Origin of the sequence: Eggerthella sp. AM16-19 (assembly GCF_003474385.1) — a bacterium.
In the GTDB taxonomy this organism is placed as follows: Bacteria; Actinomycetota; Coriobacteriia; order Coriobacteriales; family Eggerthellaceae; genus Senegalimassilia.
Window position 1 is genome coordinate 110,798 of record NZ_QUCY01000001.1, and the last position, 57,671, is coordinate 168,468.

The 57,671-nt window shown below is 58.9% G+C and carries 53 protein-coding genes (2 of these 53 running past the window's edge); 51 read left to right on the forward strand and 2 right to left on the reverse strand.

All coding sequences use genetic code 11. The features are described from left to right. The 12 genes from carA to holA all read left to right on the forward strand — a co-directional run. Window positions 1–505: the 3' end of a glutamine-hydrolyzing carbamoyl-phosphate synthase small subunit gene (gene carA / locus DW178_RS00570; RefSeq protein ID WP_118349213.1), read on the forward strand. It extends 854 nt beyond the left edge of the window; only the last 505 of its 1,359 coding nucleotides appear in the window; its start codon lies beyond the left edge, outside the window; the stop codon is at window positions 503–505. Continuing rightward, window positions 498–3,752 carry a carbamoyl-phosphate synthase large subunit gene (gene carB / locus DW178_RS00575; protein WP_118349214.1) on the forward strand — a complete coding sequence of 1,085 codons (3,255 nt, stop codon included), beginning with the start codon at window positions 498–500 and terminating at the stop codon, window positions 3,750–3,752. Before carA ends, carB begins: the two co-directional genes overlap by 8 nt. Before the next feature lie 304 nt (window positions 3,753–4,056). Continuing rightward, window positions 4,057–4,863 (forward strand): dihydroorotate dehydrogenase electron transfer subunit, encoded by an 807-nt coding sequence (locus DW178_RS00580; protein ID WP_118349215.1) that lies wholly within the window; start codon window positions 4,057–4,059, stop codon window positions 4,861–4,863. Beyond that, a complete protein-coding gene (locus DW178_RS00585) occupies window positions 4,864–5,814 on the forward strand; it encodes a dihydroorotate dehydrogenase (protein ID WP_276668002.1) in 951 nt (316 codons plus the stop codon). After that, entirely contained in the window at window positions 5,808–6,536 is a 729-nt protein-coding gene (gene pyrF, locus DW178_RS00590) for an orotidine-5'-phosphate decarboxylase (RefSeq protein ID WP_118349216.1), read from the forward strand. Before DW178_RS00585 ends, pyrF begins: the two co-directional genes overlap by 7 nt. Window positions 6,537–6,751: 215 nt before the next feature. Continuing rightward, window positions 6,752–7,060 (forward strand): integration host factor, actinobacterial type, encoded by a 309-nt coding sequence (gene mihF, locus DW178_RS00595; protein WP_042434102.1) that lies wholly within the window; start codon window positions 6,752–6,754, stop codon window positions 7,058–7,060. 3 nt (window positions 7,061–7,063) lie between these two features. Then, window positions 7,064–7,636 (forward strand): guanylate kinase, encoded by a 573-nt coding sequence (gene gmk, locus DW178_RS00600; RefSeq protein ID WP_042434105.1) that lies wholly within the window; start codon window positions 7,064–7,066, stop codon window positions 7,634–7,636. A 7-nt stretch (window positions 7,637–7,643) separates the two neighbouring features. Then, window positions 7,644–7,904 carry a DNA-directed RNA polymerase subunit omega gene (locus DW178_RS00605; protein WP_042434108.1) on the forward strand — a complete coding sequence of 87 codons (261 nt, stop codon included), beginning with the start codon at window positions 7,644–7,646 and terminating at the stop codon, window positions 7,902–7,904. A gap of 173 nt (window positions 7,905–8,077) precedes the next feature. Further along, a complete protein-coding gene (gene thiI / locus DW178_RS00610) occupies window positions 8,078–9,295 on the forward strand; it encodes a tRNA uracil 4-sulfurtransferase ThiI (RefSeq protein ID WP_118349217.1) in 1,218 nt (405 codons plus the stop codon). Between the two features lie 421 nt (window positions 9,296–9,716). Next, a complete protein-coding gene (locus DW178_RS00615; protein WP_118349218.1) occupies window positions 9,717–10,397 on the forward strand; it encodes a ComEA family DNA-binding protein in 681 nt (226 codons plus the stop codon). A 494-nt stretch (window positions 10,398–10,891) separates the two neighbouring features. Further along, window positions 10,892–12,787 (forward strand): DNA internalization-related competence protein ComEC/Rec2, encoded by a 1,896-nt coding sequence (locus DW178_RS00620; RefSeq protein WP_286168444.1) that lies wholly within the window; start codon window positions 10,892–10,894, stop codon window positions 12,785–12,787. Between the two features lie 9 nt (window positions 12,788–12,796). Continuing rightward, a complete protein-coding gene (gene holA / locus DW178_RS00625) occupies window positions 12,797–13,774 on the forward strand; it encodes a DNA polymerase III subunit delta (RefSeq protein WP_118349220.1) in 978 nt (325 codons plus the stop codon). 217 nt (window positions 13,775–13,991) lie between these two features. Here the strand turns inward: holA and rpsT are convergent, their stop codons facing one another. Beyond that, window positions 13,992–14,498: a 30S ribosomal protein S20 gene (gene rpsT, locus DW178_RS00630; protein ID WP_118349221.1), complete on the reverse strand. Its 507-nt coding sequence runs from the start codon at window positions 14,496–14,498 to the stop codon at window positions 13,992–13,994. Window positions 14,499–14,870: 372 nt separating this feature from the next. On the opposite strand from rpsT, the gene DW178_RS00635 reads away from it, so the two are divergent. The 35 genes from DW178_RS00635 to hflX all read left to right on the forward strand — a co-directional run bounded on the left by DW178_RS00635 (window position 14,871) and on the right by hflX (window position 54,192). Further along, the gene (locus DW178_RS00635) at window positions 14,871–15,299 is read left to right on the forward strand and encodes a hypothetical protein (protein WP_118349222.1); all 429 of its coding nucleotides are present in this window, start codon (window positions 14,871–14,873) and stop codon (window positions 15,297–15,299) included. A 162-nt stretch (window positions 15,300–15,461) separates the two neighbouring features. Beyond that, window positions 15,462–17,264, forward strand: coding sequence for a translation elongation factor 4 (lepA, locus tag DW178_RS00640; protein ID WP_042434125.1), 1,803 nt, complete (start codon window positions 15,462–15,464; stop codon window positions 17,262–17,264). 15 nt (window positions 17,265–17,279) lie between these two features. After that, complete coding sequence (locus DW178_RS00645; RefSeq protein ID WP_118349223.1) at window positions 17,280–17,474, forward strand: hypothetical protein; 195 nt, start codon at window positions 17,280–17,282, stop codon at window positions 17,472–17,474. Window positions 17,475–17,483: 9 nt separating this feature from the next. Continuing rightward, window positions 17,484–18,455, forward strand: a complete 972-nt coding sequence (gene dusB, locus DW178_RS00650) for a tRNA dihydrouridine synthase DusB (protein WP_118349224.1) — start codon at window positions 17,484–17,486, stop codon at window positions 18,453–18,455. Beyond that, window positions 18,448–19,554: a radical SAM family heme chaperone HemW gene (hemW, locus tag DW178_RS00655; protein ID WP_118349225.1), complete on the forward strand. Its 1,107-nt coding sequence runs from the start codon at window positions 18,448–18,450 to the stop codon at window positions 19,552–19,554. The genes dusB and hemW overlap by 8 nt, the downstream gene beginning before the upstream one ends. Window positions 19,555–19,670: 116 nt before the next feature. Beyond that, complete coding sequence (hrcA, locus tag DW178_RS00660) at window positions 19,671–20,687, forward strand: heat-inducible transcriptional repressor HrcA (protein WP_114620782.1); 1,017 nt, start codon at window positions 19,671–19,673, stop codon at window positions 20,685–20,687. Window positions 20,688–20,737: 50 nt separating this feature from the next. Continuing rightward, complete coding sequence (gene dnaJ / locus DW178_RS00665) at window positions 20,738–21,859, forward strand: molecular chaperone DnaJ (RefSeq protein WP_042435134.1); 1,122 nt, start codon at window positions 20,738–20,740, stop codon at window positions 21,857–21,859. Between the two features lie 244 nt (window positions 21,860–22,103). Beyond that, entirely contained in the window at window positions 22,104–22,901 is a 798-nt protein-coding gene (locus DW178_RS00670; RefSeq protein ID WP_118349226.1) for an RsmE family RNA methyltransferase, read from the forward strand. Beyond that, window positions 22,898–24,121, forward strand: a complete 1,224-nt coding sequence (locus DW178_RS00675; RefSeq protein ID WP_114620784.1) for a MiaB/RimO family radical SAM methylthiotransferase — start codon at window positions 22,898–22,900, stop codon at window positions 24,119–24,121. Before DW178_RS00670 ends, DW178_RS00675 begins: the two co-directional genes overlap by 4 nt. Window positions 24,122–24,191: 70 nt before the next feature. After that, the gene (locus DW178_RS00680; protein WP_114620785.1) at window positions 24,192–25,187 is read left to right on the forward strand and encodes a PhoH family protein; all 996 of its coding nucleotides are present in this window, start codon (window positions 24,192–24,194) and stop codon (window positions 25,185–25,187) included. Next, window positions 25,165–25,629 (forward strand): rRNA maturation RNase YbeY, encoded by a 465-nt coding sequence (gene ybeY / locus DW178_RS00685; protein ID WP_118349227.1) that lies wholly within the window; start codon window positions 25,165–25,167, stop codon window positions 25,627–25,629. The genes DW178_RS00680 and ybeY overlap by 23 nt, the downstream gene beginning before the upstream one ends. A 5-nt stretch (window positions 25,630–25,634) precedes the next feature. Continuing rightward, a complete protein-coding gene (locus DW178_RS00690) occupies window positions 25,635–26,063 on the forward strand; it encodes a diacylglycerol kinase family protein (protein ID WP_042434148.1) in 429 nt (142 codons plus the stop codon). A 25-nt stretch (window positions 26,064–26,088) separates the two neighbouring features. Beyond that, a complete protein-coding gene (gene era, locus DW178_RS00695; RefSeq protein WP_118349228.1) occupies window positions 26,089–27,039 on the forward strand; it encodes a GTPase Era in 951 nt (316 codons plus the stop codon). A 121-nt stretch (window positions 27,040–27,160) separates the two neighbouring features. Further along, window positions 27,161–29,059: a PASTA domain-containing protein gene (locus DW178_RS00700; RefSeq protein WP_118349229.1), complete on the forward strand. Its 1,899-nt coding sequence runs from the start codon at window positions 27,161–27,163 to the stop codon at window positions 29,057–29,059. Window positions 29,060–29,062: 3 nt separating this feature from the next. Then, window positions 29,063–29,839, forward strand: a complete 777-nt coding sequence (gene recO, locus DW178_RS00705; RefSeq protein ID WP_118349230.1) for a DNA repair protein RecO — start codon at window positions 29,063–29,065, stop codon at window positions 29,837–29,839. A 75-nt stretch (window positions 29,840–29,914) separates the two neighbouring features. After that, window positions 29,915–30,163, forward strand: a complete 249-nt coding sequence (locus DW178_RS00710; RefSeq protein WP_042434154.1) for a TIGR03905 family TSCPD domain-containing protein — start codon at window positions 29,915–29,917, stop codon at window positions 30,161–30,163. A gap of 210 nt (window positions 30,164–30,373) precedes the next feature. After that, complete coding sequence (rpsO, locus tag DW178_RS00715) at window positions 30,374–30,661, forward strand: 30S ribosomal protein S15 (protein WP_042434157.1); 288 nt, start codon at window positions 30,374–30,376, stop codon at window positions 30,659–30,661. 157 nt (window positions 30,662–30,818) lie between these two features. Further along, window positions 30,819–33,053 carry a polyribonucleotide nucleotidyltransferase gene (locus DW178_RS00720; RefSeq protein ID WP_118349231.1) on the forward strand — a complete coding sequence of 745 codons (2,235 nt, stop codon included), beginning with the start codon at window positions 30,819–30,821 and terminating at the stop codon, window positions 33,051–33,053. A 69-nt stretch (window positions 33,054–33,122) separates the two neighbouring features. After that, a complete protein-coding gene (dapB, locus tag DW178_RS00725) occupies window positions 33,123–33,890 on the forward strand; it encodes a 4-hydroxy-tetrahydrodipicolinate reductase (protein ID WP_118349232.1) in 768 nt (255 codons plus the stop codon). A 191-nt stretch (window positions 33,891–34,081) separates the two neighbouring features. Continuing rightward, a complete protein-coding gene (dapA, locus tag DW178_RS00730; RefSeq protein WP_114620793.1) occupies window positions 34,082–34,972 on the forward strand; it encodes a 4-hydroxy-tetrahydrodipicolinate synthase in 891 nt (296 codons plus the stop codon). Between the two features lie 70 nt (window positions 34,973–35,042). After that, a complete protein-coding gene (locus DW178_RS00735) occupies window positions 35,043–36,890 on the forward strand; it encodes a ribonuclease J (protein WP_118349233.1) in 1,848 nt (615 codons plus the stop codon). 106 nt (window positions 36,891–36,996) lie between these two features. Next, the gene (locus tag DW178_RS00740) at window positions 36,997–39,477 is read left to right on the forward strand and encodes an FtsK/SpoIIIE family DNA translocase (protein WP_118349234.1); all 2,481 of its coding nucleotides are present in this window, start codon (window positions 36,997–36,999) and stop codon (window positions 39,475–39,477) included. Between the two features lie 9 nt (window positions 39,478–39,486). Beyond that, window positions 39,487–40,851 (forward strand): helix-turn-helix domain-containing protein, encoded by a 1,365-nt coding sequence (locus tag DW178_RS00745; protein WP_118349235.1) that lies wholly within the window; start codon window positions 39,487–39,489, stop codon window positions 40,849–40,851. 16 nt (window positions 40,852–40,867) lie between these two features. Continuing rightward, on the forward strand, window positions 40,868–41,365 hold the full coding sequence (locus DW178_RS00750) for a YajQ family cyclic di-GMP-binding protein (RefSeq protein ID WP_042434170.1): 498 nt from the start codon (window positions 40,868–40,870) through the stop codon (window positions 41,363–41,365). A gap of 8 nt (window positions 41,366–41,373) precedes the next feature. Beyond that, window positions 41,374–42,720: a 30S ribosomal protein S12 methylthiotransferase RimO gene (gene rimO, locus DW178_RS00755; RefSeq protein ID WP_118349236.1), complete on the forward strand. Its 1,347-nt coding sequence runs from the start codon at window positions 41,374–41,376 to the stop codon at window positions 42,718–42,720. A gap of 3 nt (window positions 42,721–42,723) precedes the next feature. Next, a complete protein-coding gene (gene pgsA / locus DW178_RS00760) occupies window positions 42,724–43,947 on the forward strand; it encodes a CDP-diacylglycerol--glycerol-3-phosphate 3-phosphatidyltransferase (RefSeq protein ID WP_118349237.1) in 1,224 nt (407 codons plus the stop codon). A 255-nt stretch (window positions 43,948–44,202) separates the two neighbouring features. Further along, entirely contained in the window at window positions 44,203–45,261 is a 1,059-nt protein-coding gene (recA, locus tag DW178_RS00765) for a recombinase RecA (RefSeq protein ID WP_114620798.1), read from the forward strand. Window positions 45,262–45,263: 2 nt separating this feature from the next. Further along, window positions 45,264–46,010: a regulatory protein RecX gene (locus DW178_RS00770; RefSeq protein ID WP_118349238.1), complete on the forward strand. Its 747-nt coding sequence runs from the start codon at window positions 45,264–45,266 to the stop codon at window positions 46,008–46,010. 266 nt (window positions 46,011–46,276) lie between these two features. Continuing rightward, window positions 46,277–47,830 (forward strand): ribonuclease Y, encoded by a 1,554-nt coding sequence (rny, locus tag DW178_RS00775; protein WP_042434182.1) that lies wholly within the window; start codon window positions 46,277–46,279, stop codon window positions 47,828–47,830. Between the two features lie 15 nt (window positions 47,831–47,845). Further along, entirely contained in the window at window positions 47,846–48,955 is a 1,110-nt protein-coding gene (locus tag DW178_RS00780) for an ATP-binding protein (protein ID WP_118349239.1), read from the forward strand. 108 nt (window positions 48,956–49,063) lie between these two features. Continuing rightward, window positions 49,064–49,393, forward strand: a complete 330-nt coding sequence (locus tag DW178_RS00785) for a stage V sporulation protein S (RefSeq protein ID WP_118349240.1) — start codon at window positions 49,064–49,066, stop codon at window positions 49,391–49,393. A gap of 51 nt (window positions 49,394–49,444) precedes the next feature. Continuing rightward, entirely contained in the window at window positions 49,445–50,800 is a 1,356-nt protein-coding gene (gene miaB / locus DW178_RS00790) for a tRNA (N6-isopentenyl adenosine(37)-C2)-methylthiotransferase MiaB (protein ID WP_118349241.1), read from the forward strand. Between the two features lie 22 nt (window positions 50,801–50,822). Continuing rightward, window positions 50,823–51,770: a tRNA (adenosine(37)-N6)-dimethylallyltransferase MiaA gene (gene miaA, locus DW178_RS00795; protein WP_286168428.1), complete on the forward strand. Its 948-nt coding sequence runs from the start codon at window positions 50,823–50,825 to the stop codon at window positions 51,768–51,770. Between the two features lie 40 nt (window positions 51,771–51,810). Then, complete coding sequence (gene dapF / locus DW178_RS00800; RefSeq protein ID WP_118349243.1) at window positions 51,811–52,731, forward strand: diaminopimelate epimerase; 921 nt, start codon at window positions 51,811–51,813, stop codon at window positions 52,729–52,731. Between the two features lie 147 nt (window positions 52,732–52,878). Continuing rightward, window positions 52,879–54,192: a GTPase HflX gene (hflX, locus tag DW178_RS00805; protein WP_118349244.1), complete on the forward strand. Its 1,314-nt coding sequence runs from the start codon at window positions 52,879–52,881 to the stop codon at window positions 54,190–54,192. Between the two features lie 378 nt (window positions 54,193–54,570). Here hflX and lexA read toward each other — a convergent pair whose 3' ends face one another. Next, window positions 54,571–55,209, reverse strand: a complete 639-nt coding sequence (gene lexA, locus DW178_RS00810) for a transcriptional repressor LexA (protein WP_118349245.1) — start codon at window positions 55,207–55,209, stop codon at window positions 54,571–54,573. Window positions 55,210–55,757: 548 nt separating this feature from the next. Between lexA and nrdR the strand changes: the two genes are divergently transcribed. The 4 genes from nrdR to DW178_RS00825 form a co-directional block, all read left to right on the forward strand. Beyond that, entirely contained in the window at window positions 55,758–56,204 is a 447-nt protein-coding gene (gene nrdR / locus DW178_RS00815) for a transcriptional regulator NrdR (RefSeq protein ID WP_042434204.1), read from the forward strand. A gap of 2 nt (window positions 56,205–56,206) precedes the next feature. Beyond that, window positions 56,207–56,653 (forward strand): dUTP diphosphatase, encoded by a 447-nt coding sequence (dut, locus tag DW178_RS00820; protein ID WP_118349246.1) that lies wholly within the window; start codon window positions 56,207–56,209, stop codon window positions 56,651–56,653. An 8-nt stretch (window positions 56,654–56,661) separates the two neighbouring features. After that, entirely contained in the window at window positions 56,662–57,144 is a 483-nt protein-coding gene (locus DW178_RS11095) for a hypothetical protein (RefSeq protein ID WP_147363782.1), read from the forward strand. A gap of 229 nt (window positions 57,145–57,373) precedes the next feature. After that, window positions 57,374–57,671, forward strand: partial view of a hypothetical protein gene (locus DW178_RS00825; RefSeq protein ID WP_118349247.1) — the 5' portion only. The gene runs 290 nt beyond the window's last position; 298 of the gene's 588 nt are visible here — the first part of the coding sequence; the start codon lies at window positions 57,374–57,376; its stop codon lies beyond the right edge, outside the window.

A 57,671-nucleotide genomic window follows, 5' to 3' on the forward strand; every position in this document is an offset into this window, starting at 1 on the left:
GATGATGGGCAAAGCCGCCGGGGCCGATATCGAGAAGCTCAAGTTCGGCCACCGTGGCGGCAACCATCCCGTGATGAACCTTCTCACTCGCCGCGTGGAGATCACGGCGCAAAACCACGGGTTCGGCGTGCTGTTCCCCAGCATGGGCGAGCTTGTGCCGGAGCTGTCGGGGGGGTATACCGAGCATCATGATGACCTGCGCTTTTGGGTACGCGCCGGCATCGCTCCCGTTGTGCGGAACGAGCGCTTCGGGCGCATTCGGCTGACCCACGTCAATCTCAACGACGGCACCGTGGAGGGCGTGGCGTTTCTGGACGTTCCCGCATTCTGCGTGCAGTACCATCCCGAGGCCGCGCCGGGCCCGACCGATGCGCACTATCTGTTCACGGCGTTCGCGCGCTTGATGGAGGGACGCAAGGATTATCTGGACATCGACATCGCCGCCGATCGCTTGGCGGGATGGCGGTTCGGCGCCGAAGCAACGAAGGAGCTCGCGAATGCCTAAACGCAACGATATCGAAACCATCCTGGTCATCGGCTCGGGTCCCATCGTCATCGGTCAGGCGTGCGAATTCGATTACTCCGGCACGCAGGCGTGCAAGGTGCTCAAGGATGAGGGCTATCGCGTGGTGCTGGTCAATTCCAACCCGGCGACCATCATGACCGATCCCGCCATGGCCGACCGTACCTATGTCGAGCCCATCACCGCCGAGTTCATCGAGCGGGTCATCGCTCGCGAGCATCCGGATGCGCTTCTGCCCACCTTGGGCGGGCAAACCGGTTTGAACGCCGCGGTTGAGCTGGCCGAATCCGGCATTCTTGAGAAATACGGCGTCGAGATGATCGGTTGCGACCTTGAAGCCATCAACCGCGGCGAGGACCGTAAGCTGTTCAACGAGTGCATGGCGGAGCTTGGCATCGAAACAGCCCGCAGCGATTATGCGTATCGCGTCGAGGACGCTCTGGCCATCGTGGAAAAGCTCGGGTATCCGGTGGTTTTGCGCCCGAGCTTCACCATGGGCGGCGCCGGCGGCGGCATCGCGCACAACGAGGAGGAGCTGCGCCTGATCGTGTCGCAGGGCCTTGAGCTGTCGCCTGCCGGCGAGGTGCTCGTTGAAGAATCAATCGAAGGCTGGAAAGAATACGAGATGGAGGTCATGCGCGATAGGGCTGGAAACGGCATTATCGTCTGCTCCATCGAGAACCTGGACGCCATGGGCGTGCACACGGGCGATTCCATCACCGTTGCCCCTGCTCAAACGCTCAGCGACGTGGAATACCAGCGCATGCGCGCGGCAAGCTTGGCCATTCTCGAGAAGGTGGGCGTCGAGACGGGCGGATCGAACGTGCAGTTCGCCGTGAACCCGGAAAACGGGCGCATGGTGGTCATCGAGATGAATCCCCGCGTATCCCGTTCTTCCGCGCTTGCATCGAAGGCGACCGGCTTCCCTATCGCCAAGGCCGCGGCGCGCCTTGCCGTCGGTTACACGCTCGATGAGATCGTCAACGATATCACGAAGGCCACGCCTGCATGCTTCGAGCCTTCCATCGACTACTGCGTGGTGAAGGTTCCTCGCTTCGCGTTCGAGAAGTTCCAGGGCGCCGACGACGTGCTGTCCACGCGTATGAAGGCCGTGGGCGAGGTCATGGCGATCGGGCGTACGTTTGAGGAGGCGCTGGGCAAGGCCATGCGCTCGCTGGAGAACGGGCGCGCCGGCTTGAACGCCGACGGCAAATGCAAGGAAATATTGGAGCAGGACGGCTTCGATGAGCTGGTCGGGCGCCCCACGCAAGACCGCATCTTATACATGGCAGAGGCGTTGCGCCGCGGGTGGGGCACGCAGCGCTTGCATGAGGCCACGGGCATCGACCCATGGTTCATCGACCGCATGCGCGATATCGTGACCGTCGAGGAGAACCTTCGCGGGATGTCGCTCGACCGCCTTGATGCGCAGGCCTTCCGGTTGCTCAAGCGCATGGGCCTGTCCGACGTGCAGATCGGGCATCTGACCGGGGCTGATGAGCTTGAGGTGCGTGCTCGCCGCAAGCAGCTCGGCATCGTGCCCGCGTTCAAGACGGTCGACACCTGCGCCGCTGAGTTCCCCGGCACCACGGCATACCACTACAAGACCTATGACGCCGACGAAAACGAGGCCATGCCCACGCCGGGCCGCAAGAGCGTCATGATCTTGGGCGCCGGGCCGAACCGTATCGGGCAGGGCATCGAGTTCGATTACTGCTGCGTGCATGCCAGCTATGCGCTTCGGGATGCCGGGTACGAGACGATCATGGTCAACTGCAACCCCGAGACCGTGTCGACCGATTACGATACCTCCGACAAGCTGTACTTCGAGCCGCTTACGTTCGAGGACGTCATGGACATCGTCGACATCGAGCAGCCCGAGGGCGTCGTGGTCACGCTGGGTGGGCAAACCCCGCTGAAGCTGGCGGCGGCGCTGCAGGAAGCCGGCGTCAACATCATGGGCACGAAGCCCGAGGCGATCGACCTTGCCGAGGATCGCGACCGGTTCCGCGCTGTATGCGATGAGCTTGCCATCGCATATCCGGCAGCTGGGCAGGCGACCACTATCGATCAGGCGCGAAAGGTGGCGGCCGACATCGGATTCCCGCTGCTCGTGCGACCGAGCTACGTGCTCGGCGGGCGCGGCATGGGCATCGTTTACAACGACGGCCAGTTGAAGCGCTATATGGTCGAGGCGGCCAAGATCACGCCGGATCATCCGGTGTATCTCGACCGGTTCCTTGAGGGAGCCGTGGAGCTGGACCTTGACGCCCTGTGCGATGGCACCGAGACCTACGTCGGCGCGATCATGGAGCATATCGAGATGGCGGGCATTCATTCCGGCGACTCGGCGTGCTGCACGCCGCCGTTCTCGCTCTCGGACGCCATTCAGGCGCAGTTGCGTTCCATCGCGCGCCGCCTGGCGCTCCGTTTGGGCGTGGTGGGCCTGCTCAACATCCAGTTTGCCATCAAGGACCAGGTCATCTACATGATCGAGGCCAATCCGCGCGCCAGCCGCACCGTGCCGTTCGCCTCGAAGGCAACCGGGGTTCCCTTGGCCCAGGCCGCAGCCCGCATTATGGCGGGGGAGAGCATCGCCGATCTGCACTTGCCCAGCGACGAGCGTCGCCTTGACCATTTCAGCGTCAAGGAGGCGGTCATGCCCTTCGGCCGGTTCCCGGGCGCGGATACCATCCTCGGACCTGAGATGAAGTCGACCGGCGAGGTCATGGGCATCGCGGAGAACTTCCCCTGCGCGTTTGACAAGACGCAGCTTGCCATCAGCTACAAGCTCCCCGAAGGGGGGACGGTGTTCGTGAGCGTGTGCGATCGCGACAAGCGCGGCATCGTGCCTATCGCGCGCGATTTCGTGCGACTCGGTTTTCGCATCGTGGCCACCGCGGGTACGGCGCGCACGCTGCACGCAGCCGGTGTAGACTGTACACCGGTCAAGAAGATCAGCGAAGGGGCGCCCAACGTGCTCGACATGCTGATCGCCGGCGATATCGCGCTCATGATCAACACGCCGTTCGGACATGCCACCCGTGACGATGGCTACGAGCTGCGAACTGAGGCGGTCAAGCACGGCGTCACGCAGATCACCACGCTTGCGGGCGCCCAGGCCATGGCGGCGGGTTTGGAGGCCATGCGCGCCAACGGCCTGTTTGCGATCGCGCTGCAGGATCTTCCGCAGCATCCTTTGCCGCTAGAGGGAGGTCCGGCGCGGTAAGGCGCACGGATCCCGCCGTGCGATCCGGCGGGGAAGTGGTGTCGGGAGGCGGCCTCGCGCGGCGGCGCCCTGCATGCATTGCGGGGCGCCGCCGCTTTCACCGTCGTTTCGAGTCTGCAGCCTCTTGCTTTCACCGTCGTTTCGAGTCTGCAGCCTCTTGCTTTCGCGGTCGGGCGCTTCGGGCCCGCTCGTGGTGCGTTTGCGTTTGACTTGTCGGCATGTGCCCCTGCCAGCTGCTGCAATGGTACAATCGCTCCCAACGTAGCAAGGGCCGCATCGCGGCCACCGTGACGGAAGGAGCCCTGTGGCGCTTGTGAACGAGCGGGTCCGCATTCTCGAGAACGAATGCGTCGGCCCGAATCTGTATCTCATGACGCTTTCCTCGCCGGCCATCGCGGCCGCGATCGAACCCGGTCAGTTCGTGCATATGAAGATCCCCGGAATGGAGGGCCACGTGCTGCGTCGCCCGTTCTCGGTGTATGCGGCCGATGCGGCCGGCGGCACGCTCGATGTCCTGTATCAAACGGTGGGCTTCGGCACGAACCATCTTGCCGCACTTGCCCCCGATGTGGCCAACGAAATCGAGTCCGCCGAGCTTATCGGGCCTGTTGGCCGTCGTTGGCAGGCGCCCGCCGGCACGCAGCGCGCGCTGCTCGTGGGCGGCGGCGTGGGTGCGGCCCCGCTGTTCATGCTGTGCCAAGAGCTCGTCGGTTCGGGCGTGCACGTGGACATGGTGCTCGGCGCGCAGACCGCTGATGCGCTCGTGTACCTGAAGCGCTACGAGCAGCTCCTGTCGCGCGACGTCCGCGTGGCGACCGACGATGGCACGCTCGGTCGCGAAGGCTTCTGCACCTCTTTGGTTGAAGATGCCCTTGCCGCCGGCGTCGATGGCAAGCCGTATCAGTACGTGGCATGCTGCGGCCCCGAGCCCCTTATGAAGATCGTGGCAGGTCAGGCGGCCGATGCCGGCGTGCCGTGCCAGATCTCCCTGGAAAAGCGCATGGCCTGCGGCGTGGGCGCGTGCCTGTCGTGCGTGGTCGATACGGTCGACGGCAAGAAGCGCTCGTGCGTCGACGGCCCGGTGTTCGATGCTGAAAAGGTGGTGTGGTAAATGACTGCAACCCCCATGCTTCCCGCAACCGCGGCTCCCACCAACGTCAACATGGCCGTCAACCTTGGCGGGCTTTCCATGAAAAACCCTGTGACCACGGCATCCGGCACTTTCGCCGCGGGCCGCGAGTACTCCGACTTCGTAGATGTGTCAGCCCTGGGCGCCGTCACCACCAAGGGCGTCTCGCTCAATGGCTGGGAGGGCAATGCCTCCCCGCGCATCGCAGAGGTTCCTTCGGGTATGCTCAACTCCATCGGCCTGCAAAACCCCGGCGTCGAGCATCTGAAGGCCTGCGAGCTGCCGTGGCTTGCCGAGGTCGGCGCAACTGCCATCGTCAACGTTTCCGGTCATAGCTTCGACGAGTACGTGCAGGTCATCGAGGCGCTTGAAGACGCACCCGTCGACGCGTACGAGGTCAACATCTCGTGCCCGAACGTCGATGCCGGCGGCATGACCATCGGCACGCACGTGGAGTCCGTCGAGAAGGTGGTGGGCATGTGCCGCGAGGCCACTGCCCGCCCGCTCATCGTCAAGCTCACGCCCAACGTCACCGATATCGCCGAGATCGCCCGCGCCGCCGAGTCCGCCGGTGCGGACGCCATCTCGCTCATCAACACGCTCATGGGCATGGCCATCGACGCCGATCGCCGCTGCACGCTCACGTCGCGTCCCTTCGCCGGCTTCTCCGGTCCCGCCATCAAGCCCGTGGCCCTGCGCTGCGTGTGGCAGTGCCACAATGCAGTGAAGGTGCCGCTTTTGGGTATGGGCGGCATCTCCAACGGCACCGATGCCGTGGAGTTCATGCTCGCCGGCGCCACGGCAGTGGCGGTGGGCACCGCGAACTTCGTCAACCCCCAGGCAACCATCGACGTCATCGACGGCATCGCCGAGTATTGCGAGCGTCATGGCGTCAAAGACGTCAACGAACTGATTGGAGCGTTGCAATGCTAACCACGTTTTCCGATATCCCCGAGCGCGACCGCGTCATCGTCGCCCTGGACTGCGACATCGAGGAGGCCTTCGAGCTGGCCGACAAGCTGCAGGGCAAGGCCACGTGGATGAAGATCGGCATGACGCTGTTCTACGCCAACGGCCCTGCGGTGGTGTATGCGCTGAAGGAGCGCGGCTTCAAGGTGTTTTTGGACCTTAAGTTCCACGATATCCCGCACCAGGTCGAGGGCGCGGCGTATTCGGCTGCCGCTAGCGGCGCGGATATGATGACGATGCACACCATCGGCGGCGTTGCCATGATGAGCGCGGCGCAAAAGGGCGCCGAGCGCGCCGCGGCCGAATACGGCTTCGACGTGCCCATCACCTTGGGCATCACCGTGCTCACCTCCATGAGCCAGGCGGCCCTGGCCGACACCGGCGTCACCCGTCCCATGTCCGAGCAGGTCAACGTGCTCGCCGAGCAGGCCAAGCGCTCCGGCATCTCCGGCGTTGTGGCATCCCCGCAGGAGGCCGCCATGCTTCGCGAGGTGCTCGGCCCAGAGGGCTATATCGTCACGCCGGGCGTGCGTCCCGCCGGCAGCGCCCTGGGCGATCAGTCCCGTGTCGCCACGCCCAAGCAGGCCTTCGAAAACGGCGCATCGCACATCGTCATCGGCCGCCCCATCACGCAGGCCGTCGATCCGGCTGCCGCCTTCGACGCCATCGTGGCCGAGCTGGACTAGTGGGAATTTCGCGCGTTCGTGGCATAGCTGGCATCGTTCGTGCATAATGTGTTGTCGCTGAATAAGGGCGTCTTTGCGTTGGATTCGGAAGAATCCCAGGTGCAGAGCCATTTTTCTGCGAAAACTTTTTTGTGATTTGGGTAACTGGTTGTTGTCGATGTCAGTTGACGTGCTAGTATCACGACAACGCTTGATTTACACGAAGGAGATTACTGATGGCTATTCCCCAACTCAGCCCTGAAGATCGTCAGGCGGCCCTTGAAAAGGCAAAGGCTGCTCGCATCAAGCGCGCGCAGGTCCGCGATGATCTCAAGGCCGGCAAGCTCACGCTTGCACAGGTGGTCGACATGAAAGACGACCCGGTCATCGGCCGCATGAAGGTCTCCACGCTCATCGAAACCCTTCCCGGCTACGGCAAGGCAAAGGCCGAGAAGGTCATGAAGGAGCTGCAGATCGCTGAAAGCCGCCGCCTGCGCGGTCTTGGCGAGCGTCAGCAGGTCGCGCTCCTCGAGCGTCTGGGCTAGGCAGTGCGTCGCGGCAATCTGTTCGTCATCTCCGGGCCATCAGGTGCTGGCAAAGGCACGCTGGTGGCCCGACTTGTGCAGGCGGTTCCCGATGCGTGGGTCTCGGTTTCGGCAACCACGCGCAGCCCCCGTGCAGGCGAGGTCGACGGCGTTCATTATCAGTTCAAAACCAAGGAGCAGTTCCAGCAGCTCATCGATTCCGATGGCCTGCTCGAATGGGCGGTGTACGGATCCAACCATTACGGCACGCCCAAGGCAAGCGTCCAGGAGCACATGGCGGCCGGCCAGCAGGTCATCCTTGAGATCGATGTGCAGGGGGCGTTCCAGATCAGGGAGAAGGTGCCCGAGGCGCACCTGATCTTCATCGAGCCGCCTTCCATGGAGGTGCTCGAGCAGCGCCTTCGTGGTCGCGATACCGAAACCGAGGAAGTCATCCAGCAGCGTCTTGCGGCTGCTAGGGTGGAGCTTTCCCGTAAAATGGAGTATGATATACAGCTTGTGAACGATAATCTTGACGAAGCTGTTTCGCAGCTCGTCTCATACGTGAACGAACAAGCCGAGAAAACGCGAGGTTAACTACCCTATGAGCATCATCGAACCCAGGATCACCGACCTTCTGGACGCAACCGATAACGACCGTTTCCTGCTGTGCGCCCTGGCATCCAAGCGCGCCCATGACATCAACGATATGATGCGCGGCCAGCGCGATCGCGCCATCCAGTTGCAAACCGCTGTCGAAATCGCCAAAGCCGCAGACAAGAAGCCGCTTTCCATGGCCTTCTCCGAAATCGCCCGCGGCGACGTTTCCTACGATCCGGAAACTATCGACGCCGAAAACCACTAAACCTTATCTACGCCAAGCAGTTTCCGTTTGACGTGTGAACCCTCTGGCGTCCTGCGCCTGCCTATGCTGAGCATTTGCTGCGTTGCTTGCGTTGTAAATGAGGTTAGGGCTTGCAGGACGACAGGGGGTTTGTTCCGTTTACCCGCTTAACGAATTGTTCGAAGGGCTGTTCTATGACCGAATTCCAGCGCATTTGCCTGGTCCATTACCACGAAATCGGGCTGAAGGGGCACAATCGCTCCACGTTCGAGATGCGCCTGCTCAAAAACCTTGAGGCGTTGCTTTCCGATTTCGACGTGGTCACCATCCATCGAATCTCCGGTCGCCTGTGCGTGTTTTTGCGCGAGGGCACCGATTGGGAGACCGAGAAGCACTGCGCCGACTTCATCCGCAAGGTGCCCGGCGTTGCCCGCGTATCCTCCGGCTACAAGTGCGAACGCGATCTGGCGCAAATGGAGCAAGCTGCGCTGGCGGCCATGGCCGATGTCGACGACTTCACCAGCTTCAAGGTGCAGGCTCGTCGCAACCATACCGATTTCGAGGTCGGTTCCATGGATATGAACCGCATCATCGGCGCCGCGCTGTGCGAGGCACATCCCGAAAAACAGGTTCAGATGAAGAATCCCGATGTGGTGGTAGGCGTCGAAGTGGTGCAGAATGCCGCTTACGTGTACGCGCGCAGCGTGCGCGGCGTCGGCGGCCTTCCGGTTGGAAGCTCGGGCAAGGTGGCCTGCCTTCTGTCCAGCGGCATCGACTCGCCGGTTGCCACATGGCGCATGGCGCGCCGCGGCGCCGTTTGCATTGGCGTGCATTTCTCCGGCCGCCCGCAAACCAGCGACACCAGCGAGTATCTGGTCGACGACATCGCGCATGTGCTTGAGAGGACCGGGTGCATCGGCCGCGTGTATGTCGTACCGTTCGGCGATTACCAGCGCGAGATCTCGCTGACGGTGCCCCCTCAGCTGCGCGTCATCATGTATCGCCGCCTTATGTTCGAGGTTGCGCAGGAGATTGCCCGTCGGGAAGGGGCGAAGGCCCTGGTAACCGGTGAATCGCTCGGCCAGGTGGCCTCGCAAACCCTGGATAACATCCGCTGCACCGATGCGGCCGTGGATATGCCAGTGTTCCGTCCCCTCATCGGCACCGACAAGCTTGAGATCATCGATATGGCCCAGCAGGTCGGCACCTTCGAGATCTCGTCTCAGGATGCCCCCGATTGCTGCACGTTGTTCATGCCGCGCAATCCTGAGACGCATGCGCAGCTCGAGGATGTGCTCGAGGCCGAATCGGCGCTTCCCGTCGATCAATGGGTGTCCGAGCTCGCCGACGCCGCGGAGCCGCACGACTACAAGTGCCCGGGCTATAAGAAGAAAAAGCCGCGCAAGGAATAGCGTTTCCGGCGAATATCGCGCTGGGTTGGAGCCCTCATCTCGGGCGCAACATGAGATTCGAATGAGAAGGCCGCGCTTTTGCGCGGCCTTCTTGCGTGTTCGGCCATACGCAAGCAAGGCTCCGCATGTTGTGCAGTCATCGAATGCGATGAAAGGTGCGTGTCGAGTGGAGCCGATTTGCAAGAGTCGATAAGTCATTCGAACTCGTTTGCCGTTGGCTTTTGACGCAAGGAAAGGTTTCTTGACGACGCTTCGAGATGCTCTCGAGCTTTCAACGACATTTCGTGGTGTTTGGAAGACGCGCGTTCCAGATTGCTTTCTACTCATCCTGCAAGGTTTATGCGACTAGTACCGTCCTTTTCGACAAGGGTTCTGCAAGATGACGGAGCTATGCTTTCCGAAATCAAGGAAAGGGGCTCTTATGGATTTCGTCCGGTACGCCGATTCGGTTCGCGCCAAGCTGCATATGGGCGGGGCACGCCTTCCCGTTGTGATCGGCATCACGGCTGTTGCGATTTGCGTTTTGGTTGCAGGCGGTGTGGGCCTGGCTTCGGTTGTCGCGCCGGATTCCGCCTTCACCGTGGAGAAGGCCGACGCTTCGGATGGCGAATCGGGGCAGGCGGATCCTGTGCAAAGCAAGAACGCTTCTCTGCTTGTGCATGTTGGAGGGTCGGTTGCTGATCCCGGGCTTTATGAGCTTGCCGGCGATGCGCGGGTGCAGCAGGCCATCGATGCGGCAGGCGGTTTTGCCGAGGACGCTGCCATCGATGCGCTCAACCTTGCCCGTCAGGTACAGGATGGGGAACAGATCATCGTTCCCAGTATGCAACAAGCTACTGACTCCGGGACGCCTGTTCCGGCGGATTCCGGTGCGTCTGCGGTGTCATCGGGTGGTGCTGTCGCACATGGGAAGGTCGACATCAACACGGCAACGGTCGATCAGCTGCAGCAGCTCAACGGAGTGGGCCCAGCATTAGCGCAGCGCATCATTGCGGATCGGCAAGCCAACGGCCCGTTTAAAACCGTTGAGGACCTTAAGCGGGTATCCGGGATCGGAGACAAGAAGTTCGCATCGTTGGCGGATTCGATTTGCGTCGGGTAAGCGCCGCGCAAAGCGAGTTGCTTCGGGATTCATTCGTTCCCGACGGCCGGGCCGTTGAGGACGAGGTCTCGTTCCCCTCGCGCCCTGCGATTCCTCCTGTGCTGGCATTTGCGTTAGGCGTTTGGGCGGGCTGCGTTGCCGCTTTGCTGTTTGCGCGTTCGCTTTCGGTTGTCGTGTGTGCTGCGTTATGTGCGGGTGAGCTTGTCGTGTGCATATGCTGCCTCTGCCTGCTTTGGCGCCGCCGAACGCACCTTCTTGCGTTGGCGCTTGTGGTGGGCTTGTTGTGCGGCGGTGTTTTAGGCTTCGCGCAAGGAGCGCTACTTCATCAAACTCAACAGGTGGCTATCGGGTCGCAGGGCCTGCTGCGTATCACCGCGTTGTCGGATGGTATGCAAGGCGAATTCGGCGTTTCCTGTACAGCTCGAGTGCAGGCGGAGGGGTCTGACCGATCGTTCACGGCGAAAATCTCCTTTCCCTACGACTGCGCTCTGCCTATGTATGGCCAGCGGTTTACCGGCTACGGCACGATATCGGAACTTTCGGAAGATCGCGCACCGTGGGGTTGGCAACGCGGCATCGTCGCAAACGTCAAATTGAGAACCTGCGAACGTGTTGAACTTCGGGGTCCGGGTGCTGCACTCCTATCGTTTCGGGAGCGCGCCGTGCGGGCGCTTACGGAGCCGCTACGTGGCGATATGGGCCTTGCAGCCGCTATCTCCTGCGGATGGAGGGCTGGTTTGTCAGAGTCGGTATACCGGCAATTCCAGGTCAGCGGGCTTGCGCATGTGGTTGCGGTCTCCGGTGCGCATCTCTCCATCGTAGCAGCGCTCATGGCCTCGATACTTGGCGCGTTGCGCGTTCCCAAGCCGATTTCGGTAGCTGCTCAAATCATGTTGCTCGCGGCATACCTGGCGCTTACCGCTATGCCGGCTTCCGCCATTCGAGCTACGCTTATGACATTAGCCGGAATGACGTCGTGGACGGCTCGACGCCGGGCCTCCTCGTTATCCGCGCTTGGGTGCTGCATCGCCGTTATGATCGCCCTTGATGCCCAGGCGGCGTTATCGTCCTCGTTTGCGCTGTCGGTTTTAGCCACGCTTGGGATCGTCGTGTTCGGCGGTTTGGCTAACTCGTGGTTGAAGGCTTGCTTGGGATGGTTGCCAGCTTTTGTCCGCGAGGCGTTGGCGTTGACGTTCGCCTCGTCGGTGCTTGCGACGCCGTTTTCGGCGGCCTTGTTCAGCCAGCTTCCTTTAGCGGCTCCGGTTGCCAACATCGCCATCGCGCCGCTGTTCGGCCCGGTATGCGCAGCCGGCATCATAGGAGCGGTCGTATGTGCGATGGTTCCGGTGCCTGGCGTCGTCGCTTCCATTGCATGCGGAAGCGCGTCGTTGCTATTGAAGGTGGTCCAGGCATGCGCATCGATTCCCTACGCGAGCATCCCGATCGTTGCCCCGGCTTTCGCTGCGTTGCTAGCAGGTTTCGTGTTGGCCTGCGTGCTATGGCTGTGGTGGCCAAAGCCGGATTCTCGTTCGGCGTATCGGTTGCTGTCGGTAACCGGCATCGCCTGCGCGATTATGTTCGCCCTGTTGAAAGCGTCGAGTTCGTACGGAGGATGCGAGATCGTCGCGCTTGATGTCGGGCAAGGCGATGCCATTCTTATCCGTAGCGGCAAGCATTCGGTGCTAGTGGACACAGGCAATCAAGACGCCTTGCTCCGTCAAGCGTTGGCGCGGCATCATATCGCCCGTCTTGATGCCCTTATCGTCACGCACCCCGACGATGATCACATGGGATCGCTGGCGTCGCTTGATGGCGTGGTACAGGTCGATCGCGTTCTCCTTGCTCGCGATGGCCTTGCATGCTCGTGCGCATCATGCGCTAAGCTTCGGCAGCATGCGGAAACGCTGGTGGGAAAGGAGCGGGTCGAGGGTTTGTCTCAAGGGGACAAGTTTCGGCTCGGTGCCTTTGAATTCACCTGCGTGTGGCCGGTTGCGTTTCAAGACGAAGGCGGCAATGGGGACAGCCTCTGCTTTACCGTGGATGCCGATATCGATGGAGACGGCAATCGTGAATGGCGCAGCTTGCTGGTGGGGGATGCCGAGCATGAGGAGGTCTCGCAGATGCTGTCCGCCGGGTTGATCGACGGGGTCGACGTGTACAAGGTAGGCCATCATGGATCGAAAAACGCGCTGACGCAAGATCAGGCAGCTGCGCTGTCGCCGCAGGTTTCCCTCTGCTCGGTGGGGGCAAGGAACCGCTACGGGCATCCTGCCGCATCAACGGTAGAGTCCCTTGAACGTGCGGGAAGTGCGGTAATGCGCACCGACGAGCACGGGGATGTGGCATGCAGATTCGCTAAGGACCATATCAGCGTGGAAACGCTGCGGTAGAATAAGGCTATGACTGATTCGAAGAACAACAAATCCCTGCTTCCCGTGTACCTCATCACCGGTGAGGATGCTTTGAAGCGCGATGCCGTTATGAAGCGGCTTCGCACGCGTCTGTCAAGCATGGGCGATTTATCGTTCAACTCCGATGTGTTCGAAGGGGCTGAATTCACTGGCGACGATGTGGTCAACGCATGCAATACCATTCCGTTTGCATCGCCCGTCCGCTTGGTGGAGGTCCGCGATGCCGATAAGCTGAAGAAGGCTGATTCGGAACCTATCGTCAGCTATTTGGATGCGCCTTGCGAGACCACCGTGCTCACCCTCGTCGCCGAGAAGCTTGCGAAGAACACCCGCCTGTACAAAGCGGTCGCCAAGCACGGAAAAACAGCGGTGATCGACTGCGCCCCGCCGAAGGCTCGCGACCTGCCTAAACTGGTGCGCTCCATGGCGGTTGGCCACGGGGTCACGTTTTCGGAAGGTGCCGCCATCGCTCTTGTGAACCTGGTGGGCGAGGATACCGTTCATCTTGATGCCGAAATCAAGAAGGTTGCCCTTGCTCATTCCGGCACCGCGGCGGTCGGGGAGCAAGAGGTGCGATCGCTTGTCAGCCGTACTGCTGAGGTCAAGCCCTGGGAGTTCACAAACGCGTTCGCGGCACGCGACACGGCGAAGTGCCTGCTCGACCTGCAGCGCATGAAGTCGGTATCGCCCCATGCGCTGCTCCCCATGTGCGTCACGCGCATCCGCGAGCTCATGTGCGCGCAAAGCCTTGCCGCCCGCGGGCAGGGGCGAGGGATAGCCGCCGCGCTCAAGCAGCCCGACTGGCGTGTGAAAAACCATGCGGCATGGGCGCGGAAGTACACTCCGCAGGAGTTGCGGCAAGCGCTTATCACCGCTCGCGATACCGAGCAAGCTATGAAAAGCGGCGCCGACCCTGATGCGGCATTCCGCGAGTGGGTGGTGAACGTCACCGCGAAGCGGGGGTAGCGGTGCGATTCGAGCCCGTTTTGCGACATCGGTTCGTGTTCGAGTGCTTGGTTGGTCGGGTGGGATGTGCGCGTCCGATTCGGCCCCAGCTCGCCCGATCATCGCGTTGGATGCGCGTTTGTGTAAAAGGCATCAACGTAGGTCGGCGCCTGTTTCATATAAAAAAGAACGGCTCCGGGAATCCGGAGCCGTTCTTGGTTCACTAGCAGGTGAGATGCTATTCAGCAGCCTCTTCGCCGTCGGCCGCCTCAGCCTCGGCAGCGGCGGCCTCAGCGGCCTCCTTTGCCTTGCGCTCGGCGGCAGCGGCCTCGAGCTTCTGCTGCTCGGCAACGCGCTTGGCCTTCTCCTCGGCGGCAGCCTTGTAAGCGGCAGCCTTCTCAGCCTTGCGAGCGGCCTTCTTGGAGCCGGTAGCCTCCTGCTTCTTGGCCTCGGGCTTCACGTAAGCAGCGCGCACCTCATCGGTGACGATGGTGTTGACGAGCGCCATCACGCCGGACTTGCGGTTTGCGGCCTGATTCTTGTGGATAACGCCCTTGGAGACGGCCTTGTCGAGCAGACGGCAAGCGTACAGGCCCTTGGCGTAAGCAGCGGTTGCGTCGCCGGCGGCAACGGCCTCGCGTGCAGCGCGGATGGCGGTCTTCAGCTCGGATTTGATGGCGCGGTTGCGCTGGCGGGACTTCTCGTTGGTGATGTTGCGCTTCTTCTGGCTCTTGATGTTTGCCATTGTGAAACTCCTTCGCTCTAACGTGATTTGCCGGTTTCGGCATGCTATGCGCATTCGGCGCAGCTGCGAAGGGGTAGGTGAGATGCACAGGTGACGGATTGGCATATGGCTTCGAGTGCAAAACGCAAAAGCATTCATATGCGGGAATGGACAGGATTTCCCATTCAGCTAGCCAATCGGCCACCCGGCACCACGATGATCCTTCATGCAGCCTTGTCTGCGGATGCCCTGCGAATATTGCAGGAGCGCGCATATGCCGGATACGCAATGAGTTAGAATAGCCGATATCGCACGGTTTTGCACCTGTTTATTTGCAGTTGTGCAGAACAATGCACAACTTTATCCGGGATTTCCTCTTGAAGGGGGTTCAACATGGGTGTTCGAAAGGTTGCCGTTTCGGCGGGTATGGCCTTTGCGCTCGCAGCGGCGTTCGGGCTTGCCGGCTGCGGCTCGGGTCAGCATGAGGTCATCGCCCAGGGGCAGGACTGCTCCAGCTGCCATTCGGGCGGCAAGCAGGTCTTTGATGACGCCGCTCCTGCGTCTGCCGTTCAGTCAAACGGAACCGTTTCGGTGAAAACCTCCGCCGAGCAGGTTTTGGTCTGCAAGCCCATCTTCGTATCAGAAGACGGCTCCAAGTTCGTTCCCGAGCAGGTTTCCTCGGTGAAAACGGAAGACGGCTCGGCTCAGGTGCAGCTCTCCGAAGGCACCTGGGCGTTTTGCGCGCAGGTGCAGGGCTCCGTGAAGGCCCAGCTGGTCACGGTGTCATCAGAGAGCACCGCGGCCGCTGACGTGGAATTGTAGTGCTATGGCGGTGGGGAATGGCCGCCAGCTGGTAGAATCCGTTTCTATGCAAACATCATGGTCGCATGCTGAAAGGCATCGTTCGCAGCGTGGGAGCTCCTGCTGCGGGGCATCGGCATGTAACCGTCGCAATAATAAGGCGTTAAGAAAGCAAGAGGGCACATGACCGACCCATCGCATATCCGAAACTTCAGCATCATCGCCCATATCGACCATGGCAAGTCCACGCTCTCCGACCGCGTTTTGGAGATGACCGGCACCGTGGCGCATCGTGACATGCAGGCTCAGCTGCTTGACAGCATGGACATCGAGCGCGAACGCGGCATCACCATCAAAAGCCAGGCCGTTCGCGTCAACTATACCGCTGATGATGGCGAGACGTACCAGTTCAACCTTATCGACACCCCTGGTCATGTCGACTTCACTTATGAGGTCAGCCGCAGCTTGGCTGCATGCGAAGGCGCCGTGCTCGTGGTCGATGCCACCCAGGGCGTCGAGGCGCAAACGGTGGCGAACGCCATGATGGCCATGAACGCCAACCTTGAGATCATCCCGCTCATCAACAAGATCGATCTTCCCAGCGCCGAGCCCGAACGCGTCAAGGCCGAGATCGAGGACGGCCTTGCCATCCCGGCCGACGACGCGGTGCTGGCAAGCGGTAAAACCGGCGTGGGCGTCCATGACCTGCTTGAGGCCGTGGTCTACAACATCCCCGCGCCGCAGGGCGACGCGGATGCGCCTTTGCGCGCGCTCATCTTCGACAGCTACTTCGATCCGTATCGCGGCGTTGTGGCGCTCGTGCGTGTGGTGGACGGCTCCATGCGCAAGGGCCAGAAACTCAAGCTCATGGCCAGCGGCAAGATCATCTTGGCCGAAGAGGTGGGCGCGCGTCATCCTGCCGAGGAGCCGCTGCCCCAGCTTGGCGTGGGCGAGGTAGGGTATCTGGTCACCGGCCTTAAGGACCTTTCCCAGGTGAAGGTGGGCGATACGCTCACGTTGGCCGAAGGCGGCGTCGACGAGCCCCTTCCGGGTTACCGCGAGGCCAAGCCCATGGTCTATACTGGTTTGTTCCCCATCGATTCCGATCAATACGAGCCGCTCAAAGAGGCGCTTGAGAAGCTCTCGCTCAACGATCCGGCGCTTATCTGGGAGCCGGAGAAATCCCATGCGCTCGGCTTCGGCTTCCGCGTGGGCTTTCTGGGCCTGCTTCATATGGAAGTGGTCAAGGAGCGCCTGGAGCGCGAGTTCAACCTGGACCTGCTTGCCACCGCGCCTTCCGTGGAGTATCACGTGTTCCGCCAGGGCGGCGAGATGATCAGCCTGCACTCCCCGCAGGAGATGCCCGACCCCGGTGAGATCGAGCGCATCGAGGAGCCCTACCTGAAGGCGAAGATCCTCATCCCGCCCGATTACGTCGGCGCGGTCATGGACCTTACCGTAGCTCGTCGCGGCACGTTCGTCACCATGAACTACCTGTCGCAGCATACGGTGGAGATGCTGTGGGAGATCCCGCTGTCCGAGCTCATCATGGACTACTTCGACAAGCTCAAGTCCAACACCAAAGGCTACGCCAGCCTTGATTACGATTTCGACGGGTACAAGCCGTCGAACCTGGTCAAGCTCGATATCCTGCTTTCCGGAAAGCCCATCGACGCGCTCAGCTTCATCGTACACCGCGATAAGGCCTACGATCGCGGCCGCGTGCTCACCGAAAAGCTCAAGGAGATCATCCCCCGCCAGATGTTCGAGGTTCCCATCCAGGCCGCCATCGGCGGGCGCGTGCTTGCGCGCGAGACGGTGAAGGCCAAGCGCAAGGACGTGCTTGCGAAGTGCTATGGCGGCGATATCAGCCGCAAGCGCAAGCTGCTCGAGAAGCAGAAGCAGGGCAAGAAGCGCATGAAGGCCATCGGCAACGTTGAGGTGCCGCAGGAGGCGTTCATGGCTATTTTGAAGGTCGACGATTAGGGGCTGTTGCGGAATATGGGCGTAAAGCGCGACGAATACAACTGGTTGGACGATGCGTTCGACGATAAGAAGGCTCGCGAAGAGCTTGAGCGGGCGCAGCGCGGCGGTACGAAGGCTGCTGGTTTGGGCTGCATCGTGGTGGTGATTGCCCTTATCGCGCTGCTCGGTTTCACGCTTGTCTCCGGCGTGAGCATCCTGTCCGCGATGTAGGGGGCTCGCATGCACGATTTCTTCCGTCGCCATCGTCTGCTGCTTGCGCCCATGGCGGGCGTTTCGGATATGGCGTTCCGCACACTGTGCCGCGAACAAGGCGCCGATCTCACATACACCGAGATGGTTTCCGCCAAGGGCCTGTCCTACGCCAACGAGAAAACGCGTCATCTGCTCGACCTGGCGCAAGGCGAGGACATGGTCGCGGTTCAGCTGTTCGGCCACGAGCCCGACACCATGGCTTCTCAGGCCGCTTGGATCGAGCAGGTCATGGGCGAGAACCTCGCCTACATCGATATCAACATGGGATGCCCTGCGCGCAAGATCGTCACGAAAGGCGACGGCAGCGCGCTTATGCGCGATCCGGACCTGGCAGCCTCCATCGTGGCGGCGGTAAGCCGCGCGGTGGAGCATCCCGTTACCGTGAAGTTCCGCCGCGGTTGGGCCATGGGCTGCGAAACGGCGCCCGAATTCGCGGTTCGCATGCAAGATGCCGGAGCCGCCGCAGTTGCGGTGCATGGTCGATACGCCGAGCAGCTGTATCGCGGATGCGCTGATTGGGGCGTCGTTGCGCGCGTCAAGCAGGCGGTGGACGTGCCCGTGGTCGGCAACGGCGACGTGAAATGCGGCGCCGATGCTGTGGCCATCACGCGCGAAACCGGCTGCGATGCCGTTATGATCGCGCGTGCCGCTGAAGGCAATCCGTGGATATTCTCCCAGGCCGCTGCGGCGCTTGCAGGCTCGCCGGAGCCTTGCGCGCCCACCGTAGAGCAGCGTATCGCCATGGCAAGGCGCCATGCACGGCTGCTCGCGCAGCGCGAAGGGCGCAATATCGTGCGCATGCGCAAGCACGCCATGTGGTATATGACGGGCCTTCCCGGCGCCGCCGCGGCGCGTGGGAAGATCAACGCCTGCGTGGGCGTCGATGATTTCGACGCCGTGTTCGACGAGCTGCTTGAGATTGCGGGAAGCCATGCATGATCCCTATCGCGCGCTGTACCTGCATCTGCCGTTTTGCGTGAAGCGTTGCAGCTATTGCGACTTCGCCACCGCCGCCGTGCCCGCCGAAAGCCCGCAAATCGACGAATACGTGGAAGATCTATGTCTGCAGATCCGCCGCAAGTCCAAAGAAGGGGAGCTCGGCGGCATCTCGACGGTGTATCTCGGCGGCGGCACCCCATCCCATGTGGGCATGCCGCGGCTGTCCATGTTGCTTTACACCCTGGGGCTTTCCATGCGCTTGGAGCCCGATGTGGAATGCACCATGGAGGCGAATCCCGAAAGCCTGACCTCTTCCATGGTGCGCGACATCTGGGCGCTTGGCGTGAACAGGCTCTCTATCGGCGTGCAAAGCTTCGATGACCACGTGCTCGGCATCTTGGGGCGCGCCCATGATGCGCAAGGAGCGAAGCGGGCCATCGCATGTGCGCGGGAACGGTTCGAGAACGTCAGCGTCGACCTGATGTGCGGCATTCCCGGTCAAAGCACTGAGTCGTTCGAGGATAGCGTTAAGACCGCCATCGATTGCGGGGTTTCCCACGTCAGCGTGTACCCACTCACCATCGAGCCGCATACGCCCTTCGATGCCATGGTCTTGTCCGGCCAGCTTGCAGAGCCCGACGACGATGTCGAGGCGGAGCATATGCAGGCGGCGGAGCGCATCCTCTCCCAGGCTGGATACGAGCGCTACGAAGTGGCAAGCTATGCGAAGCCCGGGTTCGAGTGTCGTCACAACATCGCCTACTGGACCGGCGTTCCTTATCTGGGTCTGGGGCGCAGCGCGGCCAGCATGACGCAGAACGCCGAGCGGCGCATGCGCATCCAAGATGGTCAGGTCACCGATGACCTCGACGCTGGGGAAATGGCTGCCGAGGACATGATGCTGGGCATGCGCATGTCGCGCGGCATCTCCGATGATCTGGTGCAGCGGGCTGCACAGCTGCTGCCGAAAACCTCTGAGACGCTCGACGCGCTCGCCGAGCAGGGGCTGTGCGAGCACGTTGACGGGCGTTGGAGGCCGACCGAGCGTGGGTGGTTGTGCGGTAATCAGCTGTACGGCGCTCTGTTCGATCTAGCGTAAGGGGGTGTCTGTTTCTTACGATTCGGTGCAATATTTAGCACTCCCACCATCTCGCTGCTAATATTTAGTGTTACGAATTGGTTATACCGTAGTGGGTGAAAGGATGGTGGGGAAACGTGCTTTCGGATAGGCGTCAAAAAGTGCTTGCAGCGCTCATCGAGGAATACGTCGCGCGCGCTCTGCCGGTAGGTTCGCGCACGCTTACCGAACGTTATCAGCTCGGCGTAAGCCCTGCGACCGTGCGCAACGAGCTTTCGGTTCTCGAGGACGGGGGCTATATCGCCCAGCCGCATACCTCTGCAGGCAGGATCCCCACCGATCAAGGCTACCGCGCCTTCGTCGACGATCTGCTTTCCCAGGAAGGCGGCGAACAAGAGGACGAACGTTGCCAGGAAGCGGCCGACAAGCTCAGGAAAAGCGCTTCGGAGCTTGATGACCTGGTCGAGCAGACCTCCGAAGCCCTGACGCGCCTTACCGACTGCCTGTCCATCGTGCTCGCTCCGTCGGTGCTCGATCTGCACATCAAGCAGCTTTCGCTTATCTCCCTAACGCCCACCAACGCGCTTGTCGTGGTGGTCACCGAAGACGGCCAGGTGTTTAACCGCCATATGGATTTCGCCGAAGAGGTGTCCAGCGACGAGCTGGCGCGCGTGCAGCATCTGCTCAACGAGGTGTTCGGCGGCAACACGCTGCACGATATCGAGCACGGATTGGGCAGGGGCATGTCGGAGGCGTTCGCCGACCCGCTCGTGCGCATGGCGCTCGACGAGGTGCTCTCATGCCTGCGGGAAGGCGAGGGGTCTCGTGCCCACAGCCTTGGGTTCAGCTCGCTTTTGTCGCAGCCCGAGTTCAGCCAATCGGAAGCGGTGCTTCCCGTCATGCAGGTGCTCGAGGACGACACGGTGTTGCTGCACATCCTTGACGACACAGCATGTCAAACCGATGGCAGGCCCACGGTGCGCATCGGCTCGGAGAATCAAGCCTCCCAGCTGTCCGGCGTTTCGGTTGTGGCCAGCCGCTACGGCCGCGGCGATTCCGCCGGCGTGGTGGCGGTCATCGGCCCTACGCGCATGGACTATTCGAAGGTATTACGCGCGGTCCGCATCGCGGGCACCGCGCTCGGTGATTTGTAGGAACCCGGCAGGATAGCCCGCTGGGGAATGGAAAGGTGGATACGGCCAACATGGCGAAGGACTTGTACGAAGTTCTCGGCGTCTCCCGTGATGCCACGGAGGCGGATATCAAGAAGGCGTTTCGTCGCAAGGCGCGTGAATTGCACCCTGACGTGAACAAGGCCCCCGATGCCGAGGACCAGTTCAAAGAGCTCAACGAAGCTTACGACGTGCTCAGCGACGCGAACAAGCGCGCGCAGTACGATCGGTTCGGCACCGTTTCCGGCGCGGCTGGTGGCGGCAGCGGCTATGTCGACTTCGACGATCTGTTCGGCGGCGGGTTCGGCGATATCTTCAGCAGCTTCTTCGGCGGCGGTGGCGCTGGCGGTGCCCGTCAGCAGCGCACTGATGGACGCGATATGGGCGTCGGCCTGCGTTTGACCCTCGAAGAGGTCGCTACCGGCGCCAAGAAGGAGATCGTCTACGATCGCCTGGCCCCGTGCGCCGATTGCGATGGTACGGGCATGGCCGAAGGCGGCAAGCAGGTCACCTGCCCCGAATGCGGCGGCAAGGGTCGTGTGGTCACCGTGCAGCATACCTTCTTGGGCGATATGCAGACGGCAACCACCTGCAGCAAGTGCAACGGCACCGGTCAAACCATCGACAACCCGTGCCCCGAATGCGACGGCCAAGGCCGCGTGCCCGACCGCCAGCGCGTCACGGTGGAGGTACCTGTCGGCATCCGCGATTCCCAGCAGCTGCGCCTTACCGGTTTTGGCGAGGCGGGTCTGCGTGGAGCGGCTTCTGGCGACCTTATCGTCACGTGCCGCGTCCAACCGCATGAGTTCTTCGAGCGCGACGGCGACGACCTGCATTGCCGTGCCAACGTGTCCATCGTTCAGGCAACGCTCGGCTCCGAAATCGAGGTCGACGGCATCTTCGAAGACGAGAAGGTCAAGGTCCGCATCCCCGAAGGCCTGCAAAACGATCAGATCGTGCGCGTGAAGGGCTTCGGCATGCCGCGCTTCCGCAGCGAGGCACGTGGCGATATGTACGTCCATGTCACCGTGGCGGTTCCGAAGAAGGTCACGAAGAAGCAGCGAGAGCTGCTCGAACAGCTCGCCCACGAAATGGGCGAGGATGTGGCAGAAGCTCGTACGCCGCTGCAAAAGCTGCGCGACAAGTTCAACTAGATCGCTTACCCGTTCGGCATTCGAGCGGGTAAGCTTGTGCTCGACGCTTTGCGCAATCGCGTTCGAACGGTTGCGCAAAGCGTTTTCGTTCCGGTGCGCGTCCCGTTCAACCGTTCGGCCGCTCAATCGGCGGCGCTTTCGGGTGCTGATCGGTCGCGCTGCCTCTTTTGAGCGGTGTTAGGCAACCGAACCGGAAATGCCCGTAAGTGCTCCATAAGCCCTCTGCTCTCAGATAAGGATTCCCGTGTCGCTCCCTCAGTTTTTCCTTGATGAACAGGTTTTGGCCGATGAGGTCCAGGAACAGTTCCCGCTGGCGCTTTCGCGCGATGATGCGAAGCATGCCAAGGTATTGCGCCTTGACCCCGGAGAGCATATCGCCGTGGTGGATGCGGCGCAGGATTATTTCGAATGCGAGATCAGGTCCTTCGATGGCGCCACGCCCATCGTCGCCATCTCGGGGCATCTTGATGCCCAACCGCTTGCTGCACACGTCTGCCTTGTGCAGGGCCTTGCCAAGGGCGACAAAATGGAAACGGTCATCCGCCACGCTACCGAGCTGGGCGTTTCCGAGTTCATTCCTTTCGCCGCCTCAAGAAGCATTATGAAGGTCGATGCGAGGAAAGCCGCGTCCAAAACCGAGCGATGGCAAGCAATCGCGAAAAGCGCCGCCATGCAATCGGGGCAAACCCACCTTGCCCACGTGCATCAGCCTATGAAGCTTGCGCAGCTGAAAGAGGCGCTTGGGGCCTTCGACGCCGTCGTCGTGTGCTGGGAGGAAGCGCCCGGCACCGCACTGCTGCGCGACGCCCTCCGCCCGGCTGTCCTCAGTGCATCAGCAGGCCATTTTGCGCGAATCGCGGTCGTGGTGGGCCCCGAAGGCGGGCTTGCCCAAGAAGAGGTGGACGCAATCTTGGGATGCAATGCTAACGCGAACATGGTATCGCTCGGGTCCTCGATCCTGCGCACGGAAACCGCCGGTATCGTGGCGCCCGCTTTGGTGCTGTACGAAATGGGCGGTATGGGAGCAGGTGAACGCGCATGAACTTCGCGATCGTCAATCTCGGGTGCAAGGTAAATCGCGTGGAATCCGATTCGTTCGCCTCCGGCCTGCTTGCGCGCGGCGGTGTGGAAACAGGTCCCGATTCCGCCGATGTGGTGGTCGTCAACACGTGCACCGTCACCGGGGAGGCGGAGAAGAAAACGCGAAAAGCCGTAAGACAGGTTTTGCGCGCCAATCCCAGCTCGGATGTGGTGGTCACTGGTTGCGCCGCGGCCATCGATGCCGATGCGTTCACGTCCATGGACCCCGCGCGCGTGCATATCGCTGGAAAGGCGCAGGTCGATGACGTGCTCGACCGCCTGGTCGGCCCCATCGGCCACGGGGTCGTGCCGCTTGCGGTGGGCGAGGGCTTTAGAACGCGCGTCGGCGTGAAGGTGCAGGACGGATGCAACAACGCATGCACGTATTGCATCGTGCACGTTGCCCGCGGGAGGGCTTCCAGCCGCCCTGCTCAGGCGGTCGTTTCCGAGTGCGTCGCCCTTGCGCGCGAAGGCGTTCGGGAGATCGTGCTCACCGGTATCAACCTAGGTTCTTGGCGTGAGCAGGCAGAAAACGGCTGGGATCGCCTTGATGCGTTGCTTGATTGCTTGCTTGCCGAAACCGCCGATATCCATGAGGCCGGCCAGCCCCCTTGCCGGTTCCGCATCTCCAGTATCGAGCCTCGCGATGTCTCCGATGATTTGATCGGCTTGATGGCGCGCTCGGAGGGCCGCATCTGCCGTCATCTGCACCTGCCTTTGCAGTCGGGCAATTCGAAGGTGCTGCGCGAAATGCATCGTCCCTACGACGCCGAGTACTTCGAAGGCCTTGTCGAAAGGCTTTACGCCGCAATGCCCATGCTCTCGCTTTCCACCGATATCATCTGCGGATTCCCTGGCGAGACCGACCAGGAGTTCAACGATACCGTGGAGCTTGCTCAAAGGTGCAGGTTCACGAAGATTCACGTGTTCCCGTACTCTAAGCGTCAAGGTACGCCGGCCGCCGAACGCGCCGACCAGATAGAGCCCGAAGTCCGTTCGGCGCGTGCGAAGCAGTTGCGCGAGGTCGCCGACGCCCTTCGCGCCCAGCAGCTGTCGGATCGCGCCGGGACAACGGAGCTTGCATTGGTTGAGGAGGCCGGCCAGGCGATGACGGAAAGCTATTACGAGGTGCCGACTCCCCAAGGGGCGCGCATCGGGCAGTTGGTTTCCGTCACGCTCTAGCTTGTGCGCTACCTGTGCGCCCGTTCGCGTGCGCGATGCAACCGCGAACGGGCGTGCTATACTTGCTAGCATGACAGATTCAACGCATATCACGCTCACCGCGCCGCCAACCGTGAACATGGCGCTCGTGGTGGGAGCCGGCGATTGCCTGCTCCACATAATCGAAGAGGCGTTCGATGCGCGTATCACGGTACGTGGCGATTCGGTTGTGCTCGAAGGCGATCCCGTCGAGGTGCAATCCCTTATGGCGCTCTTCTCCGAGCTGTTCAAATTCGTGGAAGGCGGTGGAACCCCCGATCAGGGGTTTATCCAGCATGCGCTTGATCTGCTGCGTACGGCCGAGTTCACCCCTTCCATGCTCCGCGAGGACATCTTGCTCACATATCGCGGGCGTGCCATCAGGCCGAAAACCGCAGGACAGAAGCATTATGTGGACGCTATCCGTAAAAACACCATCACCTTCGGCATCGGGCCTGCAGGTACCGGTAAAACCTATCTCGCCATGGCCATGGCCGTTGCCGCGCTCAAGCGCAAGGAAGTCGGGCGCATCATCCTCACCCGTCCCGTGGTCGAGGCGGGGGAGAACCTGGGTTTTCTCCCCGGCTCCTTGAACGAGAAGGTCGATCCCTACATCCGTCCGCTCTACGATGCATTGTTCGATATGACCGATATGGAGCGCGCGCAGCAGCTCATCGAAAGCAACGTCATCGAGATAGCGCCGCTTGCCTTCATGCGCGGGCGAACGCTCAACGACAGTTTCGTCATCTTGGATGAAGCGCAGAACACCACGCCCGAGCAGATGAAGATGTTCCTCACGCGCCTTGGGTTCGGTTCGAAGATGGTCATCACCGGCGATATCACCCAGCTCGACCTGCCACGCGGCGTATCGGGTTTGAAGGGCATCGAAGATATCCTCGGCGACATCGAAGGCGTGTCGTTTTGCAGGTTTTCGGGTAAGGATGTGGTCCGCCACTCGCTCGTGGCGGCCATCGTTTCGGCGTACGACCGCGCACAGGCCGACGCCATGCAGAAGAAGGGCAGCAATGGACGTTCAAATCAATTATGATTACCGCGGCGATGACCTGAAGGACATGCCGCTTGTCGAACTCGCTCAGTTCGTGCTCGATCATCAGGAAAAGCCTCAGAACACCGAGGTGTCCTTGAGCTTTGTGACCGACGAGGAGATCGCCCGCCTCAACGAGCAATATCGTGGAAAGGAAGGTCCCACCGACGTCCTGTCCTTTGAATGCGACGGCGTCGAGGATGAGCTTTCCGATATGGTCCCGGCGGGCTTCGGCGATGTCTACGAGCTTGGGGACGTCGTCATCGCGCCCGATGTGGCCGAACGTCAAACCCATGAGTTCGGCACCACGTTCGAGCAGGAGGTCAGCTTGCTGTTCGTTCACGGCCTGCTGCATCTGTGCGGTTACGATCACATCGTCGAGGAAGACGCCAAGGTCATGGAGGCCTTGGAAGATGAGATCTTGGCCGCCTGGAATGCGCGATAGCGGCCATGGGCGGTACATCCCCTGACAACAAGCCGTTCGTACGCTCCGCTGAAACGAAGGGAAAAGGGCAGCGCTACAAGCTTACATCCGCCTTCTCCAATGCCGGGCGCGGGCTTTTCGAAGCGGTTCGCAGCGAACGAAATCTACGCATCGACGCATGCATGGCCGTGGTTGCGATAGCGCTTGGCTTCGGCTTGCGTATCGATACGCCTTCATGGCTTGCCGTCATCGTCTGCATCGGCATGATGTTCGCGCTTGAAACGGTCAACACGGCCATCGAGGCGGTGGTCGACCTTGCCAGTCCCGGGTATCATGAACTGGCTCGACGTGCGAAGGATTGCGCAGCGGGTGCTGCGCTTGCGGGTGCCCTTGCTTCCTTTGTGGTCGGCTGCATCGTTTTCATTCCGCCGATTATGGCCTTTTTGGCATCGTAATCAACCTTTTGAACCTAGGAGTCTTATGGACCTCGACGCATACTTCGGACATGTCGCGCCCCCTTCGGGCGAGGGCTTCAAATCCGGCTTCGTCACGCTGATCGGCCGACCCAACGCGGGAAAGTCGACGCTGCTCAACACTATCATGGGCAAGAAGATCGCCATCACTTCCAACACCGCCCAGACCACCCGCCATCGTTTCCGCGCGGTCTACACTCGTGATGATATGCAGATGATTATCGTGGACACTCCTGGCCTTCACAAGCCCCACGATGCGCTTGGCGAGGAGCTGAACACCTCGGCGCTCAAGGCGCTTGAAGACGTTGACGTCATCGCCATGCTCATCGATGCTAGCAAGCCCGTCGGCCGTGGCGACGAGTGGGTGGCAGCCCAGCTTGACGGCCCGCATTGCAAGCACGCGAAGAAGATCTGCGTCCTTTCCAAGGGCGACTTGGTCACCACCGAGCAAATGCACGAACAGGCCGAGGCTGCCAAGAAGCTGGCGAACTGGGATGCCATGGTTGGGCTTTCCTCCGAATCCGGCTACAACGTGGACGCCTTCATCGAAGAGGTGCAGTGCTTCTTGCCCGAAGGTCCGGCGTGGTTCCCGGCTGATATGGAAACCGATCAGCCGATTGAGGTCATCGTCGCCGAGTTCATTCGCGAGAAGATCCTCCGAACGTTCCGTGATGAGGTCCCTCACTCCATCGGCGTCACCATCGAGCATATGGAGTACGAAAAGAAGAAGGACCTCAACCGCATCTTGGCCCGCATTTACGTGGAGCGTGATTCCCAGAAGGGCATCATCATCGGCAAGGGCGGTAGCGCAATCAAGCGCATCGGCCAGGAGGCCCGAGGGGATCTCGAGCAGCTGCTCGGCACGCGCGTGTACCTTGACCTTATGGTGAAGGTCAAGAAGAACTGGCGTCGTGACGCCACGCAAATCCGACGATTCGGGTACGGCGAGGGTTTGTAGCAAGTTGATTCCAGGTTTATAAGATATTTTGCGATTGAGGTGCCAAGCGGCACCTCAATCCTATTTTTCGGTACAATTTACAGGAAACCATACTGTAAGCACGCGCAAGGGAGTTTCAAGCATGATCTGTCCTTCTTGCCACACGGAAAATCGCGATGGCGCGAAGTTCTGCGACGAGTGCGGGGCCAAGCTGCCCCGTGCCGCCTTCGAGCAGATCGAAGGCGCGGTACCTGCCCAAGCGTTGAGTATCATCGACAATGAAGAACCCACCGAAGACGAAGCCGTTCCCGATATGCACGAAGCTGACGCCGAAAACGCTGAAGCGGCAGATGGCGGTCAGGATGGCGAAGACGTCGATTGCGGGGCTGTTGTGCAGCTCGACGACGCGCTAGCGTCAGACGAGGACGCTGATGACGCAAGCGACATGGCATGCAGTAACGAAGAGACAGCAGCCGGGGATGCCGACGATGCCGACAGCTCCGATATCGCAATGCAAGATGACTCTCAGCCTCAGCAAGACGTAACCGAAAGCTCCGCGGAGGCCGAACAGGACGCGGCGAATCAGTTTGACGGAAGCCATGGCGACGCCGAAGATGTCGCGCATCAGCGCACGCACGTGCTCGATCTTCCCGATATCCGCAACCTTGCCTTTGAGTCCGAGAAAACCCAAACGCTCGGCCCCAAGCCTGCTTCGCCGGCGATCAAGTCGGGTTGGGAGCCTGACTTGTCCGGCTTCGACGAGTTCCTCGTGTATCCCGGGTATGTGCCCCCTAAGGCCGCATGGCATTCAGGCGACACTATGCAGATGCCGCGCATCACCGATGCCGACCTGTCGCAGCAAAAGGATTTCATCGCGCCCGATCCCAACAAGAAGAAGCGCGACCGTAAGAAGAAGAAGAAAGCCGAGAAGGCCAAGGCTTGCGAGTCCCAACAGCACAACCAGGAGAACTCCAAGCAAACTCAGCCACCTGCTGCTAAGCTTGAGAAGGAGCATCCTAAGCACGCCGAAAAGGAAACCAAGCCTGTCGTTTCCGAAACGAAGTCGAAAGACGACAAGAAGCCGGAATCGAAGAGCAAGCGGCTTCCCGGGTCGAAGATCGCCGCCATCGTGGCGCTGGTGGTGGTCCTAGCTGCAGGCGTAGCCGGAGGCGTCACGTATCAGATGGAGCTATGGGGCGGGAAGATCGTTCCCGACGTCACAGGCATGACGCAGGCCGATGCTACATATATGTTGCAGAACAAGGGCTTCGCGGTCCGCTCCACAACCGTTCCCTCCGATTCCACCGAGGGCCTTGTCCTGCTCATGGACCCGGGCGCTGGAGCACGCCAGCAGGAGGGCGCCGAGGTCGTCATCCACGTGTCCACTTCTCGCACGGTTCCCAAGGTGGTCGGTTCCAGCCAGGACAGCGCATTGAAGGCCCTTTCGGACAACGGGTTCGAAAACGTCGATGTGCAGCTTGAGCGTTCTGACGAGCCGGAGGGCACCGTCCTTTCCGTCAGCCCGGAGGAGGGGGAGAAGGCGAAGGCCTCCACCAGCATCACGCTCAAGGTGGCGCAGGCTTATACCGTGCCCGACGTTTCAGGCATGAGCTATAACCAGGCCGTGCAGGCGATCAAGGACGCTGGGCTGTCTTCTACGGCGGTATATGTGTATAGCGAAACCGCAAGCGAAGGGGCCATCATGGGCGTCGAGCCCGCTGCAGGCTCGAAGGTCCCCTCCGACACGGTCGTCGTCGTCTCGCTTGCGAAGTCCCGCGCCAGCGAGCTGACCGCTGCCGCGCGCTCGTATCTTACCTCGACCACGCTGACTGCTTCAGATGGGTCGTCGTTTACCGTGTCCTCGGTCGATAGCGTCTCCTATCAGGGTAACGACACGGTTGCCTTCACCGCATCGGGCAAGGCTTCAAAGTCGGTATCGGTTCTGGGGCAGACCATATCGGTCGCGGGGAATTCGAAACAGGTATCGGGTACCATAACCTTCGACTCCTCGAACAATGTCGCGTCGGTATCGTTCAAATAACTCGTGGCGCAAAGCACCTACAACGCCCGCGTGCTCGTGCTGCGAAAGACCAAGTTGGGGGAGTCGGATCTTATCCTGTCCCTGCTTGCGCAGGATGGCTCGCAGATTCGGGCAGTTGCGAAAGGAGCCCGAAAACCTACCAGCCAGTTCAGCTCCCGGCTGGAGCTGTATTCGCAGGCGGATGTGCTCTTGGCCCAAGGGCGTTCGCTCGATATCGTCAAGGAAGCGCGTTTGGTCGCCGGCAATGCCGCGCTGCGTGAAAGCATGGAGCTTGCCGCCTGCGCGGCTCCCATTGTCGAGCTGCTCGATCGCATCACGCAGCCCGGTCTCGAGGTCCCGAAGCTGTTCCCGCTCACGCAAACGGCCCTCGATGTGCTTGCCTCGGCTGATTCCGCGCATGGGCCCGCCATTTGCGCAGCCTGGTTGCTCAAGGCGTTCGCGTTCCTGGGCATCCGCCCTTCGCTGGCTCGCTGCTGCGTTTGCGGCGAGCCTTTGGCCTGCGAAGTGGGGAGCTCGGTCCATCGAACCATAGCGTTCTCCGCAAGCGAGGGCGGTGTGGTGTGCGATGCATGCCGCGTCTCCGACGTTGCCGGCCTTGCCCCGGAAACGCTTTCCTGGGCAAGCGCGCTGCTGGGGATGCGCTTTTCGGATATCGCTTCAATCCAGGTCGATCAGTCGTGCGTCTTCGATGCGCTTCGCCTATGTCAAACCTGGGCGCAAGTGCACGCCTCCATTCGCTTGAAGTCGCTCAATTTCCTATTCTCCTGCGGATTGTTTTAGGTGCTTGTCCCCCATAGGGGCTAGCCCGTCTGCCGCTATGGCATACTGTCGCCATCCAAGAGAGAGGAAACGAATATGTACACCTATCGAACCAAGGGCGTATGCTCGCGAGAGATCCACGTCGATCTCGACGGCGACACCATCAAGCACGTGGATTTCGTCGGCGGCTGTGACGGCAACCTCAAGGCCATCGGCAAGCTGGTCAACGGCAAGAACATCGACGATGTCGCGGCCGTGCTCGAGGGCAACACCTGCGGTCGCCGTTCCACTAGCTGTGCCGACCAACTTGTCCGCGCACTGCGCGAGGCCCGTCAAGCGCAATAAGCGCAGGTAGGTGATATGTGCGCAAGCTGTGCAGGTGGGTCCGTTGCACTTGCGCGCAAGCGGCCGGTCATCGTATTCTAGACAAGTTGCCATATCGGCAGCCACTTTCAGCTTGGTCCCCATCCAACATGGATCCCAGCGGAAAGCAAGTAGAGCGCAGCGATAGCTGCACGGAAGGCGGGCAAGGCCCGCAGGAAAGGTGGAGTTAGCATGCCTAGCAAACTCAGCATCACGAAAGAGCGCACCGCAGAGCTGGTCGCGGAGTTCGGCGCCAACGAGCATGACACCGGCAACCCGGACGTGCAGGTCGCCATCCTGTCCGAGCGTATCCGCAACCTCACCGAGCACCTGAAGACCCACAAGAAGGACAACCATTCCCGCCGTGGCCTGATGATGCTCATCGGTAAGCGTCGTGGTCTGCTCAAGTACATCAAGGAGCGCGACATCGAGCGTTACCGTGCCCTCATCAAGAAGCTCGGCATCCGCGACAACATCTAGTCAACGAAAGCCCGCGCAGCCTTGCGCGGGCTTTTGCATAGCGGTCGGGTGCGCAAGGGCGTGCCTGCTCGCGGCAAGCGGGAAACGTGAGTACCCCTGGCCGAAGAAGCTTGCCCGCACTACGGCGGTCAAGGAATAGAGAAGGAAAGAACACCACATGGAAAAGATCGTCGAGTCCTTCGAGCTGTACGGCAAGACCTACCGCTTCGAAACGGGCGAGCTGGCCAAGCAGGCTACCGGCGCTGTCCTGGTCACGCAGGGCGAGACCACCGTGCTCGTCACGGCCGTCATCTCCAAAGAGGAGAAGAACTACGACTTCTTCCCGCTGACCGTCGACTTCATGGAGAAGATGTACTCCGTTGGCCGCATCCCCGGCGGCTACCTCAAGCGTGAGGCGCGTCCGTCTGAGAAGGGCACGCTGACCGCCCGCATGATCGACCGTCCCATCCGCCCCGGCTTCGTCGACGGCTTCAAGCGCGAGGTGCACATCGTTGCCACCACGCTCGTGTGCGACGGCAAGAACGCTCCCGACTGCATTTGCGTCGGCGGCGCTTCGGCGGCCCTTATGATCGGCAGCGCCCCGTTCGACGGCCCTGCGGCTTGCGTGCGCATCGCCCATAATCCCGAGACCGACGAGTTCATCGTGAACCCCACCTACGAGGAGCAGGAAACCTCCGACCTCGAGCTCACCATCGCCGGTACCGCCGATTACATCTCCATGGTCGAGGCCGGCGCCAACGAGGTTTCCGAGGATCTTATGCTGCGCGCCATGGATTTCGGCCAGCAGGCCATCGCGAAGTTCTGCGAGGCCCAGCAGCGCTTCCTCGATCGTTGCGACATCACCCCGGTCGAGTGGCCCATCCACGTCGCTGATCCGTCCATCGATGAGCGCATCTCCCCGTTCTTCGACGAGATGTCCCAGGCTCTGAGCGATGCCGACAAGCAGGCTCGCATGGGCAAGGTCGAAGAGCTTAAGGCCCGCATCAAGGAGGAGTCCTTCAACGAGGAGGAGCTTTCCGCTTGGGGCTCCGACATTGCCGCCGCCTTGAAGGCCCTTGAGAAGAAGGCCATGCGCGCCATGGTCATCGAGACCGGCGAGCGCGCCGACGGCCGCCGTGCCGACGAGATCCGCCCCCTGCACATCGTGCCCGGCTATTTGCCTCGCGTCCACGGCTCCGGCCTGTTCCAGCGCGGTCAGACCCAGGCGCTTTCCATTGCCACGCTCGGCATGCTCAACGAGTGGCAGCGTCTTGACACCATCGACCCGGCCGAGGGCAAGCGCTATATGCACCAGTACAACTTCCCGCCGTACTGCACCGGTGAAACGGGCCGTATGGGCGCTCCGAAGCGCCGCGAAGTTGGCCACGGTGCGCTTGCCGAGCGCGCCCTGCTTCCGGTGATTCCCTCCGAGGACGAGTTCCCCTACGCCATCCGCGTGGTTTCCGAGATCCTGGAGTCCAACGGCTCGTCTTCCATGGCTTCCACCTGCGGTTCCACGCTGGCGCTGATGGATGCGGGCGTGCCCATCAAGGCCCCGGTCTCCGGCATCGCCATGGGTCTTATCAAGGAAGGCGACGACATCGTCATCCTCTCCGACATCCAGGGCATCGAGGACTTCCTCGGTGATATGGACTTCAAGGTCTGCGGTACCGAGAAGGGCATCACCGCTTTGCAGATGGACAACAAGGCCAAGGGCCTGTCCACCGAGATCCTCGGCCGTGCGCTCAAGCAGGCCCACGAAGGCCGTGCGCACATCCTGAGGGCCATGCTCGCCGAGCTGCCTGAGCCGCGCGCAACGCTGCGCGACACCGCTCCGCGCATCGAGACCATCCATATCCCCGTCGACAAGATCCGCGACGTCATCGGCTCCGGTGGCAAGGTCGTGCGCGGCATCCAGGATGAAACCGGCGCGCAGATCGACATCCAGGAGGATGGCACCATCCATATCGCCGCCATAGAGGGCCCGGCCGGCGAAGCTGCCAAGGCCATGATCCTCGGCATCGTGAAAGAGCCCGAGGTCGGTGAGATCTTCGAAGGCGAGGTCGTCGGCATCAAGGACTTCGGCGCCTTCGTCAAGCTCACCCCCGGCAAGGACGGCCTGCTGCACATCTCCCGTGTGGCCAACGGCCGCGTCGGCTCGGTCGAGGATGTGCTGCAGCTCGGCGATACCGTCAAGGTTCAGGTCCTCGAGATCGACCCCAAGACGGGCAAGATCTCGCTCGATCGCCTGGACAAGCCTGAGGCTCCCGAAGGCAGCGCCCCCGCTCCGCGTGAGCATCGCGGTCATGACCGTCACGAACGCCACGAGGGAGGCAAGCGTGAAGGCGGCCAGCGCGACGTGCGCCCGGGTCGTGCCAACCGCACCCCTCGTCGCCGTCACGAGTCCCAATAAGCTGTATATAAGATAGCTAGCGATGGCGGCCGCCTCAGGCCGCCATCTTTTCTAAGAAGGAGCTCCAACATGATCAACGTTGCCGTTTCCGGTTTTGCCGGACGTATGGGTTCAGCCGTGGTCGATGCCGTGACCGCAGCCGATGACATGCAGGTGACCTGCGGAATCGACCCGCATGGCTCTTCGAAGGTGTTCGCAGTGTATGAAACGGTCGAACAAGCCGTGCATGCCGGCGGCTTCGATGTGCTCGTCGATTTCACGCAGCCTTCCGTCGTCGAGGGCAACCTGCGCGTCGCCCTTGCGGCGGGCATCGATTGCGTGGTGGGCACCACGGGTCTTGCCAACGACAAGCTCGAGGAGCTTGCCGCCCTCGCCCCTGAGGGAACGTGTCTTTTCTACGCTCCGAACTTCACCACCGGCGCCGTGCTCATGATGCAGTTCGCAAAATCCGCCGCTCCGTTCTTCCCTGAAGCGGAAGTGCTTGAGTTCCACCACTGCAACAAGAAGGATGCCCCCTCCGGAACCGCCGTGCGCACGGCGCAGATCATCTCCGAGGCCCGCGACGGCCGTCAAAGCGCCGCGCCTGGCAAGGAAACCGAGATCGCAGGTTGCGAGGGAGCCCGTGGCGCGTTGGTGGAAGGCGTGCCCGTGCACTCGGTCCGCTCCATGGGCTATGTGGCAAGCCAGGAAGTGGTGTTCGGCTCCATGGGCCAGACCCTTACCATCCGCCACGATTCGTGGGATCGCACTTCGTATATGCCCGGCGTGCTGCTGGGCATCCGAAGCGTCGGCGACCGACAGGGCCTTATCGTCGGCCTTGAGAACTTCATGGAATAGCAGTACGCAAAGCTAGCCCGTTGCCGCTTATGGCGGGAATTACCACCTTGCCGGCAACAATTGTTTCTTGAGCGTGACAATTTAATGACTTCACGGCGCCCCTCGGGGTGCCGTGGCATAATAGGGCGAAGTTGCATTATGCGATTCAGGTGCATGGTGTCGAACCGTGCTTGTACAGAAAGGTGCCAACGATGGGAAATCCTCGTTTCGGCCGCATGATCCCGGCCATGGTCACGCCCATGAAGGACAATCTCGATCTCGATCTCGATCGTGCTCAGGAGCTTGCTGACCGTTTGGTAAAGGGCGGCGCCGACTCCCTTATCATCAACGGCACCACGGGTGAATCTCCCACTGTGTTCTATCCGGACAAGATCGAGCTGTTCAAAGCCGTGGTCGCTGCAGTCGATGGCCGCATCCCGGTTATCGCCAACGTCGGCGATAACTGCACGGCGGATACGGTCGGCTTCGCAAGCGATGTGGCGAAGCTCGGCGTCGACGGCTTCATGTGCGTGGTGCCGTACTACAACAAGCCTCCGCAAGAGGGTTTGTATCAGCATTTCAGCACCATCGCGCGTTCGGTGGAACTGCCGATCATCCTGTACAACATCCCGGGGCGTTGCGCGGTGAACATGACCGCGGAAACCTCGCTGCGTCTCGCGCATGATCTGGATAACGTGGTTGCCATCAAGGAGGCTTCCGGAAGTTTTGAACAGGTGAAAGCCATTGTGGAAGGCGCGCCTGAAGGCTTCTGCGTATACTCCGGCGACGATTCGGCAACCTATGACATTATGAAACTGGGTGGCGTGGGCGTCATCTCCACCATCGGAAACGTTGCTCCTGCTCGAATGAAGGAGATCGTAGAGTTGTGCGCGGCCGGCAAGTGGGAAGAAGCCGCTGCCGCAAACGAACGCCTCATGCCCCTCATGGAAGGGCTGTTCAAGACAGCGAACCCCATCCTGGTAAAAGAAGCACTGAAATTGGCCGGTTTCCCGGTAGGCGGAGTTCGCCTGCCTCTGGTCAATGCCACTGCCGAGCAGTCCGCCGAGCTTGAGCGCACTATGCGCGAGGTTGGCGTCCTGTAGCCAGGATACGCAGCAGGGCCGCTTCAATCCATGCGGCCCTGCTGTATGTTGGCAGTAAGGAAATCAATACATGGATCAAAACGAACAGCGCCCGAAGCGCAACGGTGATGTGCGCCCTGAGAACAGCGGCAAAAGCACGCAGACGGTCAAGCATGTCAAGCTTGACCTTGAGCGTCCTAAGCTCACGAAAGAGGGCAACGCCGATCAGGGCCGTAAGCGTCCGCGCTCTCGCAAGCGCTCCTTCGACTCCTCGAAAAAAGACCGTGGAGCCACGCTGAAGATCATCCCGCTCGGCGGCCTTGACGCCATCGGCAAGAACATGACCGTGTTCGAGTGCAAGGGCGACATGGTGCTCGACGATGCCGGCCTCATGTTTCCCGATGACAATCATCCCGGCGTGGATCTTATCCTTCCGGATTACACCTACGTGCTCCAGCACGCCGATAAGTTGCGCGGCATCGTGATCACGCATGGCCATGAGGACCATACGGGTTCCTTGCCTTATCTTATTAAAGACCTGGATCGTCAGGTGCCCATTTACGGCACGAAGATGACCTTGGGCCTGATCGAAGGCAAGTTCAAGGAGCACCGAATCAAAAACGCCAAGCTTGTGGAAATCAAGCCTGGTGACAAGGTGAACCTGGGCTGCATCACCGCCGAGTTCTTCGCCGTGAACCACTCCATCCCTGGTGCCGTGGGCGTCTTTTTCCGCAGCCCCGCTGGCAACGTGCTGCACACGGGCGACTTCAAGCTTGATCAAACCCCCATCGACGGCGTGCATACCGATTTCGGCGCTCTTGCACGCTTCGCCGAAGAGGGCGTTGACTTGATGATGTCGGATTCCACGAACGCCACCAACCCCAACTTCACGCCCAGCGAGGCCGAAGTCGGCAAGGAGCTTCAGCGCATCATCGCGCAGGCAAAGGGCCGCGTCATCATCGCGTCGTTCGCCAGCCATATCCATCGCCTGCAGCAGATCTGCGATGCCGCCGTGGCAAACGGGCGCAAGGTGGTCGTCACCGGCCGCTCCATGGTGCAGAACACCGATATCGCGCGCAAGCTGGGGTATTTGAAGATCTCCGACCAGGACATCATCGATGCGTACGACCTGAAGGGCATCCCGCCCGAGCAGGTGGTCATCATGTGCACGGGCAGCCAAGGCGAGCCGCTGTCGGCATTGGCCCGTATCGCAGCAGGCGAGCATAAGACCATCGATATGGAAGCGGGAGACACCGTCATCATCTCGGCAACGCCGGTTCCCGGCAACGAAAAGGCCGTCACGAAGGTGGTCAACTCGTTGGCCAAGATCGGCGCCGATGTGTACGACAAGTCTCGCGCCCGCGTGCATGTGTCCGGTCATGCATCGGCAGAGGAACTGAAGATCATGCTGACCATCGTACAGCCCAAGGCGTTCATGCCGGTGCACGGCGAGGCCACGCATCTTCGCGCTCACGCACGTTTGGCTGAAGCCGTTGGCGTTCCTGCTGAAAACGTGTTCATCTGCGAAAACGGTGAGAGCCTGGAGCTGTCCACGAAGGGCGTCAAGCATGGCGAGTTCGTTCAGTCCGGCATCGTTTTGGTCGACGGCCTGTCGGTCGGCGATACTTCCGAGCAGGTGCTCGAAGAGCGCACGGCGCTTTCCGCTCAGGGCTTCGCTGCCATCGCGGCGGCGGTTTCCGGCCGCAAGAAGGCCGTTACCGGCAACGTCCAGGTCGAGATGCACGGCATCACCGGCGGAGACGATGGCTATCTGGTCCAGGAGTGCGAGAAGTGCGTCAAAAACGCGCTGACCCGGGCATTGTCCAAGGGCGCTTCAGGTAAGGAGCTCAAGAAGGCCGCCCGAGACGCTCTGCTGTCCCTGCTTTGGGAGCGCACGAAAACCCGTCCCATGACGGTGGTGAACCTGCTGGACATCTAGCATCGCTGCACACAAGAAACTGTTCACGAGCACCTGCGTTGCATTGCGCGCAGGTGCTCGCTTGCTCGCACAACCGCAGAAACGCGTTAGCACGAAAGGGGAGGGCGTGGCCCGAACTGCTTCGAACAAATCAACCTCATCTAAAAAGGCCGCCGGCAAATCCAAAGCCGCAAGCCCCGCGCAGAAGCGTGCTGCCAAACAGGCGGCCCCGGCGCCTGCTAAGCCGCAGATCTTCGATGAGCGCACCAAGCGCGATATCACCGGCGTTGCCGTGACGCTGCTAGGTATCGTGCTGTTCGTTGCGGCTGTCGTTCCCTCCGATGCGCTCATCACCTCGTTCGTGTCCCAGCTGTTGCATCTGTGCTTGGGCATCGGCGCGTACCTCCTGCCGTTTTTCTTGGTGGCCATCGGGGCAAGTTGCCTTGTGCGCATCGATAAGGAAGGCATCCCCCTGCGCGCATCGGTGGGTTCGGCCATGCTGTTCGTCGCGGTGCTTTCCCTGTTGGCGCTGTTCACGCCTGAAGCTGCCCCTGATGCTACGGACAATCTTTTCTTGGCCGATCAGCTTTCCGCTCGCGGCGGCTATATCGGTGCGGGCGTCGCGTGGTGCGGCCTGACGTTGTTCGGCAAGGTGATATCGGCTATCGTGCTTTTCGGCCTTGCGATTGCCGGGTTGATCGTCATCGGCTTCTCTGTATCCAGCATCGTGGAGAAGCTGCGCGCGCTAGCTGCAGCTCGTGAAGAAGCCGAGGAGCGCGAGCACGGCGTGGTACCGGCACCCGCATTCGCCAGGGTTTCCCGTCCGAAGGCGAAAGCCGTCGATGAACCCGAGCTCGCCGAGCTCGAAACCGCTAAAACCCAAATGCTCAAGCAGCCTTCGGCTTCGAATCGCCGACATGGCAGCGCCGTCGCATCTTCCGATGATGGCGCTTCCCGCGAAGACGCAAGCAAGGCGCCTGAAACCATCACGCGTAAACTGGGCCGCCGTAAGCCTATCGAGCGCGCTGCTGCTCCGACTATGCCGAAAAAGCCCTCGAAAGCCGCTACGCCGGTTGCCACCCCGCGCCCCGAGCAGGGTTTCGAGCTTCCGCCGTTCGATCTTCTTGCCACGTCCACCGATCCCGAAAAGGATCTGGCAACCGATTCGGAGCTGCAGGAAACCGGTGCTTGCCTGCAGGAAACGCTTGAAGACTTCAATATCATGGCCAAAGTGGTGGGCTGGGTTGCAGGTCCGACGGTCACCTTGTTCAAAGTGGATCTTCCGGCAGGTGTGCGCGTAAGCCGCGTTACCGCGCTTGAAGACGATATCGCGCTGGCGCTCGCTGCGCCCGGCGTGCGTATCTTCGCGCCCATTCCCGGTACCAATTACGTCGGCATCGAGGTGCCTAATCGAACCCGCCAGACGGTATTGCTCGGCGACGTCATCAAGGATGCGGCCCCTGGTCCTTTGCAGATCGCCATCGGCAAGGACGTCGAGGGCCACTGCATCGTTTCCGACCTCGCGAAAATGCCCCATCTGCTTATCGGCGGCACCACCGGTTCGGGCAAATCCGTGTCCATCAACGCCATGATCATGTCCATCCTTATGCGGGCAACCCCGTCCGAGGTGCGTTTCATCATGATCGACCCCAAACGCGTCGAGTTCACGCCCTATAACGGCATTCCGCACCTATATGTTCCCGTTGTCACCGAGCCCAAGGAAGCAGCAAGCGCTTTGAGCTGGGGCGTTGCGGAAATGGAACGCCGCTTGAAGGTGTTCTCGAAGGTGGGCGCGCGCAACATCGGCCAGTACAATGCCAAGGTGCAGGCGGCGCAGGCCGAAGCGAAAGCCGCGCAGGAAGCGGGGGGGAATCTGCCCGAAAACGAGCTAGGCGATGAGCTGCCCTATATCGTCATCATCATCGACGAGCTTGCCGACCTCATGATGAACGTCGGCAAGGAGGTGGAGTTCTCCATCAGCCGCATCGCCCAGCTGGCTCGCGCTGCCGGCATCCACTTGATCGTCGCCACCCAGCGTCCTTCGACCAACGTGGTCACGGGCCTCATCAAGGCCAACATCACCAACCGCATCGCCTTCAACGTGGCAAGCGGCATCGACAGCCGCGTCATCTTGGATACACCGGGCGCAGAAAACCTCATCGGCCTCGGCGACCTGCTCCTAAGCAAACCGGAGTATGCAAAGCCTATGCGTATCCAGGGCTGCTACGTGTCCGAAGATGAGATCAATGCGGTTGTGGAGAAGTTGCGCAGTCAGGGCGAGCCAGAGTATCATTCCGAGATCTTATCCACCAATCTAATCACGTTGGGATCATGCCCATCGGATGCCAGCGGCGGCACGTGCGCCGACGATGATCCGCTCATCTGGGAGGCGGCCGAGTTGGTGGTGTCCAGCGGTTTGGGTTCCACGTCCAATATCCAGCGTCGCCTCAAAGTGGGATACTCCCGCGCCGGGCGTATAATGGATATGTTGGAAGATAAGGGCGTCGTCGGTCCTCCGAACGGCAGCAAGCCCAGAGAAGTGCTCGTCGATGCCATGGAGCTTGAAACGCTCAAAGCGTTCGAGCAACATGACGGCGACAATCAATAAGGAGAAGGCATGGGCCAGGTTTCATTCGGCACCGTATTGCGCGAAGCGCGCGAGCGGAAGGGCTACGACGTGCAGTCGGCCGCTCGTCGGCTGCGCATTCGCCCCGACATCCTCCGCGCCCTCGAGAACAATGATTTTTCCCGTTTGCCTGCGCGCGGCTATACACGCAATATGGTGAACGCTTATGCGAAATTGGTTGGGCTCAACCCCGCCGACATCACGCGTATGTATCTCGACGATGCATACGCTTATCAGGTTGGACGCACCCGCGGCGAATCGGATTCGCCGGCGCATGTTTCCGGTCGTAGGTCGGTTTCGCGCGGCGACGGGCGTCATGATGGTCGTGGGCAAGGTTCGCAGCGCTCATCGCGCTATAGCGAAGATCGTTCCGGCGATGGTCGTCATTCGCAGCGTACCCAGCGAGGTCAGCGCCAGGGCGCGCAGCGTATGTCGCGTCGCGAGCAGCAGCCGCAACGAGAATATCGCGAGTCGCTTGCTTCGCGTGCGGCACGTGCAGAGAGCGAAAGCCGTCGTTCCAACCATTTCGGCGGCGCCGTCACCACGCAGTTCACCAATTTCTATTCCGGTTCGCAGAACAATGCCGGTCGAGGAATGCAGGCAAGGCTGCCTTATGTAGCCGTCATCGTGATAATCTTGCTGCTGCTCGTGATCATCGTGGCGCTTGCATTCGGAAACCGCGGTGCGGCCTCCACGCAGGATGTGGCGAAGGTCCCCATTACCGGCGTCACCGACACTTCGGCGGATGGCAGCGGCGTGAGCCAGGACAATTCCAATAACAACAGCAACAGCGGCGATAACGGCAACGATTCGGAATCCAAGGCATCCTCGACGACAACCGTGCCCACGAGCGTGAAGGTGGAGTATAAGCTGGCCAAGGGCCAACAGGCTTACGTCGTCATCACGCAGGATGGGCAGGCGACCGAGCAGATGCTCACCGGGCCGGTGGATGAAACGGTTGACGTCTCCGACACGTGGAGCTTGGCAACCTGGGTTTCCTCCGGATTCACCGTGACCATGGACGGCAAACAGGTCGATTTCACCAGCGATGCGACCACGGGTATGCCCACTGCCACGGTGAACTTCAAGGATTACCTTGCCTCATGGGCGAAAGACCATCCTGATGTGAAGGTCGATGGGCTTGATAGCTCCAGCACCTCGTCGGGCAGCACCGGGTCTACCTCATCGAGTTCGAATTCAACATCAAGCGGTATCTCGTCGCAGTCGGTTACCGGCACGGGTTCGTCCGTCGGTTCCTCGACGACATCGACGGGCACCGGTTCGACCACGACGAGCGGTACCGGGTCTAGCACGACGGGAACCCAAAACTCGTCATCAACGTATTCATCTTATTAGTGGAAAGGCGAACATCATGGCCAAGGAATCTAGCTTCGATGTAGTGTCCACCGTCGACATGCAGGAAATCGACAATGCATATCAGCAAGCGAAGAAAGAGCTGACGCAGCGCTACGACCTGAAAGGCTCCGGCGCCGAGCTGTCGCTCGACAAGCAGAAGAAGACCATCACAGTGGCGGCTCCCGCCGATTTCGTTGCACGCCAGGTCATCGATATCATGGGCAGCAAGCTCATCAAGCGAGGCATCGATCTGGCCGCCGTCAAATGGGGCGACCCCCAAGCGGCAACCGGTCAGAGCGTGCGTCAGACTGCAACCATCGTCGAAGGCATCGACAAGGAAACGGCCGGCAAGATCAACAAGGATATCAAGGCGCAAAAACTTAAGGTGAAGGTCACCATCGAAGGCGATAAGCTGCGTGTTTCCTCCGCCTCCCGTGACGCGCTTCAAGAGGTTATCGCTTTCTTGAAGGGCCAGGATTACGGCCAGCCGCTCCAGTACGTCAACTACCGCTAAGGATTTCCGTGGAAACCGAAAACGTGTTTGAAATCGAGAGCCCTCGCGTCGCGTTCGTCACCATGGGCTGCGCGAAAAACGAGGTAGATACCCAGCGCATGCAATCGCAGCTTACCCGTTGCGGCTTCGCGATCGAACAAGACCCAGAGGCTGCCGATGCCGTGGTGGTGAACACCTGCTCGTTTATCCAAAGCGCTACCGAGGAAAGCCTTGAGACCATCTTCGAAGTTGCCGGTATGCCCAATGTGGCTGCTGGCGCTGCGCTGATCGTCGCCGGCTGCATGCCCGCCCGTTACGGACAGGGTTTGGAATCCGAGCTTTCCGAAGCTTCCGCATTCGTGCCGTGCAGCAAGGAAGACGATATCGTTCAGGTCATCGCACAAGCGCTTGGCATCGATCAGGCGCGCCTTGAGCACATGAAAGCAGCCATGCTCGGAGCCGTGCCCGAGGGTGCGGTCGCCATCAACGGCTCGCGCGCCGTTTCGGCCTATGTGAAGATCTCGGATGGATGCGATCGCTTCTGCTCCTACTGCACCATTCCATACATTCGAGGCAGGTATCACAGTTTCGACTACGAAACCGTTCGTGCGGATGTGGCCAATCGCGTTTCAGAAGGCGTAAAGGAAATCGTTCTCATAGCCCAGGACACAGGGCGATGGGGTCAGGATTTCGAGAATCCCACAAGCCTTGCGTGGCTTGTGGGAACGCTTGCGGATGAATTCGCCGATTCCTGGTTCCGCGTCATGTACATCCAGCCCGAGGGGATTACCGACGAGTTGTTGCATACCGTCGCCGAGCATGGCAACATCTGCTCCTATTTCGATATCCCCCTTCAGCATGTTCAGCCGAGCATCCTGAAGGCCATGCATCGCAAGGGTTCGCGCGAGGAGTACGAGTCGCTGGTGGAGCGCATTCGCCGCATCGTCCCCGAGGTAACGCTGCGCACAACGCTTATCGCGGGCTTTCCCGGGGAAACGGAAGAAGATTTCGACGAGCTTTGCGATTTCGTCGAAGAGGGTTTTTTCGATTACATCGGCGTTTTCGCGTACTCGCGCGAAGAGGGAACCCGCGCATACGATCTGCCCGACCGGGTCGACGACGACGAGAAGGCGTATCGCGCGCAACGGTTGCGCGACCTTGCGGACGATGTTTGCACGCCGCTTGTTGCCGCCCGTGTCGGGAAAACCATGGACGTGCTCATCGAGGGCAGGGAAGAGGACGGCCAGCTGTTCGGTCGCGCAATGTGCCAAGCTCCTGAGGTCGATGGCGTAACCTATGTCGACAACGGTGAACCGGGCAATATCGTCCAAGTCACCATAACCGATACGCTGCTGTACGAAATGGAAGGCGAATAGCCCATGCACAAGCTGCAAGTGGAAGCCGCGCCGCAAGTTGCTGCAAAATTATGGACGCCGGCTAACATCGTCACGCTTATCCGCATATGCTTGGTCCCCGTATTCGTCGTCGTGCTCTTGAGCCCTTGGCCGCAGTGGTTTCATCTGCCTGATTTGGCAGAACACTCCAAAAGCCTCATCGCTGCCGCCATCTTCGTGCTGATATCTTGCACGGACTGGCTTGATGGCTATTTGGCGCGAAGCCGCGGCGAAGTCACCGACTTCGGCAAGTTCATGGATCCGCTTGCCGACAAAATCCTGGTCATGGCGGCCCTCTTGGCGTTAATCGAGCTCGGATCGCTTCCCAGCTGGGTCGCGCTCATCATCGTTGCGCGTGAATTCATCGTCTCGGGTGTGCGCATGGTGGCAGCCAGCAAGGGCACCGTCATCTCCGCTAGCTGGTACGGCAAGTTCAAGACGGTGTTCCAGATGATCGCTATCGTGTTGTTCACCATTAAGGACAGCTACATGATGGGCACGCTTGTCGAGGCATTTTCGGACGTGATGTGGGTTATCAGCTGGATCGTCATGGCGATCGCCTTGTTGCTTACGGTCGTGTCGATGCTCGATTACATTTCAAAGGCACGCGAACTTATCGGGTTGGCGCCTTCCAAACGAGCAAAGCGCAAGCAGAAGGCCGAAAGCGAGCAAAGCGAAAACATCGAAGAGACGAACGTGGGCGTACGAGCCGCAGATATCGAGCATCTTGCGGCTCAGGTAATTTCGCATGCCAGCGAACGGGACATCACCATCGGCACCGCCGAAAGCCTTACTGGCGGTATGATCAGCGCTGCGTTGACTTCGGTTTCCGGAAGCTCCGCCGTTGTGCGAGGCGGGATCACCAGTTACGCAACCGGAGTGAAATCCGATGTCCTTGATGTGCCTGAGTCGATCATCAACGAATTCGGCGTGGTTAGCACGCAAGTTGCTCGCCATATGGCGCAGGGCGCGTGCAAGGCCCTGACCTGCAACGTAGCCGTTGCCGTCACCGGCATTGCGGGTCCGTCCGGGGCGGAGCCGGGAAAGCCTGTCGGGACCGTCTGCTTGGCCTGCGCAAGCGATACCGGCATCACGGCTCAACGGAAACATTTCGAGGGGGATCGCAACCAGGTTCGCATGCAAACCACCTTTGAGGCCCTGCGTATGGTCGATGCGGCGGTGTGCGGGCAACAGCAGGCAGAAAGCTAGGCTTAGTCCCTTCCGCGCAACGGCGCAAGCCAGCCACGGAAGCGTCGATAACAGTTAACAATCGAACAGGTTCACCAGACAACCGTGCAAGGTTCAGGTGAACCTGTTCGGTATTTCGGGCAAGGGTTGCGCAAAAAGCTAGAGCTATGATGGTGATAAGTCGTACCGATGTTTGTATTTGGTACTTGACTATGAAACAAGCGTTCGTATAATCAATAGCGTTGCAAAGCAGCGCAAAGGAAGGGTAACCAGCGCATGAACGAAGAAAAAACCAAGATGCTCAAGGTCACAACCGACCAAATCGAATCTAAGTTCGGCAAAGGCTCCATCATGAAATACGGTGATGGCGGCCATGACCTGAACATCGGCGCTATACCCACCGGCGCATTGCCACTTGATGCAGCGCTGGGGATCGGCGGCGTTCCGAGGGGTCGAATCATCGAGGTGTACGGACCTGAGTCCAGCGGCAAAACCACGCTGGCGCTGCAAATCCTTGCCGAGGCGCAAGCGCTCGGCGGTGTCGTGGCGTTCATCGACGCGGAACATGCGCTCGACCCGGTCTATGCAGCCCGTTTGGGCGTGGATATCGATGACGTGCTCATCTCCCAGCCCGACTTCGGAGAGCAAGCGCTTGAAATCTGCGATATGCTCGTCCGATCGGGGGCAATTGATTGCGTCGTCATCGACTCCGTCGCGGCATTGGTTCCCCGAGCCGAAATCGAGGGCGAAATCGGCGATACCACCGTCGGTCTGCAAGCACGGCTCATGTCCCAAGCGCTTCGAAAACTTGCGGGCTCGCTTTCCAAATCAAATACCACGTGCATCTTCATCAATCAGCTGCGCGAGAAAATCGGCGTGATGTTTGGCAACCCCGAAACCACAACCGGCGGTCGTGCTCTGAAGTTCTTCTCCAGCGTTCGAATCGACGTACGTCGCATCGACTCCATCAAACGCGATGGCGAGATCGTTGGAAACCGTGTTCGCGCCAAGGTCGTCAAGAACAAGGTTGCGCCGCCGTTTCGTCAAGCGGAGTTCGATCTTATGTACGGTGAGGGCATTTCGCGAGAGGGTTGCATCGTCGATATGGCGGTTGAGGCTGGAGTCGCTAAGAAATCTGGCGCTTGGTACACGTACGGCGAAGAGCGCCTAGGACAAGGACGCGAAGCAGCAAAGCATACTCTGAAAGAAAACCCCGATCTGCGAGAGGAATTGGAAACGAAGGTTCGAGAAGCGTTCGACATTCCGATCATCACGAAAGAGCAGGAAGACTTCGACGCCGTCAATCCTGTGGCAAAACCTAAGGGCAAGAAATAGCCATGCATGATGCAAGGACGCAAAGCATTGCGGATTTGCGCGCACGAATCAAAGCCATCGAGACAGGTTCAGATACGAATGGGCGGTCTAGTACTCATCCCCGTCAATGCGAAGGCAACCCATTGTGTCCCGACAAGCTGGAGTGTAGGGAAGATACTATCAGCGAAATCCAGCAAAAGTCAGTGTCTTGGCCTGCTGGGTGTCCGATTATTGGCAGTTCTGAAAACGATGGGCGATTCATCGAACAGTCGAAGCAATCAGATGCAGATCGCGATCAAGCAGATTCGGCATTTGCGAAGATCCAGCGATTGCTGTGCATCCGTGAACATGCCAGTGCCCTGCTGTATAATCGGCTGCTGTCAAGCGGTTATGACGACCGTATCGCTGCCGAGGCTGTGCAGCGGGCAATCAACTGCGGGCTTGTGAGCGATGAGCGCTACGCCGATGTTTTGGTTCGAAGCAGGCTTTCTCAGGGAAAGGGGCTTCGAGGCATTGCGTTTGAGCTTGAACAGGCGGACATAGATCCCCAAACCGTGCCAGCATATCAGGAAGCGCTGTTCCGTGATTCAGGTCCTGATGAGCTAGCCCGAGCGTTGAGCCTGCTTGCCGCTAAACCGCCGAAAGCCAAACGAATTCGTGAAGCCGCATATCGAAAGCTCGTGCAGAAAGGCTATGAATCGAGTGTAGCGGCATCGGCTGCTCGAATATTCGCCGAGCAGCATGGTTGCACCACCCTCGAAACCTGTTAAATCTCGATATCTTTAAATCAAAAAGCCGGTTTCTCCTGTAGAACCGGCTTTTTTGTTCACTTGCCCTTTTCCATTTGAAAGAGAACCTTTATCATGAAAAGCAAGCCTGAGCTATCGTGCCTTATACGGCACTGTTGGAATATATAAACAAATGTATACGTCCAGTCGTTGCGCACGTACGCTCATGCCCGGTTATGCCGGGATTTTTTATGCAATGGAACCTATGAAACCCACAGTACCCGTCCAAACTCGAAAGGGGGACAAGCATGGAATCCATCATTTGGCTTATCGTTGGCGCCGTCGTCGGCATCGCCGCCGGTTTCGTCATCAATAAATTCGTCGCCAAATCTACGGCCCAGCGCGCTGCCGACGAAGCTCATACCGTTGTCGAAGACGCAAAACGCCAGGCGGAAACTTTGCGTCGCGAAGCGGTAGTCGAAGCCAAGGACGAAGCATTGAGACTTCGTCAGGAGGCCCAGGCAGAGAACAAGGAACGCTTGAAGGAGGTGCGCGCTGCAGAGCAGCGCGTCAATCAGCGCGAAGAGTCTCTTGATCGCCGCGTTGAGTCGCTTGACACGCGCGAAAAGTCTCTGGACTCCCGAGAGCATCAGATCTCTTCCATGCAAGGCCAGCTCGACCGCCGTCAGCGCGATCTCGATGAATCCGAAGAGCAAATCGGTATTCGTTTGCAGCAAGTCGCGGGCATGACCGCCGACGAGGCAAAGACCGAACTGCTCGATACGCTCAAAGATGAAGTAGCGCATCAGTCCGCTGCCATCATCCGAGATTCCGAGGCCCGCACCAAGGCAGAGGCGGACAAGAAAGCTCGTTCCATTCTCAGCCTTGCCATCCAGCGCGTTGCTGCGGACCATACGGCGGAAACCACGGTTTCTGCAATCCATATCCCTTCCGATGACCTGAAGGGTCGCATCATCGGTCGCGAAGGTCGCAATATCCGCTCCTTCGAACAGCTAACCGGCACCAACCTCATCATCGATGACACGCCGGAATGCGTCACCATTTCCTGCTTCGATCCGGTTCGTCGCGAAATCGGTCGCGTGACCATGGAAAACCTCATCGCAGATGGCCGTATCCATCCTGCCCGCATCGAAGAGATGTTCGGCAAGGCCGAGAAGCTCGTGAACCAACGCGTGCAGGAGGCCGGCGATCAGGCTGCATTCGATACCGGAATCCATGATCTGCATCCCGAGCTCGTGCGTACGCTTGGGCGTTTGCGCTACCGAACCTCGTATGGCCAAAACGTGCTTAACCACTCGCTGGAAGTTGCGTACCTGTCCGGAGTCATGGCGTCCGAGCTTGGTCTTGACCCTGTTCCGGCAAAGCGTGCGGGTCTGCTTCATGACCTCGGGAAGGCCGTTGACCATGAAGTCGAGGGTAGCCATGCGGTCATCGGTGCCGATCTTGCCCGTCGATTCGGCGAAAAGCCGTCCATCGTTCATGCAATCGAGGCACATCACAACGACGTCGAGCCCAATAGCGTCCTCGACGTGCTTGTGCAAGCCGCCGATGCCGTTTCCGCGGCACGTCCTGGTGCTCGTAAGGAAACTCTGGACGCCTACATCAAGCGTCTGGAAAAACTTGAGGAAATCGCTAATTCCTACAAGGGCGTTGAGCGTACTTACGCAATCCAGGCTGGTCGCGAGGTTCGCGTCATGGTGCAGCCTGAACTGGTCGACGAGGCTCAGACCACCGTTTTGGCTCATGATATCGCGAAGCGCATTGAAGACGAGATGCAGTATCCCGGCCAGGTGAAAGTCGTTGTCATCCGCGAAAGCCGAGCTATCGGTATCGCAAAATAACGAAAGGCGTCAACTATGGGCGACGGCAACTTTGCCTCGTTTATCGAAGACGTTTGCGGAGAAGGCCACCTTCGAGTCGAAACCGATCTCGGAGGTGGCTTCGTTCGTTTACGCAGCTCGGAAGCGGAGCGTCGACAAGCGGCGCAGGACATCCGATCTTCTGAGGACATCATCATCGAAATGCTTCGAAATGCTCGCGATGCTCACGCGTCGAACATTTTCGTATCTTGTACTCGCGAAGGGTCAACCAGGCGAATCGTCATGATCGACGACGGAGACGGCGTTCCGAAGCATCTACAGCGAACGGTGTTCGAACCGCGCGTCACCTCAAAACTTGATTCAATGCACATGGACAAGTGGGGCGTTCACGGCCGCGGCATGGCTTTGTATTCCATCGCGGTAAACGCCGAATCTGCAACTATTTCGGCATCGGATTCGGGCCTCGGGTCGGCATTCGTCATTCAAACGGATCTTAATAAACTCCCAGAGAAAACCGACCAATCCAGCTTTCCGACGTTTGAGCTCAACGAAGCGGGAACGGTAGCGGTGCGTGGTCCAAAGAATATCCTACGAACTGCGTGTGAATTTGCCATTGAATCTCGGGCCGCAGTCAATGTGTTCATCGGATCTTCAACGGATATCGCGGCCACGTTGTATGCTTTTGGGCTTGGCAAGCTTTCCGCGGAAGACAGGCTTTCCGGTGAAAACGATTCCCGATTGCCGATATGTAAACGCTTGTCGGCATGTTCGAGTCTGTCAGCTTTTCATCAAACCGCCGAATCTTTTGGGCTGTTAATGTCCGAACGTTCTGCGCGTCGTATCCTCGATGGGCAAATCGCTCCCTTATCCCCATTGCTGGCAAAAATCAAAATCGATGGATTGCAAACGACCCACGCGCTCGAAAAGGAAGGGGCCGAATCCCAAGGAAAGACCGCCAACGCTACGTCCCGACATGCAAAAGGATTGAAGCTTGCAGACGAAGATGCCGCTCGTTTCGCTCGCCAGATTTCACAAGCATACGCAGAACTGGCCGATGCGTATTATCTCGACGCGAACATCGAGCCTCGCATCAGGGTGAGCAAGGACGCCATTCGCATTACCATACCTGTGCTCATGCAGTCTTAGCGCAGGCCTTCCACATCATGTTGCGGATAGATTTCGTTATAGCTACAATTTAGCTTGCATTTAATTACGCCGAAACACACGTCAAACGGAACACGAAAAGGTGAATGCATGGATGCCGAACAACAAGCCCCGGAATCAGGGTGCCTGAAAGTTTCCTCAAAATCTTCCCCCGCATCAGTGGCAGGCGCCATTGCCGGCATGGTGAAAGACGGTGTTGGCGTTGAGATCCAAGCTGTCGGCGCCGGTGCCGTGAATCAAGCCGTGAAGGCGATTGCCATCTCTCGAGGATTCTTGTCGCCAGTCGGCATCGAAATCGCCTGCATTCCTTCATTTGCCGACATCGTGATCGATGGCGAATACCGGACGGCCATTCGCTTTGCCGTGGAGCCTCGATATACGCACGGCACGCCAATCGCCGATTCCGCTCTTGGCGAGTAATTTCATTTCACATAGCGTTGCTATTCTCGATTCGATCGGAACTGTATCCTTATGCATACTCCATTCATGAATATGACTTTTTGCGTCCGCACCTTCGGATGCCAGATGAACAAGCATGACTCCGAACGTATTGCGGGCATGCTCGAAGGCCTCGGCGGCCTTATGGTCGACACCGTGGAGGAAGCCGATATCCTGATTTACATGACGTGCTGCGTGCGCGAAGCGGCTGATACTCGCTTGTACGGTCAGGTTGCATCGTTGAAGAACATCCCCGTGAGAAGCGGGTCCCCGCTGAGCAAGAGGATCGTTGCGGTAGGTGGATGCATCGGCCAGCGCGATGGCGATGAGCTGACGAAAAAGCTCCCTCATCTTGATGTGGTCTTCGGCACGCACAATCTGGCATCTCTACCGCATCTACTTCAAGCTGTTATAGAAGAGGGCGGTCATCAGGTTGAGGTGCTCGATGCTTCTTCCTCCTTCCCGACTGAACTTCCGACAAGTCGTGAGCATTCGTGGGCTGCGTGGCTACCTATTACCATTGGATGCAATAACTTCTGCACGTATTGCATCGTTCCTTACGTGCGCGGTCGGGAGAAATCGCGCCCAATCGAAGACATCGTCGCCGAAGCGGAACGTTATGTGGCAGCCGGCGTGAAGGAGATCACGCTGCTCGGTCAAAACGTCAACTCTTATGGTCGCGACCTGTATGGCAGCCCTCGTTTCGCTCAAATTCTCAAAGCTCTGGACGAAACGGGTGTCGAGCGCCTGCGCTTCGCCACCAGCCATCCTAAAGATCTATCCGACGAGGTTATCGCGCAGTTCGGCTCGCTGCGTTCGCTTATGCCGGCACTGCATCTCCCGGCGCAATCCGGCTCGGATCGTATTTTGCAGCTGATGAACCGTCGCTATACCTCGGCGCATTATCGACAGCTTGTCAGCAAATTGCGCGATGCTTGCCCGGATATCGCCTTGTCCACCGACATTATTGTAGGATTCCCAGGCGAAACCGAAAAAGACTTCATGGACACGGCTCGTCTGGTCGATGAGATCGGATATCACCAGGTATTCACCTTTATTTACTCCAAGCGAGAGGGGACTCCTGCTGCGAGCATGGAGGATAACACCCCTCATGAGGTGATTCAGAAACGGTTCGATCGCCTGGTCGATATCGTTCAGGCTCATGCTTTCGAGAAAAACCAGCTTGACCTGGGAGCAACCATCCCGGTTTTGGTGGAGGGCTCATCGAAGCGTGACGAATTGCTTATTGCGGGTAAAAGCCCGAAGAACCAAACGGTACATGCGCCGGTTCCTGTCGGCAAAACACCCGAACAACTGGCTGGAAGCATCGTCAACGTTCGAATCAACGAAGCAAAAACCTGGTATTTGGCCGGCGATATCGTTGAATAACGCCTCAAAGGCTGCTGCAACCGTGAATGCGGCGGCGGCAGCCCTCTCGCAGCCCGTGATTTGCGTGGTAGGCCCTACCGCATCGGGGAAAACCGATGTCGCGCAACTCATCGCAACGCGTTTGGACGGGGAAGTGGTAAGCGCCGACTCCATGCAGGTGTACCGCGGCATGGATATCGGAACAGGCAAACTTCCCGAAAGCGAACGACTGGTACCTCATTATGGCTTCGATTTGGTCGATCCTGGCGAGCCGTTCTCCGCGGCATTGTTTCAAGCGTATGCGCGGGAAAGCTTCGTGGAAATCGAATCTAAGGACAAGCGCAGCATTCTAGCTGGCGGTACCGGCTTTTACGTACGCGCAGCCATCGATGCCTATGAGTTCCCCGATGGCGAGCAAATCGATAATCCGGTCCGAAATCACTGGAATGCATTCGCCGCAGAATATGGCCCCGAACGGTTGTGGAGTGAACTGCACCAACGTGACCCAGAGAGTGCGCAGTTAATACCTCCAGCAGATATCAAACGAGTGGTTCGTGCTTTCGAGCTGCTAGAAACGGGAGATAGCTACGCGATTCAAAAACAACGGCTCCAATCCTTACCGCAATGGGTCCCCGCAATGTTCATCGGTTTAGCGGTAGACCCCGATGTTTTACGCGCACGCATCCGAGCACGTGTTGACTCCATGGTAGCCAATGGCCTTATCCAAGAAGTGGAGACTTTGCTTGCATCCGGCTTCCGTGATGGAATCACTGCGCCACAGGCGATCGGGTACAAAGAGATCGTCGCTGCACTTGATGGCCGCACCAGCATGGAAGAGGCAATCGAATCCATAAAGGTGTCAACTTGCCGATACGCCAAACGTCAGCGCACGTGGTTTAGAAAAGACTCGCGGATTCATTGGCTTTGCGCAGATTCGGGGGATACCGATGCACTTGCAGATGAAGCAATATCCTTGATTGATACACTGTAAATTGTATTCACCCTTGTTAAAGGAGCGTGCGTAAAACCTCATGGAATTGGATTTTGTTAAGCTTCATGGTCTTGGCAATGACTTCGTTTTCATCGATGATTTTTCGAGAGATATCGAGCTGACGCAGGAGCAAGTCGCCTTGCTGTGCGATCGTCATTTCGGTATCGGCGCGGATGGCGTGATTATGGTGCGCCCTTCGAAACGCTCCGAGTGTGCTGCATATATGCACTACATCAACGCAGATGGCACGCTTGCGCAAATGTGCGGCAATGGTGTTCGTTGCTTTGCAAAGTACCTCGTAGACCGCGGGTTCGTGCTTGCAAGCGATGGCTCCTTCGTGGCCGACACGTTGGCGGGTCCGAAGCCGATCAGCTTTGAGGTGGACAAACACGACAAGTTGACCTTTGCCACCGTTGATATGGGTCATCCTGTTCTCGAACCGCAAAATGTACCGGTTGACTTGCCTGCAAACGCCCTCGCTGATGACGAGACGGGTTTCGTGAAAGACAGTGCTATCGAATCTCCTTGGGGGGCGTTTGCCTTCACGTGCGTCTCTATGGGGAATCCGCATGCTATCTGCTTCATCGATGATTTCAGCACACTGCCCGATGAACTGTTCGTAAGCGCGAGTGATAAATGTCTCGCAACGCTGGATCTGAATCGAATCGGCGCATATTACGAAAGCCATTCGGTGTTCCCCGAGAAAACCAATGTCGAGTTCGCTCACATCGGCAAAGATGCCATCGAGATGCGCGTATTTGAACGCGGCTGCGGTGAGACCCTTGCCTGCGGCACCGGGGCGTGCGCCACTAATGTCGCAGCAGCATTGACTGGCCGTGCTTCTAGGGAGAACGATGTCGTATTGCGCGGCGGTACGCTTCATATCAAGTGGGATACCGATGATCACGTTATGATGACGGGTCCTGCCACGGAGGCCTTCCAGGGTACCGTTGAGTTGTAGCCGCTCGTAATCGGACGACTTATGCTACTATCGACAAGCGCGGGAATGCACCTGCGCTTGTTTTCATTTTGGGGGCCACATCAAGCACAAGCCATAATCCATTCCAATATACGCATTTCAGCTTGAACCCACCGGAGAGGATTACCGATGTCGGAATATCAATCGGTCTTAGTTAAGGGTGCGAAAACAACTGTTGAAGAGAAGCGGGAAAAGGCCGTGCTTGTTGGCGTCGAACGACCCGGCATGCGTTGGAATATCTCATCTTCTTTAGCGGAGCTTGAGCGATTAGCGGATACCGCAGGAGCGGATACGGTTGCCGTTACAACACAAAAGCTTGATTCTCCAAATCCCAGGACTTTTGTGGGCAGCGGCAAGGTGGAAGAGATCTCTCGGCTTTGCCGATCAACTGGAGCAGATTTGATCATTTTCGATGACGAGTTAACGCCATCGCAGCAATCAAACCTGGAAAAGTCTGTTGATCGCGACTTGAAAGTCATCGATCGCACCGCTTTGATCTTGGATATTTTCGCACTTCATGCAACGACCAAAGAAGGACGTTTGCAAGTTCGTCTTGCTCAGAACCAATATCTGCTCCCTCGACTTCGTGGTATGTGGTCGCACTTAGCCTCAAACCGCATGGGTGGTGGCGTAGGCAGCCGATTCGGCGAAGGCGAAAGCCAGCTTGAAGTTGACCGTCGATTGGTTCGCAAGCGTATCACCACCATCAAACGCGAACTTGCACATTTGGCTGAAGTTCGAGCCGTTCAAAGGGAGAGCAGGTACGAAAGCGGGATGTTCAAAGTCTCGCTCGCAGGGTATACCAATGCTGGTAAATCAAGTTTGCTCAATCGGCTCACCAACGCCGATGTTCTTGCATACGACAAATTATTCGCTACGCTCGACTCCACTACAAGGAAATACGAACTGCTCGAAGGACGCGAAATCACGCTAACCGATACGGTCGGCTTTATTCAGAAGCTACCGACCACCTTGGTTGAAGCATTTAAATCTACACTAGATGAAATCACCGGCTCGGATTTGATATTGCATGTGGTTGATGCCTCTTCTGACGAATTTGAAGAACAGATAGTGGCAGTTGAAGAAGTCTTAGAGCAGATCAATGCCCAAACCTTACCCAGGGTGCTGGTTTTCAACAAATGCGATTTACTGACGATCGAGCAACAGGAAGCATTGGCCAATCGCTATGATGCGCTGCTCGTATCAGCGGAAACAGGGGAGGGAATAGATCAGCTTGTCGACAGGATCGCTCATGTAGCATCCGCTCAAGATACGCACCTTGATGTAGTCGTTCCGTACCAACGCGGTGATTTAGTATCGAAGGCTCACGAGCGTTGCAGGATCTTGACCGAAGAGCACATCGAAACTGGGACTCATCTGACTATGTTAGTGCCAAAAGCATATGTAGATGAGTTCAGATCCTTGAGCGATGCCAAGCAATAAATCGACAAACCACAAGTTTTAGCCACAGCAGAAAAGATGTTTTGCAATTTCAGGCGGACATCTTCGTGCCCGGGTAGCCAACGGTCCGAATGCGCGCATGCTGCATTCGGGCCGTATTTAGGTTTTATGCGGGCATTATTCAACCCTCATAGCGGTTCGTACGATATCGGCGACCCAAATACACATGCCCCATGTAGCTATATCGCATACACAATCTTCCGCGTCATCAGAGCGGCTTGTACCAACTGTTCCGACACTATCAGATTGCACGAGAAAAGGTGCCTGAACAAGTTCATATTGCGAGCATTACAACTTGAATGGCTAGCTCAATCACAGATCACGTGCTCTAGCTTGAGTAGCTATGCCCGTAGAGTTTCACTATAAACGGCGGAACACGGCAACTACCTTGCCGGCAATGGAACAATCAGTGGTGATGATGGGGTCCATGGAAGAGTTTTCCGGCTGCAGTCGAATATGATCTTGCTCTCTGTAGAAGCGCTTAACCGTAGCCCCATCGTCGATGATGGCAACAACGATGTCCCCATTGTTTGCAACCGGCTGCTCTTTGACCACGACGTAATCGCCGTCGTTGATACCCGCCTCAATCATGCTTTCCCCATGCACAGACAGCATGAAAGAAGGTGCATCGCCAACGATTTCGATAGGCAACGACATAGTGTTGGTGATGTTCTGCTCGGCAAGGATGGGAACTCCGGCCGCAACGTCTCCGACCAATGGCACGGACACGATATCGTCAAACTGAGCGTGAACGATATTCGTAGCATCTTCGGTATGGTCAAGCGGGTAGGTAAGCGCTATCGACCGCGATTTCAGCGCATCGCGCTTGATAAGGCCCTTCTCCTCAAGCGCCTTCAAATGAACATGCACGGTGGAAGGAGAGGAGAGCCCCAAAGCCTGACACACCTCGCGAACAGTGGGACCAAAGCCCTTTTCGCGGATGCATTGCTCGATGACGTCGAGCACCGCCTGCTGGCGCTTAGTGATCTTGTCGGTCATGGGCTGTCCTTTCGAGGTGAACTATAACGAACATCCGTTTGTTTTTCTGTTGACATGAACCTTTGTTCGCTCTATTATATATGCGAACAAAGGTTCTACGCAAGAGCAAAGGGGAGGAAATATGCAACACCGTGATTCTCGTTCGGCAGTTAGCGGCACAGCGGCGCTAAAGCTAGATGCACGCGTTTCATCTGCGCATATCATTCAATTTCCCGGATCTGAGTATAGCGCCCGGCAGATTGACGATACATCATCCTGTCATCCTGCCGGCGAGTCTCGACGCAGTAACGCACTCATAAGGCAAAGTGGCGACTTCCGTCAGCCATATCAAGCTGGACCTCGCGCAACTCCAACTCAAACCGCCGGCGCAATCACCTTGTTCGCGTTGCTTACCATCATCGCTGGAATTTTATGAATCATTGCCGATCCGCACTTCCGCTAAGGGCAATATCTTGTGTCACGATTTGGTGCACTCTTTTGTAACAATGTATAAACCGCTATATCTTGTATGTTAGGCTACATATCATCGAACGAAGGAGTGCGATTGTATGAAATGCCCGGCATGCGGAAACTTAGAATCCAAAGTAGTTGATTCCCGTCCGTCTGATGATGGTAGCAGCATCCGCCGCAGGCGGGAATGCCTCCAATGCGGTCGAAGGTTCACTACGTATGAGCGCTTAGGCGACAATCCGCTCATCATCATCAAATCCGATGGTTCATCCGAAGCTTATGACAGACAAAAGCTCATGAGGGGTCTCCTCATTGCGTGCGCTAAGCGGCCGATAGCTCCTGAGCAGTTGGGCGCATTGATTGATAGCATAGAAGCCGAGCTACGCAATGCATCTAAAAGCGAAATTGGCTCTAAAGAGCTTGGTGACATGGCTTTGGTGCGATTGGCGAAGCTTGACGATGTAGCCTACGTGCGATTTGCAAGCGTATACAAAGATTTTCAAAACGTAGAGGAATTTGCTGCGGCTCTTGAGGGGTTGAAGTAGCTATGGACAACGTGCGCGTCCCTATTAAAATGCTCTCACGCGATGCTCAAATCCCTCACACGGCATATAACGGTGATGCGGGAGTAGACTTGAGATCCGTCGAGCGTATTGTGTTGAAACCGCATGAACGCGCTATGGTCGCCACAGGACTCGCAATCGCGCTACCTGAAGGGTATGCAGGTTTTGTATTACCTCGCAGCGGCTTAGCTGCGAAGCACGGCATTTCTATCGTCAACGCACCTGGTCTTATCGATAGCAATTATCGTGGTGAGCTGAAGGTAATTTTGCTGAACACCGATCCCAACGATTCATTTACCATCGAAATCGGTGACCGCATTGCACAGCTCATTGTCATGCCGATCCCTACGATCAACTTCGAGCAGGTCGAGGAATTGACGGAATCGCAACGAGGAGAATCGGGTTTCGGCAGCAGTGGAATCCGCAATTAGGAGTTAACGTGGCCGATCAACAAAACAATCGTCCCAGTCCATACCTTGATGAAAATCATGAGCCTCATGGCAAACCGGAAACACAACCTAATCCCAATGATGGAAACAATCAGTTCAGGCCGAATGCCTTAGACGAACAGACGCTTAAGACAGCGCGCTCTCAAACGACGTTTGCATTTATCGCGGGCCCGTTGTCCCTATTTGTAGGTGGAATGCTGCTAGGAACTATCGGTGCGATTTGCGCGTTTTTGGCTTATCGCAAATTACACTCAATTGCTCAAAAGAGTAACGATACCGCATCCATAGCTCGCGGAATGCTCAAGTCCACGCGGACCGCATTGATTATCTGCTTGGTAGCGGTAACGCTCAACGCGGTATCCTTTGTAATTATGTTTCCCGTAATCGAGCAGATGCTTCAAAGCGGAGACTTCGCAAGCATTGCTGGCAATATGAGCGCAGGAACAGCTGCAGGAACTTCAACATGGGGCTAGGAGATATTTCCCGAACCGCGCTGAGCTTGGCTTGAGACGCATGCATAGCAGGAGCTTCATAACACCTGCAAGCCACAACGCCACCGTCTAAGTTCAAGCTGGGTCCATGTGTTTCATAACGTGTGCTCTGCTTAGGTAAACATCTCATTTCGTGCTATGATTGAACGATATTTATCATTGATAATATATGTTATGTTAACTAGGGAACTGGGATTTTGGGGGCCTGTCCATGAACTCTGTAGCACTAGATTTCAAGTCGATATCGATTCGCGTCGTCTGTATTACTACGGTTACGATCGCAGCTGTTTTTCTAATGCTTGCGTTAACAGGTTGCGGCCCCTCTAATGAGGAACGTATCGAACAAGCTGTCTCTCAACCTCTGGAAGCTATCAAAGCTAAAGATGAAGTTACCTTGACCAGCTTGCTCTCAGACGATGCTAAGCAACAGCTCTCAGACATCGGCATAGATCCTATATCGTACATATCAGCTTACCTTGATGGGTTTGACTACGCGCTTGGCCCTATCA

Excerpts from the sequence above, each read along its gene's own strand:
- carB (WP_118349214.1), top strand. The coding sequence starts at position 498 with ATGCCTAAACGCAACGATATCGAAACCATCCTGGTCATCGGCTCGGGT.
- DW178_RS00585 (WP_276668002.1), top strand. The coding sequence starts at position 4,864 with ATGACTGCAACCCCCATGCTTCCCGCAACCGCGGCTCCCACCAACGTC.
- pyrF (WP_118349216.1), top strand. The coding sequence starts at position 5,808 with ATGCTAACCACGTTTTCCGATATCCCCGAGCGCGACCGCGTCATCGTC.
- mihF (WP_042434102.1), top strand. The coding sequence starts at position 6,752 with ATGGCTATTCCCCAACTCAGCCCTGAAGATCGTCAGGCGGCCCTTGAA.
- DW178_RS00605 (WP_042434108.1), top strand. The coding sequence starts at position 7,644 with ATGAGCATCATCGAACCCAGGATCACCGACCTTCTGGACGCAACCGAT.
- thiI (WP_118349217.1), top strand. The coding sequence starts at position 8,078 with ATGACCGAATTCCAGCGCATTTGCCTGGTCCATTACCACGAAATCGGG.
- DW178_RS00615 (WP_118349218.1), top strand. The coding sequence starts at position 9,717 with ATGGATTTCGTCCGGTACGCCGATTCGGTTCGCGCCAAGCTGCATATG.
- DW178_RS00620 (WP_286168444.1), top strand. The coding sequence starts at position 10,892 with ATGTATGGCCAGCGGTTTACCGGCTACGGCACGATATCGGAACTTTCG.
- holA (WP_118349220.1), top strand. The coding sequence starts at position 12,797 with ATGACTGATTCGAAGAACAACAAATCCCTGCTTCCCGTGTACCTCATC.
- rpsT (WP_118349221.1), bottom strand. The coding sequence starts at position 14,498 with ATGGCAAACATCAAGAGCCAGAAGAAGCGCAACATCACCAACGAGAAG.
- DW178_RS00635 (WP_118349222.1), top strand. The coding sequence starts at position 14,871 with ATGGGTGTTCGAAAGGTTGCCGTTTCGGCGGGTATGGCCTTTGCGCTC.
- lepA (WP_042434125.1), top strand. The coding sequence starts at position 15,462 with ATGACCGACCCATCGCATATCCGAAACTTCAGCATCATCGCCCATATC.
- DW178_RS00645 (WP_118349223.1), top strand. The coding sequence starts at position 17,280 with ATGGGCGTAAAGCGCGACGAATACAACTGGTTGGACGATGCGTTCGAC.
- dusB (WP_118349224.1), top strand. The coding sequence starts at position 17,484 with ATGCACGATTTCTTCCGTCGCCATCGTCTGCTGCTTGCGCCCATGGCG.
- hemW (WP_118349225.1), top strand. The coding sequence starts at position 18,448 with ATGCATGATCCCTATCGCGCGCTGTACCTGCATCTGCCGTTTTGCGTG.
- dnaJ (WP_042435134.1), top strand. The coding sequence starts at position 20,738 with ATGGCGAAGGACTTGTACGAAGTTCTCGGCGTCTCCCGTGATGCCACG.
- DW178_RS00675 (WP_114620784.1), top strand. The coding sequence starts at position 22,898 with ATGAACTTCGCGATCGTCAATCTCGGGTGCAAGGTAAATCGCGTGGAA.
- DW178_RS00680 (WP_114620785.1), top strand. The coding sequence starts at position 24,192 with ATGACAGATTCAACGCATATCACGCTCACCGCGCCGCCAACCGTGAAC.
- ybeY (WP_118349227.1), top strand. The coding sequence starts at position 25,165 with ATGGACGTTCAAATCAATTATGATTACCGCGGCGATGACCTGAAGGAC.
- DW178_RS00690 (WP_042434148.1), top strand. The coding sequence starts at position 25,635 with ATGGGCGGTACATCCCCTGACAACAAGCCGTTCGTACGCTCCGCTGAA.
- era (WP_118349228.1), top strand. The coding sequence starts at position 26,089 with ATGGACCTCGACGCATACTTCGGACATGTCGCGCCCCCTTCGGGCGAG.
- DW178_RS00700 (WP_118349229.1), top strand. The coding sequence starts at position 27,161 with ATGATCTGTCCTTCTTGCCACACGGAAAATCGCGATGGCGCGAAGTTC.
- DW178_RS00710 (WP_042434154.1), top strand. The coding sequence starts at position 29,915 with ATGTACACCTATCGAACCAAGGGCGTATGCTCGCGAGAGATCCACGTC.
- rpsO (WP_042434157.1), top strand. The coding sequence starts at position 30,374 with ATGCCTAGCAAACTCAGCATCACGAAAGAGCGCACCGCAGAGCTGGTC.
- DW178_RS00720 (WP_118349231.1), top strand. The coding sequence starts at position 30,819 with ATGGAAAAGATCGTCGAGTCCTTCGAGCTGTACGGCAAGACCTACCGC.
- dapB (WP_118349232.1), top strand. The coding sequence starts at position 33,123 with ATGATCAACGTTGCCGTTTCCGGTTTTGCCGGACGTATGGGTTCAGCC.
- dapA (WP_114620793.1), top strand. The coding sequence starts at position 34,082 with ATGGGAAATCCTCGTTTCGGCCGCATGATCCCGGCCATGGTCACGCCC.
- DW178_RS00735 (WP_118349233.1), top strand. The coding sequence starts at position 35,043 with ATGGATCAAAACGAACAGCGCCCGAAGCGCAACGGTGATGTGCGCCCT.
- DW178_RS00745 (WP_118349235.1), top strand. The coding sequence starts at position 39,487 with ATGGGCCAGGTTTCATTCGGCACCGTATTGCGCGAAGCGCGCGAGCGG.
- DW178_RS00750 (WP_042434170.1), top strand. The coding sequence starts at position 40,868 with ATGGCCAAGGAATCTAGCTTCGATGTAGTGTCCACCGTCGACATGCAG.
- pgsA (WP_118349237.1), top strand. The coding sequence starts at position 42,724 with ATGCACAAGCTGCAAGTGGAAGCCGCGCCGCAAGTTGCTGCAAAATTA.
- recA (WP_114620798.1), top strand. The coding sequence starts at position 44,203 with ATGAACGAAGAAAAAACCAAGATGCTCAAGGTCACAACCGACCAAATC.
- DW178_RS00770 (WP_118349238.1), top strand. The coding sequence starts at position 45,264 with ATGCATGATGCAAGGACGCAAAGCATTGCGGATTTGCGCGCACGAATC.
- rny (WP_042434182.1), top strand. The coding sequence starts at position 46,277 with ATGGAATCCATCATTTGGCTTATCGTTGGCGCCGTCGTCGGCATCGCC.
- DW178_RS00780 (WP_118349239.1), top strand. The coding sequence starts at position 47,846 with ATGGGCGACGGCAACTTTGCCTCGTTTATCGAAGACGTTTGCGGAGAA.
- DW178_RS00785 (WP_118349240.1), top strand. The coding sequence starts at position 49,064 with ATGGATGCCGAACAACAAGCCCCGGAATCAGGGTGCCTGAAAGTTTCC.
- miaB (WP_118349241.1), top strand. The coding sequence starts at position 49,445 with ATGCATACTCCATTCATGAATATGACTTTTTGCGTCCGCACCTTCGGA.
- dapF (WP_118349243.1), top strand. The coding sequence starts at position 51,811 with ATGGAATTGGATTTTGTTAAGCTTCATGGTCTTGGCAATGACTTCGTT.
- hflX (WP_118349244.1), top strand. The coding sequence starts at position 52,879 with ATGTCGGAATATCAATCGGTCTTAGTTAAGGGTGCGAAAACAACTGTT.
- lexA (WP_118349245.1), bottom strand. The coding sequence starts at position 55,209 with ATGACCGACAAGATCACTAAGCGCCAGCAGGCGGTGCTCGACGTCATC.
- nrdR (WP_042434204.1), top strand. The coding sequence starts at position 55,758 with ATGAAATGCCCGGCATGCGGAAACTTAGAATCCAAAGTAGTTGATTCC.
- dut (WP_118349246.1), top strand. The coding sequence starts at position 56,207 with ATGGACAACGTGCGCGTCCCTATTAAAATGCTCTCACGCGATGCTCAA.